The following is a 57,671-nucleotide window of genomic DNA, read 5'->3' as shown; positions in this document are numbered from 1 at the left end:
GCATCGCGATCCCAATGAGGGGGCCGGGAGCAGACCGCTGCCGGTCAAGGAGGGTGGTACCGCGGGAGCGCACGGCTCTCGTCCCTCCGACGGAAACGGAAGAGCACGTGTCCGCCGGAGGAAGAAGAGCCCCGATGACGCCGCAGTACCGCCAGGTGCCCGCCCAGGTCGACCTGCCCGCCCTCGAGCACGCCGTGCTCGACTTCTGGCGGGAGAACAAGATCTTCGCCCGTAGCCTCGAGCAGTCCGAGGGGCGGCCCGAGTGGGTCTTCTACGAGGGCCCGCCGACCGCGAACGGCATGCCGGGCGCCCACCACATCGAGGCCCGCGTCTTCAAGGACGTCTTCCCGCGCTTCCGCACCATGCGGGGCTACCACGTCGACCGCAAGGCGGGCTGGGACTGCCACGGCCTGCCGGTGGAGCTGGCGGTCGAGAAGGAGCTGGGCTTCAACGGTAAGAAGGACATCGAGGCGTACGGCATCGCCGAGTTCAACGCCAAGTGCCGGGAGTCCGTCACCCGGCACACCGACGCCTTCGCCGAGCTCACCACCCGGATGGGGTTCTGGACCGACCTCGACGGCGCCTACTGGACCATGAACCCCGGGTACATCGAGTCGGTGTGGTGGTCCCTGAAGGAGATCTTCACCAAGGGGCTGCTGGTCCAGGACCACCGCGTGGCCCCCTGGTGCCCGCGCTGCGGCACCGGGCTGTCCGACCACGAGCTGGCCCAGGGCTATGAGACGGTCGTCGACCCCTCGGTCTTCGTCCGCTTCCCGCTGACCTCAGGCCCGCTGGCGGGCGAGGCGGCGCTGCTGGTGTGGACGACCACGCCGTGGACCCTGGTCTCCAACACCGCCGTGGCCGCGCACCCGGAGGTGCGCTATGTGGTCGCCGGCAACGGCGAGGAGAAGCTGGTCGTCGCCGAGCCGCTGGTCGAGAAGGCGCTCGGCGAGGGCTGGACGGTCACCGGGGAGTCGTTCACCGGGGCCGAGATGGAGCGCTGGAGCTATCGGCGCCCCTTCGAGCTGGTGGAGATCCCCGGCGCCCACTTCGTCGTCAACGCCGACTACGTGACGACCGAGGACGGCACCGGTCTGGTCCACCAGTCCCCCGCCTTCGGTGAGGACGACCTGCTGACCTGCCGGGCGTACGGGCTGCCGGTGGTCAACCCGGTCCGCCCGGACGGCACCTTCGAGGAGGGCCTGGAGCTGGTCGGCGGCCAGTTCTTCAAGAAGGCCGACGAGGCGCTGACGGCGGACCTCAAGGACCGTGGGCTGCTGTTCCGGCACGTGCCGTACGAGCACAGCTACCCGCACTGCTGGCGCTGCCACACCGCGCTGCTCTACTACGCCCAGCCGTCCTGGTACATCCGCACCACCGCGATCAAGGACGCGCTGCTGCGGGAGAACGAGAAGACCAACTGGTATCCCGAGTCGGTCAAGACCGGTCGCTATGGCGACTGGCTCAATAACAACATCGACTGGGCGCTGTCGCGGAACCGCTACTGGGGCACCCCGCTGCCCATCTGGCGCTGTGCCGAGTCCCATCTCACCTGCGTCGGCTCCCTCACCGAGCTCTCCGAGCTGACCGGCACCGACCAGAGCGGTCTGGACCCGCACCGGCCGTACATCGACGCGGTCACCTTCACCTGCACCGCCGACGGCTGCTCGCTGACGGCCGAGCGGGTGCCCGAGGTCATCGACGCCTGGTACGACTCGGGCTCGATGCCCTTCGCGCAGTACGGCTACCCGTACCGCAACAAGGAGCTCTTCGAGCGGCGCTACCCGGCGCAGTTCATCTCCGAGGCCATCGACCAGACCCGCGGCTGGTTCTACACGCTGATGGCGGTCGGCACGCTCGTCTTCGATAAGTCCTCGTATGAAAACGTGGTCTGCCTCGGTCACATCCTGGCCGAGGACGGTCGCAAGATGTCCAAGCACCTGGGCAACATCCTTCAGCCGATCCCGCTGATGGATCAGCACGGCGCGGACGCGGTGCGCTGGTTCATGGCCGCGGGCGGCTCGCCGTGGGCGGCCCGCCGGGTGGGCCACGGCACCATCCAGGAGGTCGTGCGCAAGACGCTGCTCACCTACTGGAACACGGTGGCCTTCCAGGCGCTGTACGCCCGCACCTCGGGCTGGGCGCCGTCCGCGGCCGACCCGGCCCCGGCCGAGCGGCCGCTGCTGGACCGGTGGCTGCTGGGCGAGCTGGGCACGCTCACCGAGCAGGTCACCCAGTCCCTGGAGGCGTACGACACCCAGCGCGCCGGAAAGCTGCTGTCGGCCTTCGTCGACGACCTGTCCAACTGGTACGTGCGCCGCTCCCGCCGCCGCTTCTGGCAGGGCGACGCGGCCGCGATGCGCACCCTGCACGACGTCATCGAGACGGTCACCCGGCTGATGGCGCCCCTGGTGCCGTTCATCACCGAGCGGGTCTGGCAGGACCTGGTCGTCCCGGTGACCCCGGAGGCCCCCGCCTCCGTGCACCTGACCACCTGGCCCGAGCCGGACCGGTCGATGATCGACCCGGCCCTCTCGGAGCGGATGGCGCTCGTGCGGCGCCTGGTGGAGCTGGGGCGCGCGACCCGCGCGGAGTCCGGTGTGAAGACGCGCCAGCCGCTGTCGCGCGCGCTGGTCGCCGCCTCCGGCTTCGAAAACCTCGGCGCCGAACTGCGCGCCCAGATCGAGGAGGAGCTGAACGTCTCCTCGCTGGCGTCGCTGAGCGAGGTCGGCGGCTCGCTGGTCGACACGACCGCGAAGGCCAACTTCCGCGCCCTGGGCAAGCGCTTCGGCAAGGGCACCCAGCCGGTCGCCAAGGCGATCGCGGAGGCGGACGCGGCCGCGCTGTCGGTCGCGCTGCGCGAGGGGAACGCGTCGGTCGTGGTGGACGGCGAGACGGTCGTCCTCTCCCCCGACGAGGTCATCATCACCGAGACCCCGCGCGAGGGCTGGTCGGTCGCCTCCGACGCGGGCGCCACGGTCGCGCTCGACCTGGAGATCACCCCGGAGCTGCGGCGCGCGGGGCTGGCCCGTGACGCGATCCGGCTGATCCAGGAGGCCCGTAAGAACAGCGGGCTGGACGTGGCCGACCGGATCGCGCTGCGGTGGCAGTCGGCCGACGAGGAGCTGCGTCAGGCTCTCGCCGACCACGCCGAGCTGATCGCCGACGAGGTCCTCGCGATCGACTTCGCCTCCGGCGACGGGGAGGAAGGCTACGGCGAGCAGTTCACCGACGCCCCGCTGGGTCTGACCTTCCGCCTCCGCAAGGCGTAACGCTCCGCCGGGGTTTGTTCCCCACCCCGCCCCTTCCCACAACCGGGGCTCCGCCCCGGACCCCGNGGTTTGTTCCCCACCCCGCCCCTTCCCACAACCGGGGCTCCGCCCCGGACCCCGGTCCTCAATCTCCCCCAGCTACCGCTGGGAGGTGCCCCATGGACGGGCTGATAATCAGCCCGTCCGGCGATTGAGGACACGCCCGAAGGGCGTCCGGGGTCCAGGGGCGGAGCCCCTGGTTCGGGAAGGGGCGGGTAGGGGAAAAGCCCCCGCCCCCCACGGGCCGCGGGCGTGGCAAAGGGCCGGGCCCCAGGAGGAGGCTCCTGGGGCCCGGCCCTTGTGATTGCCGAACGCTCCGCGCTACTACGCGCCCCGCGTCAGTTGTCGTCCTCGTCGATGAGGAAGCCCCGCATCGGGCTCGGCGCCTGCTGCATCGGCTGCGGACTCTGCGGCCGCACCGGTGCCATCGGCTGGGTCATCGCGGGAGACATCTGCTGCTGGCCACCGTAGGACGGTGCCCCACCGTTCTGGTTGTGGCCGCCCATCGACTGGTTGCCACCCATCGTGTGGCCACCCATCGAGCCGGCGCCGGCCGAGGCCATGGAGCCGCTCATCGAGGGGGACGGCGGCAGCGAGGCGGTCGCCGGGGTGCGCGGCGGGGCGAGCGAGTCGTCGGCCTGGTTCTCCAGCTGGCGCAGCTGGCTCTCCAGGTACGACTTCAGCCGCGTGCGGTACTCGCGCTCGAAGCCGCGCAGATCCTCGACCTTGCGCTCGAGCGTGGCACGAGCGGACTCCAGGGAGCCCATCGCGACACGGTGCTTCTCCTGCGCGTCCCGCTCCAGCGCGTCGGCCTTGGCGCGGGCGTCCCGCTCCAGGCCCTCGGCGCGGCTACGGGCCTCGCCGACGATCTTGTTGGCCTCGGAACGGGCCTCCGCGATCGCCTGGTCGGCGGTCTGCTGCGCGAGCGAGAGCACGCGCGCGGCGCTGTCGCCGCCCGGGCCCTGCCCCGGCTGCGGCAGCTGCGGGCCGCCGGGGCCACCAGGACCGCCGGGGCCACCCGGGCCACCGGGACCGCCCATCGGGCCACCCATGGGGCCGCCGGGGCCCATGGGACCACCCTGCTGCATCGGGCCGGGTCCGCCCTGCTGCATCGGCCCGGGGCCACCCTGCTGCATCGGGCCGGGGCCGTTCTGGCCCATCGGACCGGCCGGCAGCTGCGGGGCTCCGCCCGGGAGTTGGGGCGGGCCACCCATCTGCTGCTGGCCGGGCGGCACCGGCTGCGGCGGTCCAGATATGGCGGCGGGCACGGGTGCACCCGGCCGCTCCTGCTGTTCGGGAGGCTTGCGCATGCCTTGTTGCTGGCTCTGGGCCGCGGCACGCGTCGCGGCGGCCAGCTTGGCACGCAGGTCCTCGTTCTCCCGCAGCAGCCGGGTCAGTTCGGCTTCGACCTCGTCGAGGAAGGCATCGACCTCGTCCTCGTCATAGCCTTCTCGGAGGCGGACGGTCGTGAACTGCTTGTTCCGCACGTCCTCGGGGGTCAACGGCATCTCTACTTCACCTCAACGTAGTCGTCGGCAATCGGCAAGACCGTATCGTTCACACCCTGCTCGCAAAATTGCTCACGACGGTGATCAGGATCCAGACGATGATCATCAGCACGAAGAAGGACAGGTCGAGCGCCACACCCCCGAGACGCAACGGCGGGATGAACCGCCGTAGCAGCTTGAGTGGCGGATCGGTCACAGTGTAGGTGGCCTCGAGGATGACCACCATCGCCCTACCGGGTTGCCACGAGCGCGCGAACTGGAAGACATAGTCCATCACGAGCCTGAAGATCAGCACGATCAGGTAGCAGTAGAGCGCGATGTAGATCACCTGTAGTGCGATGCCCATCCCGCGCGTCCCTCTCCCCTGGTTCGTACTCGGCCTTTCGGCCTCGGATGACTCGGTGTTGCCGGTTTGCCGTTTTTGCGTCTCAGCTCTGGTTGAAGAACCCGCCCTCTGCGATACGGGCCTTGTCCTCCGCCGTGACATCGACGTTAGCAGGAGACAACAGGAACACCTTCTGCGTCACCCGCTCAATGCTCCCATGGAGACCGAACACCAGACCGGCCGCAAAGTCGACAAGTCGCTTCGCATCCGTGTCGTCCATCTCCGTCAGATTCATGATCACGGGAGTGCCCTCACGGAAGTGTTCCCCGATAGTACGGGCCTCGTTGTAGGTCCGGGGGTGCAGTGTGGTGATGCGGTACGGCTCCCGCTCGGACACGACCTTGGGCATGATCACTGGGGCGTTCTTCTCCAAGCTCTGACGTTCAGGTGTGATGGATGCCACGGGGGCAATTCGCGCGGGTCGCCCGGTTTCCACCGCAAGAGGAGCCGGTTCGCGTTGTGCGGGAGGGTGGACGACTCGCACAGATTCGCCCCTTTCCGGCCGTGGTTCGGGCTCCACCACCTGATGCCGCCGGCGGTCCCGCTCGCGCTCGGGCTCCGGCTCGGGCTCGAACTCGTCGTCGGGGTCGAATCCCCGGCCGTCGTACCCATCGTCCTCCACGAGGCCGAGGTAGACCGCCATCTTGCGCATCGCGCCGGCCATTTTCTGCGTCCTCCGCTCTGTGGTGGATCGGCTCCGCCACCGGATGCCATGGATCCACGTGGCCCGCCCGCCTTTTGACGGGAATGACCATATTTTCTGCTGTGGTCCGACTTCTTCGCGACGTTACCGGAGCCTGGGTCGGACTCCGAGTACCGCAGTGCCGACGCGCACATGTGTCGCCCCCGCCGCCACCGCTTCCTCGAGGTCCGAGCTCATCCCCGCCGAGACCATGTTCGCAGCCGGATGGGCCACGCGCAGGCGGGATGAGATTTCCATCAGCCGGTCGAACGCCGCCCGCGGCCGCCCCTCATAGGGGCCCGTCAGCGGGGCGACGGTCATCAGACCGTCGAGCCGGAGCCCTTCGGCCTCGACCACGGACTCGGCGAGCCGTTCCACTCCGTCCGGTCCCACCCCTCCGCGCTCTCCCCGGTCACTGGAGTCCACGTCGAGCGCGACCTGAATCAGGACGCCCAGCTCCCGCGCGGCCCCCACAGCCGCACGGGAGAGCGCGTCGACCAATCGCTTGCGATCGACAGATTGCACCACATCGGCATAACTCGATACGGAACGCACCTTATTGGTCTGCAATTGCCCGACAAAGTGCCAGATCAATGGCAGATCCGCGCATTCCGCGGCTTTAGGGGCGGCCTCCTGGTCGCGGTTCTCGGCGACGTGCCGTACGCCGAGTTCCGCGAGCAAACGGATATCGCTCGCCGGATAGGTCTTGGTGACCACGATCAGGGTCACCTCTTCGCGCTTGCGACCGGCCTCGGCACAGGCGGCAGAGATACGTTCCTCCACCCGGGCCAGGTTCGCGGCCAGTTCCGCCTTGCGATCCGTCACAGCTCAGCCGCCCAACCAGACATAGCTCGCGAGCCGCCCCGTGGTGCGCTCGCGCCGGTAGGAGAAGTGGTCCGCCGACTCCAGGGTGCAGATGTGAGATTGTCCATCCATCTCGTCCATCCGCACACCCGCGCGCTCCAGTTGGGCCCGCACACCGGCCGCCACATCCACCGCGGGGGTACCCCAGCGGGTCTCGGCCCACGCCTCCGGCACCGTCTCGGCGACATCGGCGCGCATGTCCGCGGGGACCTCGTAGCAGCGGCCGCAGACCGCGGGCCCGGTGCGGGCGACGATCCGGGCGGGCTCGGCGCCCTGTTCGGTCATCGCCTTCACCACCGCGGGCACCACTCCGGCGACCAGTCCCGGCCGCCCGGCGTGGGCCGCGCCGACGACCCCGGCCACCGGATCGGCCAGCAGCACCGGGGTGCAGTCGGCGGTGAGCACGGCCAGGGCGAGCCCCCGACGCCGCGTCACCACCGCGTCCACCGCCGGGATCTCGCCATCCGGCCACGGCCCGTCGACCACCGCGACATCCCGGCCGTGCACCTGGTTCATCCAGACGACCGCCGCCGGGTCCAGGCCCATCGCCTTGGCGGCCAGCTCGCGGTTGGTCCGTACGGCCTCGGGGTCGTCGCCGACCGCCCCGCCGAGGTTGAGCTCGTCATACGGAGCGGCGCTCACCCCGCCCCACCGGTCGGTGAAGGCGAAGTGCGCGCCGCTCGCGTCGTGCTGTTGCGCTATCACGTCTGGTTCACTTCAAAGTCGCCGTCGAGCCATGCCGGACGGCTCACTTCAGGAAGTCCGGGACGTCCAGCTCCTCGGCCTGGCTCTCCGGGTAGGGGCGGGCCGGGGGGACCTGGGGGTGCGGGGTGGGCACCGGGGGCGGCGGCACCTCGGCGACCGGGGCCGGGTCCGCCGGGGCGGGCTCCTCCTCGCGCGGGGTGACGCTGCCGAGCCCGCCGAAGGACGGGCGGCTGCCGCTGTCCTGGCCGGCCGGGCGGCTCGAGGAGCTGCCGGATCCCTCTTCGCGGTTGCCGCCGCTGTAGGAGCCGAGCACCTTGTCGCGGTTCTTCGCGGGCGGCTGACCGCCGTCGAAGCCCGCCGCGATCACGGTGACCCGGACCTCGTCGCCGAGCGCGTCGTCGATCACCGCGCCGAAGATGATGTTGGCTTCGGGGTGGGCGGCCTCGCTCACCAGCTGGGCGGCCTCGTTGATCTCGAACAGACCGAGGTCCGAGCCGCCGGAGATGGAGAGCAGCACGCCCCGGGCGCCGTCGATGGACGCCTCCAGCAGCGGCGAGGAGATCGCCATCTCGGCCGCGGCCACCGCGCGGTCGTCGCCGCGGGCCGAGCCGATGCCCATGAGCGCCGATCCGGCCTCCGACATCACGGACTTGACGTCCGCGAAGTCGAGGTTGATCAGACCCGGGGTGGTGATCAGGTCGGTGATGCCCTGAACACCCGACAGCAGCACCTGGTCGGCCGACTTGAACGCGTCGAGCACGCTCACCTGACGGTCCGAAATGGACAGCAGCCGGTCGTTCGGGATCACGATGAGGGTGTCGACCTCGTCCCGCAGACCCGCGATGCCGTCCTCCGCCTGATTGGCGCGGCGGCGGCCCTCGAAGGTGAACGGGCGGGTGACCACACCGATCGTCAGTGCGCCCAGCGAGCGGGCGATGTTCGCGACCACCGGGGCACCGCCGGTGCCCGTGCCGCCGCCCTCACCCGCCGTCACGAAGACCATGTCGGCCCCCTTGAGGACCTCCTCGATCTCCTCGCGGTGGTCCTCGGCGGCCTTGCGGCCGACCTCGGGGTTGGCGCCGGCTCCCAGGCCCCGGGTGAGCTCGCGGCCGACGTCCAGTTTGACGTCCGCGTCACTCATCAGCAGGGCCTGCGCATCGGTGTTGATCGCGATGAACTCGACGCCCTTGAGCCCGACCTCGATCATCCGGTTGATGGCGTTCACGCCACCGCCGCCGATGCCGACGACCTTGATGACTGCGAGGTAGTTCTGCGGTGCTGCCACGTCGAAGGCCTCTCGCCTCGAGTTACGTGTCGCCACCCCGCCGTTGCCGCGGTGCGCCGACTGATGCCGAATGGGACGGTTCCGATTGCCGACCCCAACCCTAACGCTGAAGTTTAGGGTTACCAGTGCCTCTGTTTCCCGGACTCTTCGGAACAGGACACTAAGTCGACAAGTGGCGAGCGTTCAATGAACACGCCGAACCTCCCGCTTTTCTTTTCACCCTATGTGATCACCCAGCGGGCTAGCCAACCAGGGTGCTGGCCTGCCGCTATCCACGTCAACTGCGAGACACCGCGGGGGCACTCGGCGCTTGGACGTCGAAGTGGTCGGCGTCCGGCCGCGCTTTCATCAGGGCGGTGAGCGCCTTGGCCTTCGCCACGCCGCGCTCTCCGCTCCCCCAGGCGATGGTACGGCCCCCGGTCAGCTCCAGGGTGATCGAATCGTACGAGCGGACCCTGAGGGAACGGGTGTCCTGGCGGACCTTCTCGGGGAGTTGGGTGACCACCCGGACCGCCTCGCGGCGCAGTCTGGTCGGGCCGAAATGGCGCGAACTCGGCGACCGATCCGGCTCCATTTCCAGCAGCGGAACCCCCTTCGGACGCTTGCTCAGGGTGGAGAACCGGACTCCCGTGGCGTCCACTTCGTGGAACTTCCCGTCCTCTTCGACAATGGCTTCGGGCCTGCGTTCCGTCACCACCAGACTGATGGTGTGCGGCCATGACCGGGATACGTCCACTTTCGCAATCCGCTTCAGCCGCTCGCGCACCCGATGTTCGATCGCTCGGGTGTCCACCGCCACCAGCGGGGTGTTCAGGGATACGTCGGCGGCGTCGCGCACCTCCTCGGCGGTGAGGACGGTGGTGCCGGCGACCCGCACCCGCTCGGCCCGCAGCCAGCTCGAGCCGTAGAGCAGCCAGACGGCCCCGGCGCCGAGCAGGATCACCGCCACCGCCGTCACCAGCAGGGTGCGGCGGCCGGGCGGCCGGAGCCGGCGGCGCACCCGGAGGAGGCGTGGGGGCGGGCCGGACGGAGTCGTCCCTCGTGCACCGCGCTCGGCGGTCGACGGTCCGGCCACGCTCCCTGCCTCCTCACGCCTGGCGGCGTGCGCTGATCGCCTCGTACACCATGCCGACCAGCAGCTCGTCGGCGTCCCTGCGGCCGAATTCGGCGGCGCGCCGGGACATCTCGTACAGCCGGTGCGGGTCGCCGAGCACCGGCAGCACATTGCTCTGCACCCACTCGGGGCTCAGCTCGGCGTCGTCGACCAGCAGCCCGCCGCCCGCCTTGACCACCGGCTGGGCGTTGAGCCGCTGCTCGCCGTTGCCGATCGGCAGCGGGACGTAGGCGGCGGGGAGCCCGACGGCGGACAGTTCGGCGACGGTCATCGCGCCCGCGCGGCAGAGCATCATGTCGGCCGCGGCGTACGCGAGGTCCATCCGGTCCACGTACGGTACCGGGATATAGGGCGGCATTCCGGGCATGTTGTCCACATGCGGCAGTTCGTTTTTCGGGCCGACCGCGTGGAGCACCTGGATCCCGGCGCGCTGGAGGAACGGCGCCACCGTCTGGACCACCTCGTTCAGCCGCCGCGCGCCCTGCGAGCCGCCGGAGACCAGCAGCGTCGGCAGGTTCTGGTCGAGCCCGAAGGCCGCGCGGGCCTCGGGGCGGACCGCGGCCCGGTCGAGGGTGGCGATGGAGCGGCGCAGCGGGATGCCCACGTAGCGGGAGTTGCGGAGCTTGCTGTCCGGGGTGGAGACCGCGACGAAGTGGGCGTAGCGGGAGCCGATCTTGTTGGCGAGGCCGGGGCGGGCGTTGGCCTCGTGGACGACGATCGGCACGCCGAGCCGCTTGGCCGCCAGGTAGCCGGGCAGGGCCACATAGCCGCCGAAGCCGACGACGCAGTCGGCCTTGGTGCGCTCCAGGATCTGCTCGGCGGCCTTGATGGTGCCGCGCAGCCGCCCGGGGACGGTGATCAGTTCGGGGGTGGGCTTGCGCGGCAGCGGTACGGCCGGGATGAGCCCGAGCTCATAGCCGCGCTCCGGTACGAGCCGGGTCTCGAGCCCGCGCTCCGTGCCGAGCGCCGTGATCCCCACGGTCGGGTCCTGCCTGCGCAGGGCGTCCGCGAGGGCGAGCGCGGGCTCGATGTGGCCGGCGGTCCCCCCACCGGCGAGTACGACATGCACCGAAATTCACCGCTCTCCGGACGGCCGCCTCTTGACGGGCCGTCTCATCGTCTTCCGTCTCACCCGAGCCAGCTTCTTCCGCAAAGCAGGCTGCCGCATGGCCAGCGCCGCCCGCGCAGCGGGCTCCGCCCGTGCGAAGGCGATCAACAGGCCGACGGCGAACATGGTCGGCAGCAGGGCGGACCCTCCGTAGGAGAACAGCGGGAGCGGAACACCCGCGATCGGCAGCAGACCGAGCACCGCTCCGATGTTGACCACGGCCTGGGCCGTGATCCAGGTGGTCACACCTCCCGCGGCGTACCTCACGAAGGGGTCCTCCGTGCGTCCGGCCACGCGGATACCCGCATAGCCTAGAGCCGCGAAGAGAACGAGAACCGACAGCGTCCCCGCCAGACCGAGTTCCTCCCCGGTAATGGCGAAGATGAAGTCAGTATGCGGTTCGGGTAGTTCGCCCCATTTCTCCATACTTGCCCCGAGTCCCGAGCCGAACCATCCGCCGTTGGCGAGCGCGTAGATTCCGTGCACCGCCTGCCAGCACTGATCGTGCGCACCAGGCTCGGTGGCGCCGATACAGGCGAGCCGGGACATCCGGTTGGCGCTGGTCTTGATGAGCAGCAGGCCGATGACCCCGGCGAAGGCCAGGACGCCCGCGAAGAGCCGGGTGGGGGCGCCGGCCAGCCACAGTAGGCCGAAAAGGATCGCCGTGAGGATGATCGCGGTGCCCATGTCCCCGCCCAGCATGATCAGGCCGAGCAGCATGCCGGTGGCGGGTACCAGCGGGACCAGCAGGTGCTTCCACTGGGCCAGCAGCCGCTTGTCCTGTTTGCGGGCGAGAAGATCGGCGCCCCACAGGACCAGCGCGAGCTTGCCGAACTCACTGGGCTGGAGCAGGAAGGGACCGCCGAAGGAGATCCAGTTCTGGTTGCCGTTGACCGCGATGCCCATGCCCGGGACCTGCACCAGACACATCAGGAAGAGCGAGACCGCGAGCAGCGGATAGGCGAAGGCGCGGTGCAGTTTGATGGGCATCCGCACGGCGAGCAGCATCAGCGCGCCGCCGAGCGCGGCGGCGAAGAGCTGTTTGCGGAAGAAGTACGACGGTGCGAGGCCGGACTGCAGCGCCTTGATCTGGGAGGCGGAGTAGACCATGACCAGCCCGAGCACCAGGATCAGCAGCGAGCCGCCGAGCAGCAGGTAGTACGCGGTCAGCGGCCGGTCCCAGGCCCGCCGGACGCGCTGCTGCAGCCCGCGCAGGGCTTCAGGGACATTCACCCTCGGCGGGCGGCGCGGAGGCCGGGAGGCGCCCACCGAGCCGCGCGGGCGGGCCGGTGACGCCGCCCGGCCCTTGCCCCGTACGGCCTCCCGCAGCCGCGGGGCGCCGCCCGAGCGCGGGGCCGGGCGGCCGGTGCCGGGGCGGGCCGTCCGGGAGCGCGGGGCGGCGGGCTGGTCAGGCGTCATGTCGTATCCCCTCCGGTTTCCCCGCGCGGGCGGTCCTCGCGGGCGACCGGCGGGCTACTGTTCGTCCGGGACCCGGCCGGAGGCCAGGTCATGGACCGCCGCGGCGAAGGCGTCGCCCCGCTTGTTGTAGTTGGTGAACATGTCCATCGAGGCACAGGCCGGGGCCATCAGGACGGTATCGCCCGGCCGGGCGAGCCGCGCCGCTTCGCGCACAGCCGCCGCCATCGCCCCAGTGTCGGTCCGGTCGAGGTCCACGACCGGGACATCTGCTGCGTGTCGCGCGAGCGCTTCGCGGATCAGGGCGCGGTCGGCGCCGATCAGCACCACGCCGCGCAGCCGCTTGGCCGCCGTGAGGACGAGCTCGTCGAAGGTGGCCCCCTTGGCGAGGCCGCCCGCGATCCACACGATGTGCTCATAGGCGCCCAACGACGCCTCCGCGGCATGGGTGTTGGTCGCCTTGGAGTCGTCGACGTAGGCCACGCCGCCGACGTCCGCCACGTGCTCCACCCGGTGCGGATCCGGCCGGAAGGCGCGCAGGCCGTCCCGTACGGCCGTCGGTGGGACGCCGTAGGCGCGGGCCAGGGCGGCCGCCGCGAGGGCGTTGGCGATGTTGTGCGGGGCCGGCGGGTTCACGTCGGAGACCTCGGCGAGCTCCTGCGCCTGCTTCTGGCGGTTCGCCACGAAGGCCCGGTCGACGAGGATGTCCTCCACGACACCGAGCTGGGAGGGGCCGGGGGTGCCGAGGGTGAAGCCGATCGCCCGGCAGCCCTCCTCGACGTCGGCCGCGCGCACCAGGTCCTCGGTGGCGGGGTCGGCCACGTTGTAGACGCAGGCCACCTGGTTGCCCTCGTAGATCCGGCCCTTGTCGGCCGCGTAGGCCGCCATGGAGCCGTGCCAGTCGAGGTGGTCGGGGGCGAGGTTGAGCACCGCACCGGAGTGGGCGCGCAGCGAGGGCGCCCAGTGCAGCTGGTAGCTGGAGAGCTCGACGGCCAGTACGTCGTACGGCTCGTCGCCCAGCACGATGTCCAGGAGCGAGACGCCGATGTTGCCGACGGCGGCGGTGCGCAGCCCGGCCGCCTCCAGGATGGCCGCCAGCATCCTTACGGTGGTCGTCTTGCCGTTGGTGCCGGTGACCGCGAGCCAGGGCGGAGCGTCCCGCCCGCGCAGCCGCCACGCCAGCTCCACATCGCCCCAGATGGGCACGCCCGCCTCGGCGGCGGCCAGGAAGAGCGGGCTGGTGGGCTTCCAGCCGGGGGTGGTCACGATCAGCTCGGTGCCGTCGGGAAGAGTCTCCCCGTCGCCGAGGCGGACCGTGATGCCCAGCGGCTCCAGCTCGGCCGCCTGGGTGCGCTGCGGTTCGCCGTCGCTGCCGTTGACCACGGTCACCGAGGCCCCGAGGCCCCGCAGCGCACGCGCTGCGGGGACCCCGGAGACGCCGAGTCCGGCGACGGTGACCTGCCGTCCGGCGAGGTCGGACACGTCGAGGGAGGCGGCGCCCGACGTCACGAGGCTCGCCACCCCGCGTAGAAGATGCCGAGGCCGACGATCACGCACATGCCCTGGATGATCCAGAACCGGACCACCACAAGGACTTCGCTCCACCCCTTGAGTTCGAAGTGGTGCTGGAGCGGTGCCATCCGGAAGACCCGGCGCCCGGTCGTCCGGAAGGAGCCGACCTGGATGACCACGGACATGGTGATCAGGACGAACAGACCGCCGAGGAGGGCCAGCAGCAGCTCCGTACGGGAGCAGATGGCGAGGCCGGCGAGCGCGCCGCCGAGGGCGAGCGAACCGGTGTCACCCATGAAGATCTTGGCGGGTGAGGTGTTCCACCACAGGAAGCCGAAGCACGCGCCCATCAGGGCGGAGGCGACGACGGCCAGATCGAGCGGGTCCCTGACCTCGAAACAGGACGCCGGGTTGGTGAGGGTCTGCGCGTTGGCGCAGGACTCCTGGTACTGCCAGACGCCGATGAAGGTGTAGGCGCCGAAGACCATCACGGAGGCACCGGTGGCCAGACCGTCCAGACCGTCGGTGAGGTTCACGCCGTTCGACATCGCCAGGATCATGAACAGCGCCCAGATCGCGAAGATCACCGGGCCGAAGGACCAGCCGAAGTCCTGGACGAAGGAGAGCCGGTCGGAGGCGGGGGTCTGCTGGCGCGCGTCGGCGAAGTTCAGTGCGAGGATCGCGAAGGCGATACCGACGATCAGCTGACCGGCCATCTTGGCCTTGGCCCGCAGGCCCAGGCTGCGCTGCTTGACGATCTTGATGTAGTCGTCGAGGAAGCCGACCAGGCCCATGCCCGCGAACAGGAAGAGCACCAGCACGCCCGAGAAGGTCGGCTGGCTGCCCGTGATCACCTTCGTCAGGGCGTAGGCGATCAGCGTGGCCAGGATGAAGGAGATACCGCCCATCGTGGGCGTGCCCTTCTTGCTGCCGTGCGTCCGCGGACCGTCGTCCCGGATGTACTGGCCATAGCCCTTGCGGGCCAGCAGCTTGATCAGCAGCGGCGTACCGATCAGGGTCAGGAAGAGCCCGATGGCTCCCGAGAAGAGGATCTGCCTCATGCCCATCGGCCGGCGACCTCACCCTCACCGTCGAGCAACTCCTGAGCGAGCCGCTCCAGGCCGACCGACCTGGATGCCTTCACCAACACGACGTCCCCCGGTCGCAGCTCGCTGCGCAGCAGATCGACCGCTGCCCGCACGTCGGACACGTGCACCGACTCCTCACCCCACGAACCCTCGTTCTTGGCGCCCATGTCCAGCCAGGCGGCCTCCTGGCCGCCGACCGCCACGAGCTTGCTGACGTTGAGCCGGACGGCCAGCCGCCCGACCGCGTCGTGCTCGGCCAGTGACTCCTCGCCCAGCTCGGCCATCGGGCCGAGCACCGCCCACGTGCGACGCCCCGGTGTGGCAGCGCCCATGGCGACCAGCGCGCGCAGCGCTGCTCGCATGGACTCGGGGTTCGCGTTGTAGGCGTCGTTGACGACCGTCACGCCGTCCGAGCGCTCGGTGACCTCCATCCGCCAGCGGGAGAGCTGCCCCGCCTCGGAGAGCGCCACGGCGATCTCGTCGACGGACATGCCCAACTCATGGGCGACGGCGGCCGCGGCGAGCGCGTTCGACACGTGGTGCTCACCGTACAGGCGCATGGTCACTTCGCTGCACCCGGTAGGGGTGTGAAGCGTGAAGGCGGGGCGGCCGCCGTCGGCGAGCCGGACATTCCCGGCACGCACATCGGCGTCCTCGGCCTCGCCGAACAGGACGGTACGGGCCTTGGTGCGCGACGCCATGGCGCGCACGAAGGGGTCGTCGGCGTTGAGCACCGCCACCCCGCCCTCCACGGCGGACGGCAGGGACTCCACGAGCTCGCCCTTGGCCTCGGCGATCTGCTCCCGGCCGCCGAACTCCCCGATATGGGCGGTGCCGACGTTGAGCACGAGTCCGATACGGGGCGGGGTGAGCTCCGTCAGATACCGGATGTGGCCCTTACCGCGGGCACCCATCTCCAGCACCAGGTGCCGGGTGGCCTCGTCGGCGCTCATCGCGGTGAGCGGCAGGCCGATCTCGTTGTTGAGCGAGCCCGGCGTCCATACGGTGGGGCCGCGGCGCTGGAGCAGCTGGGCGATGAGGTCCTTGGTGCTGGTCTTGCCCGCGGAGCCGGTGAGGGCGACCACGGTGGTGCCCAGCCGCTCCACGACGGCGCGCGCGAGCGCTCCCATGGCGGCGATGACGTCGGGGACGACGATCGCCGGTACGGGGGCGTCCGGGGTGCCGACGGGGCGGGCGGCCAGGACCGCCGCGGCGCCCGCCTCGACCGCGGTCCGTGCGAAGTCGTGGCCGTCCACGCGCTCCCCGGGGAGCGCGGCGAAGAGGCTGCCGGGCCGCACCTCACGGGAGTCGATCACGACGGGGCCCGTGACCTTCAGGTCCGGGTCCGGTATGTCGTGCGGCTGTCCACCGACTAGGCCGGCGATCTCGGTGAGGGACAGTGCGATCACTGATCACCTCCGGCCGTGCGGGAGAGCTGCCTGGAGGGGGCTGGTGCGCGCATGGCGGTCTGTCATCCCTGGTCGTCTAGGTGTTTGTCCCGGTGCTGTGGGCTCGCCTCGGGGCGCGTGGCATCGCGCCTGTGGGCTCGCTCACTGAGCTCGATGGCTTCGCGGAGTACCTGGCGGTCGTCGAAGGCCCGGACCACGCCCGCGATGTCCTGGCCCAGCTCGTGTCCCTTGCCCGCCACGATGACGGTGTCACCCGGCTCGGCGCGGGCGACGGCGGCCGCGATCGCGTTGGCCCGGTCCTCCTCGACCAGCACATCACCGCGCTCGTGGGCGGGCACCTCGGCGGCGCCCGCGAGCATGGCGGCGAGGATCGCGAGCGGGTCCTCGGAGCGGGGGTTGTCGGAGGTGAGGACGGCCGTGTCGGCGTACCGGGCCACCGCGGCGCCCATGGGGCCGCGCTTGAGCCGGTCGCGGTCCCCGCCGCAGCCGAGGACGGCGTGCAGCTTGCCGTCGGTCACCTTACGGAGGGCACGCAGCACCGACTCCACGGCGTCGGTCTTGTGGGCGTAGTCGACGACCGCGAGGTAGGGCTGGCCCACGTCGACCCGCTCCAGCCGCCCCGGTACGCCGGGGACGGCGGCGACGCCGTCGGCGGCCGTCTGCGGGTCGATCCCGGCGACGGCGAGCGCGACGACGGCGGCGAGCGCGTTGGCCACGTTGAAGGGGCCGGGGAGGGGCGCGGCGGCCCGTACGGACTCACCGTTCGGGCCGACGGCGGTGAAGGTCGAGCCGAGCGGGCCCACCTCGACGTCCGCGGCGCGCCAGTGGGCGTCGGGGTGGCCCTCGGCGGAGAAGGTGGTGACGGGCACCTCGGACTGCTCGATCAGGCGGCGGCCGTACTCGTCGTCGTAGTTGATCACTCCGAGGCGGCTGCGGGCCTTGGTGAACAGCTGGGCCTTGGCCTGGAAGTAGTCCTCCATGCCGGAGTGGAACTCCATGTGCTCCGGGCTGAGGTTGTTGAAGACCGCCACGTCGAAGACGCAGCCGTCGACGCGGCCGAGGACCAGGGCGTGGCTGGAGACCTCCATGACGACCGAGCGGACGTCGCGCTCCCGCATCACCGCGAACAGCGCCTGGAGGTCGGTGGCCTCGGGGGTGGTGCGCTCGGACTTGATGCGCTCGTCGCCGATCCGCGTCTCCACGGTGCCGATGAGCCCCGTAAGGCCGCCGTCGTGCTTCGCGGCGGCCTTGAGGCCGCCCTCGATGAGATACGCGGTCGTGGTCTTGCCGGAGGTACCGGTGATGCCGATCTGGAGCAGGTCGTGACCCGGCTCGCCGTAGATCGTGGCGGCCAGCGCGCCCATCCGGCCGCGCGGGTCGTCCACCGCGAGGACCGGCAGGCCGGTGGCGGCGGCGCGCTCGGCACCGGCCGGGTCGGTCAGCACCGCGACCGCGCCGAGGTCGGCGGCCTGGGCGGCGAAGTCCGCGCCGTGGAGGCGGGCACCGGCCAGCGCGGCGTACACATCGCCGGGGCGTACGGCCCGCGAGTCATGGGTGATCCCGGTGACCGCGGCCCGTTCCGAGGCTTCGGGGGCTTCGACGCCCAGCTGATCCGCCAGCTCCGCCAGCGGGGTCGGGCGGACCTGGAGAGGACGGGGCGCTCCCGGGTATTCCACAGAAACGTCCTTCTGAGGGGTTTGGGACTGATCAGCGTGGGGCACGGCGGTGAGCGTACCCGGGACACCCGCTCCCCCGCGAAATGAGGCGGCGGTGCGGGGCCGTACCGGACCGTGGTTCCCGGGGTCCGGCGTGATCGTCATCACTGCTGGGTCCGCTCACTGGCCCGGGTTGTAGCTCACCGGGAGCCGTTTGGGCTGCTTCCCGGACGGCGGGACCCGCAAGGCCTTGAGGCCGAACTCCATGACCTTCTTGTAGACCGGTCCGCAGACCTGACCGCCGAAATAGCTGCCCTTGGTCGGGTTCTGAACGGCACAGTAGACGGTCAGCCGAGGTTTGTCGGCCGGGGCGAAGCCGGCGAAGGACGCGGTGTAGCCGCGGTAGCGGCCGGTCTTGGGGTCCACCCGGTTGGAGGTGCCGGTCTTGCCCGCGACAAGATAGCCCGGGATCTTCGCCTTGGTGCCGGTGCCCTGCTGGTCGTCGACGACCGACTCGAGCATCTCGGCGAGCGTCTTCGCGGTCTCCTTACTGACGACACGGGTCTTCTTGGGGGCGGGCGCGGCGGTGAAGTCGCCGCCGGGCCCCCGGGCGCCGCGGACGAGGGTGGGCGCGATGCGCTCGCCCCCGTTGGCGATGGTGGAGTACACCGAGGCCGCCTGGACGGAGTTGAGCGACAGCCCCTGGCCGAAGGGGATGGTGTACTGCTGCGAGGCGCTCCAGTCCTGCGGCTTGGCCAGGATGCCCGGGGTCTCGCCGGGGAAGCCGAGCCCGGTGGGCCGGCCGATCCCGAACTTGCGCAGGTAGGAGTAGAGGATCTGGTTCCGCTGCCGCTTGGTCTTGCCCAGCTGCTCGGTGGCGAGGATCGTGCCGATGTTGCTGGACTTGGCGAGCACGCCGTTGAGCGTGAGGTACCAGGTCGGATGGTCGATGTCGTCGGCGAAGGCCCGGTCCGCGCGCGGCAGCCGGTTGGGGACCACCACATGGGTGTCCCAGCGCGCCACGCCCTCCTGGAGGACGGCGGCCATGGACATCAGCTTGCTGACGCTGCCGGGCTCGTAGGCGTCGGAGACCGCGGCGTTGCCCAGGGCGTCGGCGTCCGTGGTGGTGATGTCGTTGGGGTCGAAGCCGGGGGCGTTGGCCAGGGCCAGGAGCTGTCCGGTGCGGGTGTCCTGGACGACGACGTAGCCACGGTCGGCCCCGGACTTGCGCACCTGGTCGGCGATGGCGCTCTGGGCGGCCCACTGGATGTCCCGGTCGATGGTCAGCTCGTAGTCGCTGCCGGGGACCGCGGGCTGCTCCTTGACGTCGCCGGTGGGCACCTGGTGGCCGCCGGACTGGGCGTAGACGCGCTTGCCGTCCTTGCCCGCGAGCTTCTTGTCGAGCTGCTGCTCAAGCCCGGCGGTGCCGCGTCCGTCGGCGTCCACGAATCCCAGGATGCCGGCGGCGAGGTCCCCGTTCGGATAGACCCGCTTGCTGTGCGCCTCGCGGTTGACCCCGGCCAGGACATTGGTGCCCTTGCCCTTGGCCGCCGCGTCGTCCAGGGCGCTCTTCAGGTCCTTGATCTGGTTCCAGACCTGCGGGGACTGCTGCCGGGCGAGCACGACGTACTGCGACCTGGGGTTGTCCGTGAGCTTCTGCTCCAGGTCCGCCTGGTCCTTGCCGAGGATCGGCGCCAGCAGGGCCGCGGCCTGGCGGGGCGCGTCACGGGTCTTGGATGTCTTGGGCGTGAGGAGGTCAGGAGCCGCGGTGATGTCGTAGGCGTCCACCGTGGTGGCCAGGTCGACGCCGTTGCGGTCGGTGATGGAGCCGCGCTCGGCGGACAGCTTCACCGGGATGTAGCGGTTGACGTTGGCCTTGGCCGCGTAGGCGCTGGCGTCGACGGCCTGCACCTGGAGCAGCCGTACGACGAAGACCAGCATGACGAGGGTGAGGCCGAGGCTGATCAGCCGCAGCCGGGGGCGCGGGCTGCCCAGCCGCAGCTGCTGGGGAGCGCCGGGGCGGGGTCGCGGGGCCGGACGGCCGGAAGATTTTCCGGCACGGTCGCCGGGGCGCCGCGCCGGGTCCTGGCGCGGGCGGCGGTCGCCGCGGGGACCGGCCGGGCCGGGCACCCTGCGGCGGCGGGGGTCCTGGGGCGCGCTCACGCGACGACCGCCCTCGGACCGGTGGCCGTCCACGGCTCGGTGGTCGCCTTCGGCGCGACGACCGCCCGCGGGCCGGTGGCCGTCCACCGCGCGCGGGCGGTCGTCCGCGCGGGCGGGGTGGGCTGGGCGCAGGCTGGGGATCGCGTCACCGTGTCACCTACTGAGGGGCCGGGGTGGAGTTCGCGGAGGCAGAGGTGGGTGCGGAGGCGGAGTGGCCGGCGGGCAGCCCCCACGGGGCCACCGAGGCCGTGGCGGACGGCGGCGTCGGCGGCGCGAGGGCGGACGGCGTGGGCGACGCCTCGGACAGGACGGGCGACGCCCCGGACGGCGTGGTGTCGAGCGAGGGCGGCAGCACCCGGCCACGGCCGCCGAGCACCGAGGGCTGCCCCGTGGCGGGCGCGGGCACCCCGCTGACCGAGCCGTCCGGGTTGAGGAAGGCGGGGTTGCCGCCGGGCACCATCCCCAGCTCCCGGGCGCGCCGCTCCAGCTCACCGGGCGCGGAGAGCTTGTCCACGTCCTGCTGGAGGGCCTGGCGCTCGTCGGTGAGCTCCTTGGTCTGCTTCTCCAGCCTGCTGAGCTCGAACGACCCCTGGTTGAGGGAGGAGTTCAGCAGCAGCAGCGCGATCAGGCCGGAGCCGAGCAGGACCACGACGAGCAGCACGAAGGGCGTACGCCTGGCCGTGGTGGCGCCCGGCGCCGGCCGTCCTTTCGGGCCCGTCCCCCGCGCACTCATGGAGCGACCTCTTCCCGGATCCGCTCCGCCCCCCGGAACCGGGCCGGGGCGGCCCGGCGGTTCTCGGCGATCTCCTCCTCGGTGGGCAGCTCCGCGCCGCGGGTGAGCAGCTTCAGCCGGGGCTGGTACTGCTCGGGGATGACCGGCAGCCCCGGGGGCGCCGTATGGCTGGCACCGGCCGCGAGCACCTGCTTGACCAGGCGGTCCTCCAGCGAGTGATACGACAGCACGGCGATCCGGCCGCCGACCGCGAGCGCCCTTACGGCCGCCGGGATGGCTCGCTCCAGGACCGCGAGCTCGCCGTTGACCTCGATCCGCAGCGCCTGGAAGGTGCGCTTGGCCGGGTTGCCACCGGTGCGCTTGGCCGCCTGCGGCAGCGCCTCGCGGATCAGCTCGACGAGCCGGGCACTGGTGGTGAACGGCTCCTTGGCGCGCTCGCGCACCACCGCGTCCACGATCTTCTTGGCGAACTTCTCCTCGCCGTACGTCCGCAGGATGCGCACCAGGTCGCCCGGCGGATAGGTGTTGAGCACCTCCGCCGCGCTGACTCCGGTGGTCTGGTCCATCCGCATGTCCAGCGGGGCGTCCTGGGCGTAGGCGAAGCCGCGCTCGGCCTCGTCCAGCTGCATGGACGACACACCGAGGTCGAAGAGGATCCCCTGGACGCGCGGGACGCCGAGCCGGTCGAGGACCTCGGGCAGCTCGTCGTAGACCGCGTGGACCAGCGTCGCCCGATCGCCGTAAGGGGCCAGCCGCTCCCCGGCGAGCCGCAGCGCGGACGGGTCGCGGTCGAGGGCGATGAGCCGGGCCTCGGGGAAGTCGCGCAGCAGCGCCTCGCTGTGGCCGCCGAGACCCAGGGTGCAGTCGACCACGACCGCGCCGGGCTGGGCGAGAGCGGGGGCCAGCATGTCCAGACAGCGCTGGAGCATGACGGGAACGTGGAGAGCGTTGCTGCTCATTGCGCTGCTCGTGCGCCCTTCTGAGGATCGGGCGAGGATGATACGCACCGCCGGGTCCCCGCCCGCTCTGAAGGGGAAGTGGCCTACTGGCGCCGGGGAAGTGACGTCAGGCGGCCGGAGCGGGAGGAGGCCGAGGGGTACGTACGCACCGCGCTCACGCGAAATTCCGGGATCCGAGGGGAGCGTCACGCCTCCCACTTCGCGCCACTTTAGTCCACTCGTCCCTTCGGTCAACCAACCGGCCTGCGCGTCCCGCCCCGGGGGTGGTACCCCCTCCCCGGAGCACCGGACGGCGGGGCGCGAGGGGGTGTGGATTGCCTCACATCACCCCTTCGGCCCACCCCGTTGCCCTCGTTTGCCCTACCTAAAGAAAAGACAAAATCCCCTGGTGAAAGGTAGCGTCGTCATCATGTCGATATCAGCGCCGCAGCCGAACCCGTCCACCGACCGCGACGCCCGCACGGGAAACACGGTCACCGACAGCCTCGTGGAGGCCAACCGCAAATACGCCGAGAAGTTCACCGACCCGGGGATGGATGCGCGGCCGGTCCGGCGCGTCGCCATCGTCGCGTGCATGGACGCCCGTCTGGACCTGCACGAGGCGCTCGGCCTGGAGCTGGGCGACTGCCACACCATCCGCAACGCGGGCGGTGTGGTCACCGACGACATCATCCGTTCCCTGACCATCAGCCAGCGGGCCCTCGGAACCCGCAGCGTCGTGCTCATCCACCACACCGGCTGCGGTCTGCTGAACCTCACCGAGGACTTCCGGCACGAGCTGGAGGAGGAGGTGGGACAGCGGCCGTCGTGGGCGGTCGAGGCGTTCAAGGACCTCGACGCCGACGTCCGCCAGTCGATGCAGCGGGTGCGCACCTCGCCGTTCCTGCTGCACACCGACGACGTCCGCGGCTTCGTCTTCGACGTGACGACGGGTCTGCTGCGGGAGGTCACGCCTCGGACGTGAGAGAGGTGCTGGAGATACGGAAGGGATTCAGCACTCGAACTCGTACAAGCGTGACAAATAACCCCGGGTTATCCACAGCCGAGTGACGCGAGGCCGCGGAGACCGCAAGAATGCATAGGTGACATCGTCCCCCGCAACCACGCGGGGGACCGATGTCAGCGTTTGCGGTGGGCCGGTCCGTTCCGAGGGCAACGGCCCTGAGAACGGGCCGAGGAGGGCCGGGTGACGACCTATGACGAGCGAGCGAGCCTCAGCGATCTGACCACCACAGCGGATCGGATCCGCAGGTCGGTGGAGGGTGTGATCGAGGGCAAGCCCGAGGTCGTACGGCTTTCGCTGACCGTGCTGCTCGGCGAGGGGCATCTGCTGATCGAGGACGTCCCGGGCGTGGGCAAGACGATGCTGGCCAAGGCGCTCGCCCGGTCCATCGACTGCTCCGTGCGGCGGATCCAGTTCACCCCGGACCTGCTGCCGTCCGACATCACCGGCGTGAGCATCTTCGACCAGCAGCGCAAGGAGTTCGAGTTCAAGCCGGGCGCCATCTTCGCCCAGATCGTGATCGGCGACGAGATCAACCGCGCCTCGCCCAAGACCCAGTCCGCGCTGCTGGAGTCGATGGAGGAGCGCCAGGTCACCATCGACGGGGAGAGCTATGAGCTGCCCAACCCCTTCATGGTGGTGGCCACGCAGAACCCGGTCGAGATGGAGGGCACCTACCCGCTGCCCGAGGCGCAGCGCGACCGCTTCATGGCCCGTGTCTCCATCGGCTACCCCAGCCCGCAGGCCGAGCTCCAGATGCTGGACGTCCACGGCGGGGTCTCCCCGCTGGACGACATGCAGCCCGTCGCGCACGCCCACGAGATCGTCAAGCTGATCGAGGCGGTGCGCTCGGTGCACGTCGCCGAGGCCGTCCGGCGTTACGCGGTGGACCTGGTGGCCGCCACCCGCAACCACCCCGATCTGCGGCTGGGCGCCTCGCCGCGCGCCACGCTGCATCTGCTGCGGGCCGCCAAGGCGTCGGCCGCGCTGGCCGGGCGGGAGTTCGCGCTGCCGGACGATGTGCAGTCCCTCGCCGTCGCGGTGCTGGCCCACCGGCTGCTGCCCACCGCGCAGGCCCAGCTGAACCGCCGCACCTCCGAGCAGGTCGTCGCGGACATCGTGCAGCGCACCCCGGTGCCCACCTCCGCCCAGCGCGGCGCGGGCGGGATGCCTCCCATGCCGCCCATGCCCCCGGCCGACTTCGGCCGGCAGCAGCCGGGCGCGCGGAGGCTGTGATGGCCGCAGGGGGAACGGACATGGGCCCCGAGGGGCCCGGCGCCGGTGGGCAGTCGGGCGGGCTGCGGACCGCCCTCGCCGGTCTGACCACCCGCGGCCGTTCCTTCCTGGCCGCCGGGGTGGCCGCCGCGGTGTGCAGCTATGTCCTGGGCCAGGCTGATCTGCTGCGGGTCGGGCTGCTGCTGGCCGCGCTGCCGCTGGTCTGCGTGGCCGTGGTCTACCGCACCCGGTACCGGGTGGCGGGCAGCCGGCGGCTCGCGCCCGCGCGGGTGCCCGCGGGCTCCGAGGCCCGGGTGCACCTGCGGATGGACAATGTCTCGCGGCTGCCCACCGGGCTGCTGATGCTCCAGGACCGGGTGCCCTATGTGCTGGGGCCGCGCCCGAGGTTCGTACTGGACCGGGTGGAGCCGGGCGGCCGCCGCGAGGTGTCCTACCGGGTCCGCTCGGATCTGCGCGGCCGCTATCCGCTGGGCCCGCTCCAGCTGCGGCTGAGCGATCCGTTCGGGATGTGCGAGCTCACCCGCGCCTTCAGCGCCTACGACACGCTCACGGTGGTGCCCCGGGTCGAGCCGCTGCCCCCGGTGCGCCTGACCGGCGAGGCCGCGGGGTACGGGGACGGGCGGCACCGCTCGCTGGCGCTGGCCGGTGAGGACGATGTCATCCCGCGCGGCTACCGCATAGGCGACGATCTGCGCCGGGTGCACTGGCGCTCCACCGCGCGCTACGGGGAGCTCATGGTCCGCCGGGAGGAACAGCCGCAGCGGGCCCACTGCACGGTGCTGCTGGACACCCGGCGCACCGCCCACTACGGCTCGGGGCCGGACTCGGCCTTCGAATGGGCGGTCTCCGGGGCGGCCTCGGCCGCGGTCCACCTGCTGGAGCGGGGCTATGCGGTCCGGCTGCTGACCGACACCGGAAGCTCGGTGCCGGGCCCGGACGGCGGAGGCGGCTTCACCGGCTCCACCCATGACTCGGCGGAGACGGCCGGGCTGATGCTGGACACCCTCGCCGTGGTGGACCACTCCGACGGCGGAGGGCTGTCGCCCGCCTATGAGGTGCTGCGCGGCGGCGGGGAAGGGCTGCTGGTGGCCTTCTTGGGCGATCTGGACGAGGAGCAGGCGGCGATGGCCGCCCGGATGCGGCACCGCACCACGGCCGCGGTGGCCTTTGTGCTGGACGGCGCCGCCTGGTCGCGCGGGGCGGAGTCCGGGGGCACGCAGGAGCTGGAGGACCGGCTGCGGCGGCTGCGCGAGGCGGGCTGGACGGCGCTGCCGGTCGGTCCTGGGGCCTCGCTGGCGCAGCTGTGGCGGCAGGCCGACGCCCAGGGCGCCACCCGGGCGGACGCCGGAAGCCGCGCGGTCGGCGGCATGACAGGGAGCTGGACATGAGTGGAAGCGTTCGGCTCGCGATATGTGCGGCGCTGGCCACGGTGGCGGCGGCCTGCGCGCTGCTGCCGCTGGTGGATCCGGCGAGCTGGCTGTTGCAGGCCGTCCTGTTGCTGACGGTCCAGAGCGTCACGGGCGTGGCGGTCCGCCGGGTGCCGCTGGCCCGCCCGCTTACCGTGGCCGCGCAAGGCGTGGTGACGCTGCTGCTGCTCACCCTGGTCTTCGCGCACGACCAGGCGCTGGGCGGGCTGCTGCCGAGCCCGCAGGCGCTCCACGAGTTCGCGCTGCTGCTGCGCGACGGCGCCGACGACGTGGGGCAGTACGCGATCCCCGCGCCGCTCACCGACGGCATCCGGCTGATGCTGGTGGGCGGGGTGCTGGTGATCGGCCTGGTGGTCGACGCGCTCGCGGTGACGTATCGCAGCGCGGCCCCCGCCGGGCTTCCGCTGCTCGCGCTGTACTCGGTTGCGGCCGGCCTGTCCGACGACGGGAGCGACTGGCTGTGGTTCCTGCTGGCGGCGGCCGGCTATCTGCTGCTGCTCCTGGCCGAGGGCCGGGACCGGCTGTCCCAGTGGGGCCGGGTCTTCAGCGGCGGCGCCCCGCATCCGGCGGGCATGCCGCCGTCGGGCCTGGCCGGGGCCGGGGGCAGCCCGGCGCTCGCCCCGGTGCGCACCGGCCGCAGGATCGGCGTGCTGGCGCTCGGCATCGCGCTCGCGGTGCCCGCGGCGCTGCCGTCCCTGGACGGCGGGCTGCTGGACCGGCAGGGCGGCAGCGGCGGGTCGGGCAGCGGCGGCGGCACGATCTCGGCGGTCAATCCGCTGGTGTCGCTCCAGGACAGCCTGAACCAGCCGGAGAACAAGGAGGTGCTGCGCTATCGCACCTCCTCGCAGACCACCCAGGACCTCTATCTGCGGATCGTGGCGCTGGACCGGTTCGACGGCACCTCCTGGAAGTCGTCCGAGCGGCATGTCACCGATGTGCCCAGCCAGCTTCCCTCGCCTGCCGGGCTCGGCCCCGCGGTCCGGGTCTCCTCGATCGACACCTCGATCTCGGCCGCCGACTGGTACGCGCAGAACTGGCTGCCCCTCCCCTACCCCGCGTCCAGGGTCGAGATCGACGGCCGCTGGCGCTATGAGCCGGAGGGCCGCACGCTGGTCGGCGACCGCGGCCAGACCACCCGGGGCGCGCGCTACCGGGTCACCAGCCTGCTGGTGGAGCCGACGGCCGAGCAGCTGGCGGCCGCCCCGGCGCCCCCCTCGCGGCTGCGGAACGAGTACACCGAGGTGCCGGACTCGCTGCCGTCCGTGGTGGCCCGTACGGCCCGGGAGGTGACCGCCGGCGCGACGAACGCGTACGAGAAGGCGGTCAAGCTCCAGGACTGGTTCGCGGTGAACGGAGGATTCCGTTACGACACCCAGGTGCAGTCCGGCAGCGGCTCGGCCGCCATCGTCCGGTTCCTGAAGCAGAAGGAGGGCTTCTGCGTCCACTTCTCCTTCTCGATGGCGGCGATGGCCCGGACGCTGGGCATTCCGGCGCGGGTCGCGGTCGGGTTCACCCCCGGCACCGCCCAGGCGGACGGTTCGGTGTCGGTGGGTCTGAAGGACGCGCACGCCTGGCCGGAGCTGTACTTCGAGGGCGTGGGGTGGACCCGTTTCGAGCCCACCCCGAGCCGTGGCACCCAGCCCGACTACACGATGGAGCAGACGCCTTCGGACACCCCGACCGACGAGCCGACGACCGAGCCCACCGAGACCTCCGAGCCGACGGCGGCGCCGACCGCGTCCGACAGCTGCTCCCCGGACATGAAGAAGCTGGGCACCTGTGACGGCGCCGCGGCCCAGCAGCCGGGCAACGGCGCCTCGGGCGGGGGCTGGTCGGCGACCAAGGTCACCAGCTGGAGCTCGCTGGCGTTGCTGCTGGTCGTGGTGCCCCTGCTGCCCATGCTGTGGCGGCGGCGGATACGGACCCGCAGACTGGACGGCTCGGGCGGGCGCACCGAGCAGGACGCCGCCGACCGGGTGCTCGCCGCATGGCGTGAACTCACCGATTCTGCCTGGGACTTCGGCGTGCTGCCGGACGACTCGCTGACCTCGCGCAGGGCGGTGGCCCGCATGGTGCGGATCGCCGGGCTCGACGCCGAGCCGGCCCGGGCGGCGCAGCGGGTGGCCGAGGCCGTCGAGCAGGTGCTGTACGCACCGCATCCGCGCCCGGTCACGGGCGTCGCGGACGACGTCCGGCTGGTGCTGGCCGGATTCCGGGCCAAGGCGGGGCGGCGGGAGCGGTTGCGGGCACTGCTGGCCCCTCGGTCCGCGGCCCAGGTGATGTGGGCGGCCGGACAGCGCTGGTCCGCGCTGGTCGAGCGGTGGGGAGCGCCCCGCTGGGCCCGCTGGGCCTCCCAGCTGCGGACCCCGCGCGGCCAGCAGGAGAACTGATCCCCGGGCGGCCCTGAGCGCCCACGGCTGAGCCCCCGCGGCGTGCGCGGGGGCTCAGCCGTGGGCGGAAGGCGCTACGGCAGGCTCGGCCGCGGGCGGAAAGCTGCGGCACGGCGGAAGGGCTACGGCGCGGCCGAAGGGCCACAGCGCGGAAGCGCGCTGCTGCGGAAGCGCACCGCACGGTTGAGGGGCGGTCGCCAGTCGGCGACCGCCCCTCAACCGCTCATCCGTGAATTCTCAATGACCCTGCTCATCACGGCGCCGCTGCCACCGCTCCTCGATGCGTGTCATCATCGAGCGGCGCTGACGGCCCTGACGGCGGGGAGCCGCCCCGCCGCCACGCTGTGCCTCGCCGGGTTTGGGAGCCTTACGCCAACCGGTCACCGCGAGCACCGCGCATCCCAGCATGATCAGGAAGCCCACCACGCTGATCCAGATCTGGGGAACGATCACCCCGACCATGAGGAGTGCGATGCCCACCAGAAAACCCGCGACCGCCTGGTAGACCCGTCGCCGGGTGTACGTTCGCAGGCCGCTTCCCTCAAGCGCTGTCGCGAACTTGGGATCTTCGGCGTACAGCGCTCGCTCCATTTGCTCGAGCATGCGCTGCTCGTGCTCCGAGAGCGGCACGGAGTCCTCCTACTCGTCGGTCGCGGGGGGCGACCGGGTGCGACCCTTTCAGGATAGGCAGGGAATCGCCCCCGTGAAACCCGCCCCTCAACGCCAATTCGCCCACCCCTTCGGGCGTGGCGAAAGTTGACGCTGAGACGTCCATTCCCCTCCCGCCGATTGGCCATGCCGGACGGTGTACCCCGATCATACGGCGCCGGGCGTCCAATCGGGTCTCCTGTGGCCGACTCCACCTGCGCCGCCCGTCGCCGGGTGGGGGCGGGAGGAGCGCTCTAGTCCCGCTCGGCGAGAACGTGCAGCTGAGTGGCGACGGAGCGGAAGGCGGGCAGCTCGGCGGCGGCCTCCTCCAGCTGCAACAGGGCGTCCAGCGCCCCGGGCTCGGTGTCCACGAGCACCCCGGGAACAAGATCGGCGAAAACCCGCACCCCGTGCACCGCGGCAATCTCCAGACCGGCCGCGCGCACCAACTCGGACAGCTGGTCCTCGGTGAAGCGGCGCGGCATCGGGTCCCCGGAGCCCCAGCGGCCCTCGGGATCAGTAAGCGCTTGCCGGGCCTCGGTGAAGTGACCGGCCAGGGCGCGGGCCAGCACGGCGCCGCCCAGGCCCGCGGCGAGCACGCTGAGGGTCCCGGCGGGGCGCAGGGCCGCCGCCGCGTTCCGCAGCCCCTCGGCGGGGTCGTCCACGTACTCCAGCACGCCATGGCAGAGCACCACGTCGTAACCGCCCCGCTCCGCCACGTCGAACAGCCCGTGGGCATCGCCCTGCACCCCGCGCACCCGGTCGGCGACCCCGGCCTCGGCGGCCCGCCGCTCCAGCGCGAACAGCGCGTTCGGGCTCGGGTCGACCACGGTGACGCGGTGGCCGAGGCGGGCCACGGGGACGGCGAAATTGCCGCTGCCGCCGCCGGTGTCCAGGACGTCCAGCGCGCCGTGCACGGCCTCGCCCCCGGCGGGCTCCCGGCCCGTGGCCTTGGCCCGCCGTTCCAGGGCGTCTTTCAGGACCTCCCAGACCACGGCGGTACGGAGGGACGCACGGGGGCGCTGCGGGTCTGACACGGCGGGTGGCTCCTCGGCGCGGTGCCGCCACCGCCCGGAGGCGGTGACGACGGCTTGCTGAACGTCGGCGCTCCCAGCCTATTGCCTCCGTGGGGCGGGCCGCGCCGAGGCGGCCGGCGGACCGGCGCCACGCGGATACCGGCCCCCACGCGGACACCGGACCCACTCCCACGCGGGCACCGGGCCGCTGCCGATGCGGATACCCGACCGGCCCACGCGGATACCGGGCCGCCCCCGACGCGGACACCCGACCGCCCCACGCGGATACCAGGCCGCCCCCGACGCGGATACCAGGCCGCCTCTCAGGCCCCCGTCGAGCCCGGCTCGTCGTCCGGCCTCTGGTGGGGCAGGGCCGGCTGCAGCATCAGCATGCGCTCCACCAGGCGCAGGAACATCGCGGTGGCGCGCAGCAGATCGTCCGCGTCCCGCGGGCTCGCGGCGCCCTGTATCCCCGCCTCGGCGCGGGCCCGGCGCTCGGCGCCGGAGGCGAACAAGGCGCTCCACTCGGCCAGTTCGGGAGCGACCTCGGGCAGCACCTCCCAGGCGCTGCGGATCCGGGCGCGGCGGCGCGCGGTGGACTCGGGGCGGCCGCGCACGGCGAGCACGGCGGCGGCCGTGCGCAGTGCGGCCAGATGCGCGGTCGCAAAGCGCTCGTTGGGGGCCTCGAGCGCGGCGGCCTCCTCCAGGCCCTCATGGGCCTGGGTGAGCAGGGCCGCGGCGGCGGGCGGGGCGGACGCGCGGCGCAGCACGGGGTGGACATCGCTCGCGGGGCCGGTCAACGAGGGGGCAGGGGCGGCGGCACGGTGCCGGCGCGCTGCGGCGGTACTGGCCATGACGAACCTCCTGTCGTCGCGTGGCGGCCACTCGTGTGGTAAAGCGACCGCCGTATGGGGCCATCGTGGGGCACACCACTGACAATCGGCCCTGACCAGCGCGAACACCCCCGGTGTCACGCCCTGCCCCGCCATGCCTCATACTGGTTTTTGCACTGACCAGTCAGTTCAAAAATCAAGGAAGTGATCTGTGTGGGGGGCACCCCAGAAGCGGAGACCGGGGCGGCGGTGACGGCCGAGGGGCTCGGCGTCAGGGGGTCGCACGGCTGGGCGTTCCGCGGTGCCGACATCGCCGCCGACCCGGGTGCGCTGATCGCCGTCGAGGGCCCGTCAGGCTCCGGCCGCACCTCCCTGCTGCTCACGCTCACCGGCCGGATGCGCCCCACCGAGGGACACGGCGGTGTCGGTGGCTTCCGAGTGCCCCAACAGATGGCGCGTATACGCCGGATCAGCGCGCTCGCGCATGTGCCGGGCGTCGCCGAGCTCGACCCGGTGCTCACGGTCGCCGAGCACCTGCGCGAGCGGGCCCTGCTGCGGCGCCGGTTCGCCGACTCCCCGCGCGGGCTGCTGCGCCCGCGCCGGGAGCGGGCCGCCGCGTCCCGGGCCGCGATCGACGCCGCCCTTACGGCCGCCGGGCTGGACCTCGACACGCTGCCCAAGGGGCCGCGTACGGCCGTACGGGACCTGGAGCGGCTGGAGGCGCTGCGGCTGTCGATCGCGCTCGCGCTCATCGCCCGGCCGCGGCTGCTGGCCGTCGACGACGCCGATCTGAAGCTCTCGGACGCCGACCGCGAGCGGGCCTGGGCGCTGCTGCGGGAGATCGCGGAGGGCGGCACCACGGTCCTCGCGGTGTGCAGCCAGGCCCCGGCCGACGCGGTCGTGGTCCGCACCGCGTGCACCGCCGCCGCCGAGAACGGCGAGGAGGCCCGCCGGGCCCAGAAGGCCGACGCGCCCGCCGCCGACGGACACGAACCCGACGAGAACGAGGAGGGGTCGGCGGATGCGCTCGCCGAAACTCGCCGCGCTTGAGCTGAAGCGGTTCGGGAGGGGCAGGCTGCCGCGCGCGGCGCTCGCCGCCCTGCTCCTGCTGCCGCTGCTCTACGGCGCGCTGTACCTGTGGTCCTTCTGGGATCCGTACGGCAAGCTGAACAAGATCCCGGTCGCCCTCGTCAACTCGGACACCGGCGCCACCGTGAAGGGCAAACACCTCGCCGCTGGCGACGACATCACCGACAAGCTGCTCGACAGCGAGACCTTCGACTGGCACCCCACGAGCGCCGCCGAGGCCCGTAAGGGCGTCGCCGACGGCACGTACTACCTCTCGCTGACCGTTCCCCCGGACTTCAGCCGGCAGATCGCCTCCAGCTCCGGCGAGTCCCCGGAAACCGGTGCCCTCAAGGTGCGCACCAACGACGCCAACAACTACATCGTCGGCCAGATCTCCCGCTCGGTCTTCTCCGAGGTGCGCGCCGCGGCCTCCACCAAGGCGTCCCGCGGCTTCTACGACAACATCTTCATCTCCTTCGCCGACATCCACGGCGAGACGGAGAAGGCCGCCAAGAGCGCCGACAAGCTCGGTCAGGGCATCGGCAGGGCCAAGAAGGGCGCGGACGACCTCGCGAAGGGGCTGGCCAAGGCCAAGGAGGGCAGCCGCGATCTGAAGTCCGGGCTCGGCACGCTCTACAAGGGCTCCGGGACGCTCGAGACCGGCGCGGGCGGGGTCGCCGACGGCACCCAGTCCCTGTCCGACAAGGTCAACGACGTGGCGGCCAAGGTCCGCCCGTTCCTCAAGGAGCACGGCAAGGAGATCGGGGACATCTCCCAACTGGTCGCCGACGCCTCCCAGAAGGCGTCCGACAACCTCGACACCCTGCCCGAGACGACCTCCACTGCGGCCACCAAGGCCCGTAAGGCCTCCGACGACCTCGCCGCCGACTACCGGACCCGCTGCGAGGGCGCGGTGCCCACCGACCCGGACTGCCCCGCGCTGAAGAAGTCGGTGGCGGCGGCCGACACCGCGGCCGATGTGGCCGAGGACGTCAACAAGCTGGTCCAGGACCACACCGGCCAACTCGACACCCTCGGCGGCCATCTGGACGATCTGCACGACCAGGCGCTCTGGCTCGCGCACAACGCCCCGCACCTGGACACCGACCTCGACTCCGCCGTACAGAAGATCAACACCCTCAACTCCGGGGCGCAGAAGGTCGCCAAGGGCGCCGGAACCCTGCACACCGGGCTGAGCACCGCCAAGACCGGCGCCTCCGACCTCGACAGTGGCGTCGGTAAGGCACGCGGCGGCGCGGACACCCTGGGCGGCGGGATGTACCGGCTCGTGGACGGCTCCGGGAAGCTCTCGGGCGGTCTGCACGACGGCGCCGCCAAGATCCCCCACTACGGCAAGCAGGACCGGGACGCCCGTACGGAGGTGATGTCGGATCCGGTGCGGCTGGTCAACCAGGCGTTGCACAAGGCGCCCAACTACGGCACGGGCTTCGCCCCGTACTTCATCCCGCTCTCCCTGTGGGTCGGCGCGATGGTGGCCTACATGCTGATCCAGCCGCTCAACGGGCGCGCGCTCGCGGCGGGCGCCTCCTCCTGGCGGATCGCGTTCGCGGGCTGGCTGCCGGTCGCCGCGATCGGTGTGCTGCAGACGCTGGCCCTGATGGCGGTGTTGCACTGGGCGATCGGGCTCGAGATGGTGCGGGCCGCGGGCACACTCGGCTTCCTGATGCTGGTGACGGCCTGTTTCGCGGCGATCGTGCAGTGGCTGAACGCCCGCTTCGGACCGGCCGGCCGGATCCTGGTGCTGGCCCTGCTGATGCTCCAGCTGACCTCGGCGGGCGGCACCTATCCGGTGCAGACCAGTCCGCGCTTCTTCAACGCCATCCACCCCTTCCTGCCGATGAGCTACGTGGTGGACGGGCTGCGCCGGCTGATCACCGGCGGCGGACTCGGCCCGGTGTGGCTGGCCTGTGGGGTGCTCCTCGGATTCACCGCGGCCGCCCTGGCGCTCACCGCGTGGTCGGCGCGGCGCCGGCAGGTGTGGACGGTGGACCGGCTGCACCCGGAGCTGAGTCTGTGAGCGGGATAACATCGACAACGGGCAGAATCGGCGCCATGGACAGCAGCAGCACGCGCCGCCAGGCCACCCGGCAGAAACTCTTCGAGGCAGCGGTCACCCTCATCGCGGAACAGGGCTTCTCCTCCACCACCGTGGACGAGATCGCCGAGCGGGCCGGGGTGGCCAAGGGCACGGTCTACTACAACTTCGCCAGCAAGACCGTGCTCTTCGAGGAGCTGCTGCGGCACGGCATCGAGCTGCTGACCGCCTCGCTCCAGACCGCCGCCGACGAGAACGCCGAGCGCGGCGGCAGCCATGTGGACGCGCTGGACGCCATGGTCCGGGCCGGGCTCGACTTCATCTCCCGCTATCCGTCGCTGACCCAGCTGTACGTGGCCGAGCTGTGGCGCACCAACCGTGCCTGGCAGTCCACGTTGATGATGGTCCGGCAGCGGGCCATAGCGGTGATCGAGACCGAGCTGCGGGCCGGGGTGGCCGCGCATGAGCTCAGCGAGGACATCGACATCCCGCTGACGGCGTCGGCGTTGTTCGGGATGGTGCTGGTGGCCGCGCTGGACTGGCAGTCCTATCAGCCGGAGCGGTCGCTGGAGGATGTGCACGCGGCGCTGTCACGGCTGCTTCAGGGCCGCGTCGGCGGGACCGTGGCCTCCGGATAGGAGCCGTAGCCTCCGGATAGGAGCCATGGCCTCCGGATGGCCAAGCGGGCGAAACAGCCCTGGAGGAAAGCAGAAGGCGCTGTTCCGGCAGATCGACCTTCCTCGACCTGACCGGAACAGCGCCTCCCCCCGTAACTCCCCCGTACTTCCCCCGTTGGAGGCTCCTGGTCCGGAGACTCCCGGTGACTCCCACCTTTCGTCCGGGCCCGCGCCTTCCGCCGCCCCGTGCCGGCGGTGCGACGCGCGGCCCTTCCGTGTGCTCCACTCTCTCGTCCGCGCAGATGGCGGCCCATCCGCGCGGCTACTCATCTCCCCGGCTGAGTACGCGTACTCAGCCCTGCGCGTTCGTCCCCAGGCACGGTGACCCGGCTGTCGGTGGGGGCGGATAAAGTCACGGTCATGGCACGGATTGTGGTGATCGGCTCCGGGATGGGCGCCATGGCGGCGGCCGCCCGGCTGGCCGTGGCGGGCCACCGGGTGGTGGTGTACGAGCGCGGGCGCACCCATGGCGGCGGGGTCGGCCGCTTCGAGCGGGACGGCTTCCGCTTCGACACGGGCCCGGGGCTGCTGCATCTGCCCGCCGTCCACCGGGATCTGTTCGTGAAGACAGGCAAGCAGACCCTGGAACAGAGCGTGGAGCTCGTCCAGGTCGACCCGGCGAGCCGGCACCTCTTCGCCGACGGCACGGACGTCCGGCTGCCCAACGCCTCGCGGGCCGGGGTGCTCCAGGCGCTGGACGGCGCCTTCGGCGCGGGCGCGGGCGAGCGCTGGAGCGATCTGGTCAACCGGGCGCGCGAGGTGTGGGACGCCACCCGAAGACCGCTCCTGGAGGAGCCGCTGCGCGCCGACTGGCGGGTCCTGGGCCGCGACCCCTATCCGGCCGCGCCCGTGCGGCGCGGACGGTTCGGCGGCCTGTTCCGCCGGGGCGGCGCCGCCGGGCCGCCCACGCTCGCCGAGGTGGCCCGCCGTGAGCTGAGGGATCCGCGCGCCGTGGCCCTCCTGGAGAGCCATGCGCTGGCGCACGGCCTGGACCCGCGCTCCGCCCCCGCCGCGGCCACCGTGCTGCCCTATGTCGAGCAGACGTTCGGCACCTGGTATGTGCGCGGGGGGATGCGGGCGCTCGCCGATGCCCTCCATGAGCGCTGCCGTCAGCGGAAGGTGGAGTTCCACTTCGAGGCCGAGGTCACCGGCATCGTGGAGAAGGACGGCCGCGCGGCGGGTGTGGAGCTGGCCGACGGCACCGTCGCGGAGGCCGACGCCGTGGTCTCCGGCATCGACCCCGCCCTGCTGCCCCCGCTGCTCGGCGGGCAGCGGCCCTGGCGGGAGGGGGACGTGCGGCCGGAGCCCGGAGCGGGCGGCGGCACACCGGGGCGGCTGACCGTCCTTCTGGCCCTGCGCGGCGCCCGCCCCGAGGACACCGCGCACCGCACCGTGGTCCACGCCCCGGACCGGGACGCGGAGTTGGCCGCCGTCTTCGGCGACGGCCAGGGGCTCCGCGAGCCCTGCCCCCGCCCCACGGTGACCGTGCTGCGCCCGGACGACCCCACGGTGCGCCCGGACGCGGAGCACGAGGCCGTCACCCTTACCGCCGTCGTCGCCCCGCACGGCCCGGTGGACTGGACGGACACCGCGGCGGCGGAGCGGGACGCCCAGCGGCTGATCACGGCCGCCGAGGCCGCGATACCGGATCTGCGGGACCGGCTGCTGTGGCATGAGGTCCGCACCCCCGCCGACACCGCGGCGGAGACGGGCGCCCGGGGCGGCGGCGTTCCGGGCCCGGTGCTCGCCGGGGCGGACGGCGCGTTTCTGCGGCCCGCCAACGTCACCCGGATACCGGGCCTGTATCTGGCGGGCGGCTGGGCCCACCCGGGTGGCGGGCTTGCCCACGCGGGGATGTCGGGCGCGCTGGTGGCCGGGCTGATCGTCGAGGGCGGGGACTGGCGCGGCTCCCAGTAGCGCGGGCCCCAGCGGCGCGTCCCCGTCCGTGGCGCGGGGCGTCCCCGTCGTGGCGCGGGGCCCGGGAAACGAGTGGCGCGGGCTCCGGAAACGCGCGGGTGGGTGCCGCTCCCGGGAGCGGCACCCACCTGTCGGCGGAGCTCAGTAGCGGTACTGCTCGTCGAAGTCCTGCGGGTAGCCCTGGTTCTGGCCCTGGTGCTGCTGCTGGTACGGGTACGCCTGCTGGTCCGCCGGGGGCGCGGCGTCGCCCTCGCGCTGCTGCGGCACCCAGGGCCCGCCGGACTGTGTCACGTCGTACGCCGGGTCCGGCGAGGCGTAGCCGGCCTCGGCCGCCCAGTGGTCGCCGCCGCCGTAGGTCCCGCCGTACGGATCCTGCTGGCCGTAGGCCGCGTACTGCTCGGCGTACTGCTGCTGGCCGTACGCCTGCTGGTCGTACGTCTGCTGGTCGTAGGGCTGGGCCTGGGGCTGGGCGCCGCCGTACGGGTCCTGGCCGTAGGCCGCGTACGCCTCGTTCCCGTAGCCGTACTGCCCGGCCTGGCCCGCCTGGTCCGCGTAGACGTCCTGGCCGTAGTTGTGGCCCTGCCCCTGGCTGTGGTCCTGCTGCGCGCCGTAGCCGCCGTACGTCTCGTACGCGCTGTAGCCGTCCGCCGCCGCGCCGCTGTACGCGCCCGAGGCCGGGGTGAAGGGGGACGGCTCATCGTAGACGCCGTACTCACCGGTGTCGTCGGGCATCGGCTGCGGCTGGTAGGTGGGCGGATCCGGCTGGTACGTGGGCGGCTCCGGCCGCGCCGCCGGGACCGCCTCCAGGTCGGAGACCTCGAGGATCGGCTCCTTGTCCGCGTCGTCCGGCCGGGTGCTCTTCCCCTCGCGCCCGAGCAGCCCCGGCAGCCCGCCGCTCAGCGCCCAGCCCGCGGCGAAACCGCGCCGGAAGGAGAGCGTCACATACGTCTGGCCGACCGCGAAGGCGATCGCGCCCGCCCCGATCACCGGAACCGACGGGATCAGCACACCGACGACCACGCCCAGGAAGCCGACGAAGGCCAGCAGCCGCCAGCGGAGCCGCGCCTTGTACTGCAGGAGGACCTCTCCCAGCAGCCACAGCGCGACGACGCCGAAAGCGATGTAGAGGACCGTCCAGCCCATGCCCGCCCCTCTCAATGCGGCCGCCCGTCGGCTGCCGTCATCAGGACCGCTGATGCAGTCCCAGATTCTCGTAGATTTCCAGCGTCGCCGTGGAGTGGTTCAGGGTAATGAAGTGCAGCCCGGGGATCTCCTCGGCCATCAACCGCGCGCACAGCTTCGTGGCGTAGTCGATCCCGATCGAGCGTACAGCCGCCGGGTCGTCCTTCACCGCCAGGATCCGCTCGGCCAGTTCGGGCGGGAACGCCGCGTTGCTGAGCTGCGCGAACCGCTCGATCTGCTTGACGTTCGTGACCGGCATGATCTCAGGGATGATCGGTGTCGTACAGCCCGCCGCGGCGACCCGGTCGCGCAGCCGCAGATAGTCCTCGGGATAGAAGAACATCTGCGTGATGGCGAAGTCGGCACCCGCGCGGCACTTGTCGATGAAGTGACGGATGTCGGTGTCCCAGTCCGTCGAGCGGGGGTGCATCTCGGGGAACGCGGCCACGCCGACACAGAAGTCGCCGGACTCCTTGATCAGCCGGACCAGATCGGCGGCGTAGGTGAGACCGTCGGGGTGCTGGACCCACTCCCCCATGGGATCGCCGGGCGGGTCGCCGCGCAGGGCCAGCATGTTCCGGATCCCGGCGCCGGCGTACTGCCCGATGATGTTGCGCAGCTCGGCCCGGGAGTGGTTGACGGCGGTCAGATGGGCGACGGGGGTGAGCGTGGTGTCCGTCGCGATGCGCTCGGTGGCACGCACGGTGCCCTCGCGGGAGGAACCACCTGCTCCGTAGGTCACGGAGACGAAGGTGGGCGAGACGGCTTCCAGCCTGCGGATGGCGTTCCACAGCGTCTGCTCGCCCTTTGCCGTTTTGGGGGCGAAGAATTCGAAGGAATACGACTGCTCGCCCGACGCGAGCAGATCGCGCACGGTTCGGGCGCGATCGGTCCTGGTGGAAGCGGTGCCTAGGGCCATGTGTGCAGGCTATCCACCCGGCCCGGCTACGCCCACCCGACCTCGGAGATATGGGGGTTTTGCCAGCTTCCTGTCCGCAGTGCGGACAGTTCCGTACGCCCTCGACCGGCGGGCGGGCCGGGCCGGGCCGGGCCGGATGAAAGGTAGGTGAAGCGCAGGTGAAAAGCCGGGCCAGGGTAGGGGGCGGGCCCCGGTCAAGCTGGATGCCGGTCGGGTCGGGCCCTGTCCTGGTCGGGTCGGGCCTGGTCGGGCCCTGTCCTGGTCGGGCCGGGTCGGGCCAGGCAAGGCCTGGTCGGGCCGGGCCCCGGGCTGGCCCCACCCCGGCCGGGTCGTACCCCGGTCACGCCGCCGCGCGGACCCGCTTCGCCAGCTCAGCCGTCGCCCCCGCCGGGTCGTCGGCGGCCGTGATGGCCCGGACCACGACGATGCGGCGGGCGCCCGCATCCAGGACCTGGTCCAGGTTGGAGGCGTCGATTCCGCCAATGGCGAACCACGGCCGCTCCGTGCCCAGCGCGGCGGCGTAGCGCACCAGGGACAGCCCCGGGGCGGGGCGGCCCGGCTTGGTGGGGGTGGGCCAGCAGGGGCCGGTGCAGAAATAGTCCACACCGGGCTGGACGGCCGCCGCGTCCACCTCCGCCTCCGCATGGGTGGAGCGCCCGATCAGCACGTCCTCGCCGAGGATCGCGCGCGCCGCGGGCACCGGCAGGTCGCCCTGGCCCAGATGGAGCACATCCGAGCCGATGGCGTGCGCGACATCGGCCCGGTCGTTGACGGCCAGCAGCTTGCCGTGCCGGCGGCAGGCGTCCGCGAAGACCTGGAGGTGCTCCAGCTCCTCGGCCGCCTCCATCTCCTTCTCCCGCAGCTGGACGATGTCCACCCCCGCCCCCAGGACGGCGTCCAGGAACTCCGGCAGGTCGCCCTGGCGCTTCCGGGCGTCGGTGCACAGATAGAGGCGGGCGTCGGCCAGCCGCTCGCGAGCGGTGGCGGCGGCGGTGGCTGCGGTGGACATGGGTTCCCCCCGGAGGGTCGGGCGGCGTACGGGCCGAGGATGGAACCCGGCCCGTACGCCAGGTGCGATCTGTTCGATCAGGTGTTGCGATCAGGTGCGGTGACGGCGTCAGACCGCAGGCGTGTCGACCGCGGGTCAGGACGGCGTCGAACGCGCGGGTTCGGTCCGCGAGAGTCCGGCCGACGAGGGCGTCAGACGGCGAGGGCCTGAGCTCGCCGCTTCACTTCCGTGCCACGATTCTCGCTCAGCGCCCGTGCCGGGGTGCCGGGCAGGCTCGGGTCGGGGGTGAAGAGCCACTCCAGCATCTCTTCGTCACTGAAGCCGTCGTCCTTCAGAAGCGTCAAGGTCCCCACGAGGCCCTTGACGACCTTTCCGTCACCGATGAACTCCTCGGGCACCTGAAGCACCCTGTTCTCGCCACGGCGCACGGCGATCAGGTGGCCCTCCTTGACCAGCTGCCGGACGCGCGTCACCTCGACCCCCAGCCGTTCGGCGACGTCGGGGAGGGTGAGCCAGGCGGGGACGAGAGCATCGATCTTTGCGTCAATCTCGGTCACGGAACAAGCCTGCCATCTGGGACTGACAGTCGGTAGCCGGGCGCCCGCCGCGCGGGCCGCCCGCCCGGCCCCGGGCGCCCCGGCCGGTCGGCCGATCGGCGGTCGGCCGACCGGTCAGAGGACGGCCGACTTCAGCGGCACCGAGGGGTCCTCGGCCCGCGTCCGGTCCAGCCGGGCGCCGCGCTCGATCAGCTTGCGCCCCTGGGCCAGATCGCGCGGACGGCCGACGGCCAGCAGGGCGACCAGGGCGCCCTCGCGCAGCCAGCACACCGACCAGGCTGCCCCGGCCGGATCGCCGCGCCAGACCAGCTCGTCGGCCTCCGAGTGGTGCCCGGCGTACTGCACGAAGCGCCCGAACTGCTCGGACCAGAAGTACGGCACCGGGTCGTAGACCACACCGGGGAAGTGGGCGGCCGTCCGGCCCCCGACCACGTTGGCGGCGACGGTGCGCGGCCCCTGGAGCGCGTTGTCCCAGTGGTGCACCAGCAGCCGCGTTCCGTAGCGGGCGGACGGGAAGGAGGCGCAGTCGCCGACCGCGTAGACGTCCGGCGCGGAGGTGCGCAGCCGGTCGTCGGCGGCGACGGACCGGTCCTCGGCCAGCTCCACGCCGGAGCCCGCGAGCCAGTCCGTGGTCGGCCGGGCCCCGATGCCGACGACCACCGCGCTCGCGCGCAGCCGGGTGCCGTCGCCGAGGAGCAACCCGCTCTCGTCGACGGAGGCCACTCGGGCGCCCGTGACCAGGCGGGCCCCGTAATCCGCGTACCAGGCCGCCATGGGGGCCGCGACTTCGGCCGGGAGCGCGCCCGCCAGCGGCCGGTCCGCGGCCTCGACGACGGTCACGGCGCAGCCCGCCTCGCGCGCGGCCGTGGCGAACTCCGCGCCGATCCAGCCCGCCCCCACGACCGCGATCTCGCGCTGCCGGGCGAGCACCGGGCGCAGCCGCTCGGCGTCGTCCAGCGTGCGCAGCAGATGGACGCCGGGCTCTTCTTCGCTGCCCGGCAGCGGGATCGGCTCGGCGCCGGTGGCGATCACCAGGACGTCGTACGGGAGCTGGCCGGTCGCGGTCTCGACGAGCCGCTTGTCCGGGCGCAGGCCGGTGACCTGGACGCCGAGCCGTAGCCCGATGCCGAGTCCGGCGAAGTCCACGTCGAGCGTCGAGCCCTCGGCCTTTCCGAGCAGTACGGCCTTGGACAGCGGGGGCCGGTCGTAGGGCTGATGGCGCTCCGCGCCCAGCAGGACGATCTCCCCGGTCCAGCCCTGTTCGCGCAGCGCGACGGCGGTTTGCACCCCCGCCATGCCCGCTCCGACGATCACCACGCGCTGTCCGCCGCCGTTCGAGGACGGCTTCGTCGTCGTCTCATCGCTCACACGATCACTGTATTGCGGCTGGTGGGGCGGACTGGAGAGCGGCTTGCGAGAGGTCGGACACAGAGTGGGGGCGGGCGGGGGGCGGGTGCGGGTTGTGGGGGCCTCCGGCGGTGAGCCCCCACCCCGCCCCTCCCCGAAACGAGGGGGCTGCGCCCCCTCGCACCCCCGCCGGGGCGGGGGTGCGACGCGGGGGTGGTGGGGGGAACGCGCCGGAGGCTGAGGTCGGACACGCCGGAAGGACTGGGCCAGACGCGCCGGGGGCCGGGGCCGAGACGCGGGGGCTGGGGCGGACACGCCAGAGGGCTGAAGTCGGACACCCCGGGGGCAGGGGTAGACACGCCGGAGGCTGGAGCGGGACGCGCCGGGGGCCGGGGGCGACGCGCCCGAAGGGCTGTGGGCGGACACACGGGGGCTGGATCGGGAACCGCCGGGGGCCAGGGGGCGACACACCGGAAGGGCTCACACGGGGGGCTGAGACGACACACCGGAAGGGGGCGGGGCGGACACACGGGGGCTGGATCGGGAACCGCCGGGGGCCAGGGGGCGACACACCGGAAGGGCTCACACGGGGGGCTGAGACGACACACCGGAAGGGCTCACACGGGGGGCTGAGACGACACACCGGAAGGGCTCACACGGGGGCTCAGACGACACACCGGAAGGGCTCGGGCCGGACACACGGGAGCTGGATCGGGAACCGCCGGGGACCGGGGGGCGACACGCCAGAAGGGCTCACACGGGGGCTGAGACGACACACCGGAAGGGGGCGGGTCGGACGCACGGGGGCTGGATGGGGAACCGCCGGGGGCTGGGGTGTCTGGTTTATGGCCGCTCTTTCGGGCGATTCGGGGCACGTACTAGGGTGGCGGGACAGAGCACTCGCGGGAGCCCGGGCGTACCGGGCTGAGAGGGAGGCTGGAACGGCCTCCGACCGTACGAACCTGATCCGGGTCATGCCGGCGAAGGGAGGGGCAGCGTGTCCACGCACGCACCAGGTCATGACGATGGACCTCACACATCAGGCGGGCCGCCACCCGGCGGACGCTACGACGCCCTCGTCATCGGGGGCGGCATCATCGGGCTGGTCACCGCCTGGCGGGCGGCACAGCGCGGGTTGCGTACCGCGCTCGTCGACCCGGCGCCCGGCGGCGGAGCCGCCTGGGTCGCGGCCGGGATGCTGGCGGCCGTCACCGAGTTGCACTACGGCGAGCAGACCCTGCTCGGCCTCAACATGGCCTCCGCCCGCCGCTATCCGGACTTCGTGGCCGAGCTCGAGGAGGCCAGCGGCCAGGACGTGGGCCATCGCGCGTGCGGCACCCTCGCCGTCGCGTTCGACGCCGACGACCGCGCCCATCTGCGTGAGCTCCACACCTTCCAGCAGGGGCTCGGGCTGGAGTCCGAGTGGCTGACGGGGCGTGAGTGCCGCCGTCTGGAGCCGATGCTCTCGCCGGGCGTGCACGGCGGGCTGCGCGTCGCCGGTGACCACCAGGTGGATCCGCGGCGGCTGACGGCGGCGCTGCTCACCGCCTGCGAGCGGGCCGGGGTCGCCTTCCACCGCGACCGCGCGGAGCGGCTGCTGCTGGACGGCGACCGCGCCACCGGGGTCGAGCTGACCGGGGGTACGCGCCTGGCCGCCGAGCGGACCGTACTGGCCGCGGGCAGCCTCAGCGGACGGCTCGCGGGCGTCCCCGAGGACGTCCTGCCGCCCGTACGGCCCGTCAAGGGGCAGGTGGTGCGGCTGTCGGTGCCCGAGCGGTACGCGCCGTTCCTCTCCCGGACCGTACGGGCCGTGGTGCGCGGCGGGCCGGTCTACCTGGTGCCGCGCGAGAACGGCGAGCTGGTCATCGGCGCGACCAGCGAGGAGCTGGGCTGGGACACCACGGTCACCGCGGGCGGGGTGTACGAACTGCTGCGGGACGCCCATGAGGTGGTGCCCGGCATCACCGAACTGCCGCTGGTGGAGACGTGCGCCGGGCTGCGCCCCGGCTCACCCGACAACGCCCCGCTGCTCGGCCCGACCGCGCTGCCGGGGCTGTTGCTGGCCACCGGCCACTTCCGCAACGGCGTACTCCTCACCCCGATCACGGGCGACGTCATGGCCGAGGCCCTGATCAGCGGTCAACTCCCCCCGGAGGCCCAGCCGTTCACCCCCCAGCGCTTCACGGCCCCACCGAACACCGGGCCAGCCCCGGCCGCCACGCCCTCGCCCGGGTCGGCAGCGCCCTCTCCCGGTGCCCCTGGCGCCGCGCACTCCCCAGCACAGGAGCAGCACACATGACCGTCTCCGTCAACGGCGAGCCCCGCGAGGTGCCCGAGGGCACCACGCTCGACCGGCTCGTCGCGACCCTCACCCAGGCGCCCTCGGGTGTCGCCGCCGCCGTCAACGAGACGGTCGTCCCGCGCACCCAGTGGTCCGCGACCTCGCTCGGCGACGGCGATCGTGTCGAGGTCCTCACCGCGGTCCAAGGAGGCTGATCCCACTCATGGCTCCCACCACGACCACCACAAGCACCACAGCCGTCACCGCCGCCCCCGGCGCCACGACGGCCCCCGGCGCCGCCGACCGGGCGTCGCTCGCCGCGCCCGATCCGCTCACCATCGCCGGGACCGACTTCGGCTCCCGGCTGATCATGGGCACGGGCGGCGCGCCCAGTCTGGAGATCCTGGAGCGTTCGCTACTGGCCTCGGGCACCGAGCTGACGACCGTCGCGATGCGGCGGCTCGACCCCACGGTGCAGGGGTCGGTGCTCTCCGTGCTCGACCGGCACGGGATCCGCCCGCTGCCCAACACCGCCGGGTGTTTCACCGCCGGTGAGGCCGTCCTGACCGCCCGCCTCGCCCGGGAGGCCCTGGGCACGGACTGGGTGAAGCTGGAGGTGGTCGCCGACGAGCGCACCCTGCTCCCGGATCCGATCGAGCTGCTGGACGCCGCCGAGACCCTGGTGGACGACGGGTTCACGGTCCTGCCGTACACCAACGACGATCCGATCCTGGCCCGGAAGCTGGAGGACGTCGGCTGCGCCGCGATCATGCCGCTCGGCTCCCCGATCGGCTCCGGGCTCGGCATCCGCAATCCGCACAACTTCCAGCTGATCACCGAGCGCGCCACCGTGCCGGTGATTCTGGACGCGGGCGCGGGCACGGCGTCGGACGCCGCGCTGGCCATGGAGCTGGGGTGCGCGGCGGTGATGCTCGCCTCGGCCGTCACCCGGGCCCAGGAGCCGGAGCTGATGGCGGGGGCGATGCGGCACGCGGTGGAGGCGGGCCGGCTGGCCCACCGGGCGGGCCGGATCCCGCGCCGCCACTTCGCCGAGGCGTCGAGCCCGGCCGAGGGCCTGGCCGCCCTGGACCCCGAGCGCCCGGCCTTCGGCTAGGTTCGGTTCAGGGCTCTCGGCGAGGTCCTGAGCCTTCGGCCAAGCGCTCCGCTGGAAGTGCCGCGATGCGTCGTCGGCCGTCTGCGGCGCCATCGTGGCTGGTCGCGCCCGCGCGGCGGAGCCGCACATCGACACAGCCCCGCGCCCCATCGGGGCGCTGCCGAACGCGCTGCCGAACCACAGCGGACTTCCTCCGACCTGCTGAGGCCCTGGGTCCTTCGGCCAGCCGGTGTCCGGGCCCGGGTCCGGTGTCCGGGCCCGCGCCCAGGTCCGGGCCCCGCGGGGCCCTACCGTGGAGGGAGGAGGGAGCAGCCCACAGCCCGGAGGTGGTCGACGTGACCGTGACCGTGGACGACCGGATCGAGCGCGAGGTGTACGTACCGGCGCCGATCGACCGGGTGTGGCGGGTGCTGACGACGCCCGAGCACATCCGCGCCTGGTACGCCCCCGGCGGCTGCGAGATCGATCCGCACCCCGGCGGGCGGCTCCGGTTCCGCTGGGATGAGCTCGGAGAGTTCCACGGCCAGGTCGAGCGCGCGGTCCCGGACGCCCTCTTCCGCTTCCGGCTGGCCCTGGAGCCCGATCGCGCCCCCTCGGACCCCGGCGAAGCCACCCTCGTGGAGTTCGCGCTCTCGCCCGAGGGGCGGGGCACCCGGCTGCGGTTCGCGGAGAGCGGCATCCGCGCGCTGGCCGTCCCCGACGACGCCAAGGCCAAGCACACCGAGTACGCCACGCTGTCCTGGACCTCCGCGCTGGAGGAGCTGGCCGCGATCGCCGCCGCGTCGCACAACTGACCCGCCGGTGTCACAGTTACCGACCCGCCGGTGTCACGGTTTCTGACCCGCCAGTGTCACAGTTACCGACCCGCCCGTGTCACCGTTCCGCTGCGGTACCGGCCCCACCTGGGGCGGCTGGTCCTGGCCGATATCGGCGCCTCGTAGACTTCCCCCGTGGATACGACCCTCCAGGACCCCCTCGTCGGGCAGGAGCTCGACGGCCGCTACCGCATCGAGGCGCGCATCGCCGTTGGCGGGATGGCGACGGTCTACCGGGCCGTCGACACCCGGCTGGACCGTGTGCTCGCCCTGAAGGTGATGCATCAGAGCCTCGCCTCCGACGCGGCCTTCGTCGAGCGCTTCATCCGGGAGGCGAAGTCCGTCGCGAGACTCGCGCACGCCAATGTGGTCGCCGTCTACGACCAGGGAGCGGACGGCGGCCATGTCTATCTGGCCATGGAGTACGTCTCCGGCTGCACCCTGCGCGATGTGCTCCGCGGGCGCGGGGCCCTGCATCCGCGCGCCGCGCTGGACATCCTGGAGCCGGTGCTGGCCGCGCTCGGCGCGGCCCACCGCGCCGGTTTCGTCCACCGCGACATGAAGCCCGAGAACGTGCTGATCGGGGACGACGGACGGGTCAAGGTCGCCGACTTCGGCCTGGTCCGGGCGGTGGACAGCAACACCAGCGCCTCCACCGGCAGCGTCCTCGGCACCGTCTCGTATCTCGCGCCCGAGCAGATCGAGCACGGCACGGCCGACACCCGCGCCGATGTCTACGCCTGCGGTGTGGTGCTGTACGAGATGCTGACCGGCACCAAGCCGCACGGCGGCAGCACCCCGGCGCAGGTCCTCTATCAGCATCTGAACGAGGACGTCCCGCCGCCCTCGGCCCTCGCGCCCGGGGTCGCCCCGGAGCTGGACGCGCTGGTGGCCTCGGCCACCGCGCGCGCCGTCGAGGCGCGCCCCGCCGACGCCGTCGCGCTGCTGAGCACGACCCGCGCGGTGCGGGCCGCGCTGACCGACGACCAGCTGGACGCGGTGCCGCCGCAGGCCAAGGAGGACCTCTCGGCCGGGTCCGAGAACCGTACGGCGGTGGTTCCGCGCCCGGCGGTGGCCGTCGACGACCAGGACCGGCTCAACCACACCAGCCGTCTGGAGCTGCCGCCGGAGCCACCCCGGCAGGAGGGGCACCGACAGGGCGGCCGGGGCCGGTTGTCGCGCCGCGGGATGGTGACGATCGCCGCCGCGGTGCTGCTGGCGGTCGCCCTCGGCGTCGGCGTCTGGTACATCAGCGTCGGCCAGTTCACCGAGGTCCCGCCGGTGCTGCGGAAGACCCAGGCGGAGGCCGAGAAGAAGCTGCACGGCGCGGGTCTCGAGGTGAAGGTCGTCAACGAGTTCAGCGATGTCGTCCCCAAGGGGAAGGTCATCGGCTCCAAGCCCGGCCCGGGCGAGCGCGTCCGCGACACCGGCACCGTGACCATCCGGGTCTCCCAGGGGCGGCCGCGGGCCGAGGTGCCCAATGTGGTGGGCATGCCGCTCGCCGAGGCCAAGCGGAAGATCGCGGACCAGGGGCTGACGGTCGGCAAGGTCACCGGCCGCTTCAGCAGTGAGACGGCCCAGGGCTCGGTCCTCTCCACCAGCCCGGGCCCCGACTCCGTGCGCCGCCCCGAGACGCCCGTGTCGATCGTGGTCAGCAAGGGCCGGCCGGTCGACGTCCCGGACGTGGTGGGCGATTCGGTCGACGAGGCCCGGTCCACGCTGGAGGGCGAGGGCTTCAAGGTGAAGGTCGCCGAGCGGCAGGTGTTCTCGGAGGAGGACAAGGGCTCGGTCGCCGAGCAGTCCCCGTCGTCGGACGACAAGGCCGCCAAGGGCGACACGGTGACGCTGACGGTCTCCAAGGGCGTGCAGATGGTCGAGGTGCCGGACGTCACGGGGATGAACGTGGACGACGCCAAGGCGGAGCTGGAGGACGCCGGGTTCAAGGTGAACGTCGAGAAGGCGCTGCTGTTCCCCGGGGACAAGGTGAAGGACCAGTCGGTGGAGGGCGGCGACGAGGCGCCCAAGGGCAGCACGATCACCATCAAGACCGAGGGCGGCGTGTTCTGAGGTTCTGAGGGCTCAGGGACGGATGGCGGCCGCCGGACGGCGAACGCCGTCCGCCCCGGCCGCTCATCCGAAGCTGAGCTCATCCGAAGCTGACCCGCTCCAGCCAGAAGTCCAGCAGCTTCTCATCGCCCAGGATCTCGACGCCCGCGCCGCGGGCCGGGCGCCGCTTGTAGATGATCAGCAGCAGGTCGGTCAGCGGCCCGCGCACCGCGACCGCGGCCTTCTCATGCGCCCGCCGCCAGCTGATCGCGTCGCCGGTGAGGTCGACAACCCACTCCGCCGCCACCTCCGGCGCGGTGTCGGTCGCGTGGAGGTGCAGGGTGCGGCCGGGGCCGAGCAGCTCGCGCATCCAGGGGTGGACCTCGAAGTGCATCGGCAGCGAGCCGAGCGCCAGCCACTCGTCGAACCCGTCCAGGGCCACCTCCTGGTCGAGGGTGTACTCCGCGCCGAGGGCCAGGACCGCGTCGGCCCGGTGGATCGCCGTCTCATGGGTGAAGCGGCGGGCGTAGAAGTCCGCGCGCCCTCCGGCGACCTGCCCGAAGTCCGGCACCGGGGTCCACAGCCGCGCCTCGGGCCCCGCCTCGCGCAGCGTGTCGGCCAGCAGCTGGGCGCCCTCGACCAGCCAGGGGGCCAGCTCGGCGGGGTCCTCCTCCGCGTACGGCGACAGATCGCGGAAGTGCTGGTCGGGCAGCGCTTCGGTGGCCCGGGTGCGCACTATCTCCTCGGCCCACCGATGGGTTCCGCCGAGATGACGCAGCAGCTGCCCGACGTTCCAGCCGGGGCACGTGGGTACGGGGCGGGTCAGATCCGCGCCCTCGATCGAGCCCCGCAACAGCTGGGTCTGCGCGACGATCTCGGAGCAGCGGCGGTCAAAGCTCAGCAGAGTCATGTACGTCACAGTAGGGGCACCCACCGACAGCGGCCCCGGCCCGGGGGCATCACCCCATCCAGAGGAATCACCCCGTCCAGAGGAATCACCCCGTCCGGAGGGCGGCAACGCGGGCCCATCGCACCTGGGACCCTTGGTGGCGTGAGTACGCATCGCATCCGCAACCCCATCGGTGGCCATATCCGTGTGGCCGGTGGCCTCGCCACCGTCGGTCTGGCGCACGCCGCCGACATCGGCGCCGAGACCGTCCAGGTCTTCGTCGCCAATCCGCGCGGCTGGGCCACCCCGGCCGGTACGCCCGCTCAGGACGAGGCGTTCCGCGCCGGCTGCGCCGAGCGGTCGATACCCGTGTACGTCCACGCCCCCTACTTGATCAACTTCGGTTCGCACACCGAGGCCACGGCCGAACGCTCCGTTGCGTCCCTGCGCCACTCGCTCCGCCGCGGCCGGGAGATCGGCGCGCTCGGCGTGGTCGTCCACACCGGTTCGGCGACTGGGGGACGTCCGCGTGCCACGGCGATCGCGCAGGTGCGGGAGCGGGTGCTGCCGCTGCTGGACGAGCTGACCCGGGACGACGACCCCTGGCTGCTACTGGAGCCGACCGCCGGGCAGGGCACCTCGCTGTGCGCGCTGGTGGAGGACCTGGGCCCGTATGTCGAGGCGCTGGACCGGCATCCCCGGCTCGGGGTCTGTCTGGACACCTGCCATGTGTTCGCGGCGGGCCACGACCTCGCCGCTCCGGGCGGGGTGAAGCGGACCCTGGACGAGCTGGTGGCCGTCGCCGGCGAGGGGCGGCTCAGGCTGATCCACGCCAATGACTCCAAGGACGTGGTCGGCGCCCACAAGGACCGGCACGCGAACATCGGCGCCGGGCACATCGGGGCGGAGCCGTTCCGCGAGCTGTTCACCCACCCCGCGACCAACGGGGTGCCGCTGGTCATCGAGACGCCGGGCGGTACGGAGGGGCATGCGGCGGACGTGGCCCGGCTGAAGGAGCTGCGCGACGGGGTGGCCTGAGAACGCGCCGGCGCGTTGAGGAATACCCCTAGGGGGTATACCGTTGACGGTGGTCGACGAATTCCGCGATCAGCGCTGGGGGTATGGACATGCGACAGCATGAGCACACGCAGGGCGGACCTCATGACCACCAGGACCATGGGCATCAGGACCATGGACACCAAGGTCATGGCCACCAAGGTCCTGGGCACCAAGGTCCTGGGCACCAGGAGCACCACGGGAGCGCGACGAGCTGGTCGATGGCCGCCCAGGCCACCCTGCACTGCCTCACCGGCTGCGCCATCGGCGAGGTCGTGGGCATGGCCATCGGCACGGCCCTGGCCTGGCACAACGTCCCGACCATGATCCTGGCGATCGTGCTCGCCTTCGTCTTCGGCTACTCCCTGACGATGCGGGGCGTGCTGCGGGCGGGGCTGGATATGCGCAGCGCGCTGCGGGTGGCCCTGGCGGCCGACACCGTATCGATCACGATCATGGAGCTGGCCGACAACGCGACGATCGTCGTCTTCCCGGGCGCGATGGACGCGACGCTGTCGGACGTTCTCTTCTGGCTCAGCCTGGCCCTGTCGTTCGCGGTGGCCTTCCTGGTCACCACGCCGGTCAACAGGTGGATGATCGCGCGGGGGAAGGGGCATGCGGTGGTCCACCAGTACCACTGACCGCGCGAGGCGGCCCGGCCTACGCGGCGTCCGGCGGGTCTTGACGCCTGCGGCGGACCTTTCCCCTCCCCGCCCCTTCCCACAACTGGGGCTCCGCCCCAGACCCCGGAAGCCAGGCCCCGGGGCCAGGGGCGGGGGCCAGGCCCGGGGGCCAGGGGCGAAGCCCCTGGAGCCCGCCGGACACCCGCTAGAGCTCCGGGCCGTCGCCGGGCTCCTCCTGGTAGGAGTAGCGCTGCTCGGTCCAGGGGTCGCCGATGTTGTGGTAGCCGCGCTCCTCCCAGAAGCCGCGGCGGTCGGCGGTCATGTACTCCACCCCGCGCACCCATTTCGGGCCCTTCCAGGCGTACAGGTGGGGCACCACCAGCCGCACCGGAAAGCCGTGCTCCGCGGTGAGCAGCTCACCGTCCTTGTGGGTGGCGAAAATCGTGGTCTCCGCCATGAAGTCCGACAGCCGCAGATTCGAGCTGAACCCGTATTCGGCCCACACCATCACATGGGTGACGTCGGGCGCCGGCGGTGCGAGCTTCACGATCTCCAGTGCGGAAACCCCGCCCCATTCGGCGTCGAGCATGCTGAATTTGGTGACGCAGTGCAGGTCGGCCATGACCGTCGAGTACGGCAGGGCCGAGAACTCTCCATGTGTCCAGCAGTGTTTTTCGCCGTCCGCCGTGGCGCCGAAGACCCGGAACTCCCATCGGTCCGGCTTGAACTTCGGGACCGGCCCATAGTGCGTAACCGGCCAACCGCGCTGCAGTCGCTGCCCAGGAGGCAGCTTCGCGAGCTCCCCCTCGCGGCTTTCCGACTGACCCATGGGCTCCATGGTCTCAGACCGCCGGGGGTGGTCGTGACCAGGGCATCGGGGACGGGCACAACTCGTACTAAGCGTGCACTTACTGGACGCCCCAACAGGCGCGGTGCGACGATGCGCGGAACCTGCCGTTCCCGATCGGATTGGAAGGAGCCCCTCCGATGCAGGGTGACCCCGAGGTCCTCGAGTTCCTCAACGAGCAGCTGACCGGCGAACTGACCGCGATCAATCAGTACTTTCTGCACTCAAAGATGCAGGACAACTTTGGCTGGACTCGGCTTGCCAAATACACCCGGTCGGAGTCTTTCGATGAGATGAAGCATGCGGAGATCCTCACCGACCGCATCCTTCTTCTGGATGGGCTGCCCAATTACCAGCGGCTCTTCCATGTCCGGGTGGGGCAGACGCTGACCGAGATGTTCCAGGCCGACCGGCAGGTGGAGGTCGAGGCGATCGACCGCCTCAAGCGGGGCATCGAGCTGATGCGGTCCAAGGCGGACATCACCTCGGCGAATCTCTTCGAGTACATCCTCGCCGACGAGGAACTCCACATCGACTATCTCGACACCCAGCTGGAACTGATCGAGAAGCTCGGCGAGCCCCTCTACATCGCCCAGCAGATCGAGCAGCCCAGCGACAACGGCGACAACTACTCCGGGAGCGGCAAGGGCCACTGAGCCCGGGGCGCCAGAAGTCGCGGGCGGCAGAAGTCACCGGCGGCCGAACGCGCAGCGGCAGAACGCGCGGCGACCGAACCGGTCCGCCGGTCCGCCGGTCAGGCCGCCTCGGCCGCCGTCGGCTCCGGGACGGAAGCGGCGGCGGCTGCCGTCGTCGCGGCCGTCGTCAGGACGACCGGGTCCAGCGCCTCGCGCCGGGGGCACGCGCCGCGGCCCAGCAGCGCCTGGATCTTCCGCACGCACGATCCGCAGTCCGTGCCCGCCTTGCAGGCACCGGCGATCTGGCGCGGGGTGCACGCGCCCGTTTCGGCGTGCTCACGCACCTGCTGCTCGGTGATCCCGAAGCATGAGCAGACGTACACGGGCTCTCCAGCGGTGGCGTTGACGATGGCCTTGATCAGTTGACCTTGATCAGTGAGGTAACCCTTACCTTACCTGCCGCGCCGGACCCCCACAACGCGCAGCGGGCGCGGATCGTTGTGATCCGCGCCCCACCTGCGTCTTTGTGATCTCTGCGCCGAGCCCTACTGGTCCCGGTACATCTCCGCCACCAGGAACGCCAGGTCCAGCGACTGGCTGCGGTTGAGCCGCGGGTCGCACGCCGTCTCGTAGCGCTGGTGCAGATCGTCGACGAAGATCTCGTCGCCGCCGCCCACGCACTCCGTGACATCGTCGCCGGTCAGCTCCACATGGATGCCGCCCGGATGGGTGCCCAGCTCCTTGTGGACCTCGAAGAAGCCCTTGACCTCGTCCAGCACATCGTCGAAGCGGCGGGTCTTGTGCCCGGACGCCGCCTCGAAGGTGTTGCCGTGCATCGGATCGCAGACCCAGGCGACCTGCGCACCGGAGGCGGTCACCTTCTCCACCAGGTCGGGCAGCTTCTCACGGATCTTGTCCGCGCCCATCCGGGTGATGAAGGTCAGCCGGCCCGGCTCGCGGTCCGGGTCGATCCGCTCGATCAGCGACAGCGCCTCTTCCGGCGTGGTCGTCGGGCCCAGCTTCACGCCCACCGGGTTGCGGACCTTGGAGGCGAACTCGATGTGCGCCCCGTCCAGCTGCCGGGTGCGCTCGCCGATCCAGACCATGTGGCCGGAGACGTCGTACAGCTCGCCGGTGCGGGAGTCGGTACGGGTCATCGCCGTCTCGTAGTCCAGGATCAGCGCCTCGTGCGAGGAGAAGAACTCGACGGTCTTGAACTCCTCCGGGTCCACCCCACAGGCGTTCATGAAGGCCAGCGCCCGGTCGATCTCGCGCGCCAGCACCTCGTAGCGCTGGCCCGAGGGCGAGGACTTCACGAAGTCCTGGTTCCAGGCGTGCACCTGCCGCAGGTCCGCGTAGCCGCCGGTGGTGAAGGCGCGCACCAGGTTCAGCGTCGAGGCCGACGCCTGGTACATCCGCTTCAGCCGCTGCGGATCCGGGATCCGCGCCTCGGGGGTGAACTCGAACCCGTTGACGGAGTCGCCGCGGTAGGTGGGCAGGGTCACCCCGTCCCGGGTCTCGGTCGGCTTGGAGCGCGGCTTGCTGTACTGCCCGGCGATCCGGCCCACCTTCACCACCGGGACGGACCCGGCGTAGGTCAGCACGGCGCCCATCTGGAGGAGCGTCTTGAGCTTGTTGCGGATCTGGTCGGCGCCCACGCCGTCGAATGCCTCGGCGCAGTCACCGCCCTGGAGCAGAAACGCCTCGCCCCGCGCCACGGCCCCCAGGCGGTGCCGCAGCGCGTCGCACTCGCCCGCGAAGACGAGCGGCGGATAGGACTCGAGCTCAGCGATCACATCGCGCAGAGCCGCTCGGTCCGGCCAATCGGGCTGCTGCGCCGCGGGAAGAGACTGCCAGGTGTGGCCACCGGCGTGGGTTTCAGCGTTCACGGTCACCCGCACAAGGTTACGGGGTCTCCACGGCCGTCCAGCCCGTTGCCCAAAGGATGAGACACCGTCCATCACGCCGTGGCCCACCTCGCTCCCGCGACCCCGCCCCGGCACATCCGGAAGCCGGGCCGCAAGAACGGGCGTTCGGGCATCCTGCGGCGGATTACGGCCATGTCGTGAAGAGAACGTGATGGAAGCGTGCCCTCCTCGGACGCTGGTCGAGGCCGGTCCACCCGGGCCGGCGCCGACACCCGAAGGAGAGACGCCATGAGCAAGACCCCGAAGGCCCCGAAGCACCTGAGGACGTGGCTCCGCGGCGGCGCGACCGCCCTCGCGGCCGTCGCCTCGCTCGTCCTGCTGCCGTTCGCGGCCTCCCCCGCCCAGGCGGACTCGTCGGCCATCCCGTCCGGGATGACCTGGACCGTGCTCGCGAAGGGGACCAACGGCACGGTCCGGGTGGGGGCCGATGCCTCGACCGACGCCTACAACGGTGACACCGCCGCGACCGCGACGCTGCCCTTACTGTGCCTGAGAGTGAACGGCAGCGCCGTGCCCGCGGGGATCACCCCGGACTTCTACGCCGGCTGGTCGCGCGGCACCGTGGCCGCGACGCCGCCCGTGCTGGGCAAGTCGCTGACCAGCCGGGCCGCGGCGGACGCGATCTGTGCGCAGTACTACGGCGCGGACTGGCGCGAGGCCGAGTTCCACGACGGCCGGTACGGCGCCAACCTGGAGGCGAGCGGTGGCTGGTCCTTCTGGGCGTACGGCTACGTGCCCGAAGGCACCCGCTTCTGGACCGCGATCAACGATCAGCCCGCCAACCCCTGGAACTGATCCTGTAGGGTCTTCGACATGTTCGCGCGACTGACCATGACCTGGTGGTGGACCGCTCATCCGGCGGCCCACTGAATCGCGCACTCCCAAGATCTCGCGAAGGCCGCCCGAGGGGCGGCCTTCGGCGTTTCCGCGGGTCGTTCCTCATTACGGAAGGAATCACCCGCCATGCAGAACCCCCACGCCCAGGACGTCGTCGCACGGCTGCTCTCCGACGACGCGCCGCCCTTCGCCCTGCTGCACCGCCGCACCCCCGGCCGGGCGCCCGACACCGTCGAGGTGCTGCTCGGCCCGGTCGGCGAGGTGGAGCGGCTGACCGACATCCCGCTGCCGACCGGGACCCCGCGGGACGGCGCCCCGGTGGCGGACGCCCTCGCGCTGGTGCCGTTCCGGCAGATCCGCGAGCGCGGGTTCGAGGTGCGCGACGACGGCACGCCGCTGGCCGTGCTGCGCCCGGAGGAGACCTACGAGCTGCCGCTCGCCGAGGCGCTGGAGGCGCTGCCCGGGCACCCGGTGCGGGTCGAGGACGGGGCGTTCGACGTGGACGACGCCGCTTACGCGGACATCGTGAGCCGGGTCATCGAGGACGAGATCGGCACCGGCGAGGGCGCCAACTTCGTCATCCGGAGGACGTTCCGGGGCGAGATCCCGGGGTTCGGGAGTACCGACGCGCTCGCGCTCTTCCGGCGGCTGCTGGCCGGTGAGCGGGGCGCCTACTGGACGTACGTGGTGCGGCTGGCGGACGGGCGGACGCTGGTGGGGGCCAGCCCCGAGGTGCACGTACGGATGTCGGGGGGAACCGTCGTGATGAACCCGATCAGCGGGACGTACCGCTACCCCGAGGGCGGGCCGAGCGCCGAGGGGCTGCTGGAGTTCCTGCACGACCGCAAGGAGGTGGAGGAGCTGTCCATGGTCGTGGACGAGGAGCTGAAGATGATGTGCACCGTCGGCGACATGGGCGGGACGGTGATCGGGCCCCGGCTCAAGGAGATGGCGCACCTCGCGCACACCGAGTACGAGCTGCGCGGGCGCTCCTCGCTCGACGTCCGGGAGGTGCTCCGCGAGACGATGTTCGCGGCGACCGTCACCGGCTCCCCGGTGCAGAACGCGTGCCGGGTGATCGAGCGGTACGAGCCCGGCGGCCGCGGCTACTACGCGGGGGCGCTCGCGCTGATCGGACGGGACGGCGGTGGCGCCCAGACCCTGGACTCGCCGATCCTGATCCGCACCGCCGACATCGACGCCGGGGGATCGCTGAAGGTGGCCGTCGGCGCCACGCTGGTCCGCCACTCGGACCCGCGCGGCGAAGTGGCCGAGACGCACGCCAAGGCGGCCGGGGTGCTGACCGCGCTGGGCGTCCGGCCCGCGCCCGTACGGCCGGAGGCGGACGGGCCGCGGCCCCGGCTCACGGACGATCCGCGGGTACGGGCGGCGCTGGACGCGCGGCGGGCGGACCTGGCGCCGTTCTGGCTGCGGATGCGGACCCGCGAGGAGCCCCGGACCGGGGGGCTGTCCGGACATGCCCTGGTGATCGACGCCGAGGACACCTTCACCGCGATGCTCGCGCATCTGCTGCGCACCTCGGGGCTGACCGTGACCGTGCGGCGGTACGACGAGCCGGGGGTGCGGGAGGCGGCGCTGGCGCACCGGGGGCCCGTGGTGCTCGGCCCGGGTCCCGGCGACCCGGGCGACACCGCCGACCCGAAGATGCGCTTCCTGCGGGCGCTGGCCGCCGAGCTGGTGGCCGGGCACCGGCACGGGCTGCTGGGGGTCTGCCTGGGGAACGAGCTGATCGCGGCCGAGCTGGGGCTGGAGATCGTACGCAAGGACGTGCCGTTCCAGGGCGCACAGGAGCGGATCGACTTCTTCGGGCGCGAGGAGACCGTCGGCTTCTACAACACCTTCACGGCGCGCTGCGACGAGGCGGCGGAGACGGAGCTGGCGATGCACCGCGTGGAGCTGAGCCGGGACCGGGCGACCGGCGATGTGCACGCGCTGCGCGGGCCGGGCTTCGCCGGGGTGCAGTTCCACCCGGAGTCGGTGCTGTCGCGGGACGGGGCGGCGCTGGTGGCGGAGCTGCTGGCGGCCGTCCTGGTCTGAAGGGCCCGCAGGCCCGGGGAACGGCTGGCTCGAAAGGCCCGCAGACCCGGGGAACGGCTGGCCCGAAAGGCCCGCAGACCCGGGGAACGGCTGGCCCGAAAGGCCCGCAGACCCGGGGAACGGCTGGCCCGAAAGCCCCGCAGACCCGGGGAACGGCTGGCCCGAAAGCCCCGCAGACCCGGGGAACGGCTGGCCCGAAAGCCCCGCAGACCCGGGGAACGGCTGATCCGAAAGGCCCGCGCCGCCAAGGGACGGCTGGTCCGACGGGCCCACCGGCCCGGACGGCGGCGTGACGATGGGCCGGGCGCGACTTCCGCGCCCGGCCCATCGCCGTACTGCACCCAGACGGCCTCAGCCGAAGAAGACCTCGGCCTCGGCGTAGAGCGAGGGATCGACCGTCTTGAGCCGTGCGGTCGCCTCGGCAAGCGGTACCCGGATGATGTCGGTGCCGCGCAGCGCGACCATCTTTCCGAAGTCCTCGTCCCGGACCGCGTCGATGGCGTGCAGCCCGAAGCGGGTGGCGAGCCAGCGGTCGAAGGCGCTGGGCGTGCCCCCGCGCTGGACATGGCCGAGGACGGTGGTGCGGGCCTCCTTGCCGGTGCGCTTCTCGATCTCCTTGGCCAGCCACTCGCCGACCCCGGAGAGCCGGACATGGCCGAAGGAGTCCAGCGTGTCGTCCTTGAGGACGGCGTCGCCGTCCTTGGGCATCGCGCCCTCGGCGATGACCACGATCGGGGCGTAGCGGATCTTGAAACGGGATTCGACCCAGGCGCAGACCTGGTCGACATCGAAGCGCTGCTCGGGGAGGAGGATGACATTGGCGCCGCCGGCGAGCCCCGAGTGCAGGGCGATCCACCCGGCGTGACGGCCCATCACCTCGACGACGAGCACGCGCATATGCGATTCGGCGGTGGTGTGGAGCCGGTCGATGGCCTCGGTGGCGATGTTGACGGCGGTGTCGAAGCCGAAGGTGTAGTCGGTGGCGGACAGGTCGTTGTCGATGGTCTTGGGGACGCCGACGCAGCGGAGGCCGTAGTCGTCGGAGAGCCGGGCGGCGACGCCGAGGGTGTCCTCGCCGCCGATCGCGATCAGCGCGTCGACCTCCTGCTTGACCAGGTTCTCCTTGACCCGGCGGATGCCGTCCTCGCTCTTGAGCGGGTTGGTGCGGGAGGAGCCGAGGATGGTGCCGCCGCGTGGCAGGATGCCGCGCACCGCGCGGATGTCGAGGGGAACGGTGTCGTTCTCGAGAGGGCCGCGCCAGCCGTCCCGGAAGCCGATGAAGTCATAGCCGTATTCCTGTACGCCCTTGCGCACGACGGCGCGGATGACCGCGTTGAGCCCGGGGCAGTCACCGCCGCCG

50 protein-coding genes and 1 riboswitch (1 of these 51 only partly in view) are annotated in these 57,671 nt (G+C 72.0%); of the genes, 20 read left to right on the top strand and 30 right to left on the bottom strand.

The features are described 5' to 3' along the window. The first annotated feature begins 134 nt into the window (after positions 1-134). Positions 135-3,272 (top strand): isoleucine--tRNA ligase, encoded by a 3,138-nt coding sequence (gene ileS / locus IEJ02_RS27775; protein ID WP_191067342.1) that lies wholly within the window; start codon positions 135-137, stop codon positions 3,270-3,272. A gap of 377 nt (positions 3,273-3,649) precedes the next feature. Here ileS and IEJ02_RS27770 read toward each other — a convergent pair whose 3' ends face one another. The 17 genes from IEJ02_RS27770 to rsmH all read right to left on the bottom strand — a co-directional run bounded on the left by IEJ02_RS27770 (position 3,650) and on the right by rsmH (position 21,897). Then, a complete protein-coding gene (locus tag IEJ02_RS27770; protein WP_137977558.1) occupies positions 3,650-4,819 on the bottom strand; it encodes a DivIVA domain-containing protein in 1,170 nt (389 codons plus the stop codon). Positions 4,820-4,868: 49 nt separating this feature from the next. Further along, a complete protein-coding gene (locus IEJ02_RS27765; protein WP_014060001.1) occupies positions 4,869-5,165 on the bottom strand; it encodes a YggT family protein in 297 nt (98 codons plus the stop codon). An 82-nt stretch (positions 5,166-5,247) separates the two neighbouring features. Beyond that, entirely contained in the window at positions 5,248-5,868 is a 621-nt protein-coding gene (locus tag IEJ02_RS27760) for a cell division protein SepF (RefSeq protein ID WP_191067341.1), read from the bottom strand. Between the two features lie 123 nt (positions 5,869-5,991). Further along, positions 5,992-6,711, bottom strand: coding sequence for a YggS family pyridoxal phosphate-dependent enzyme (locus IEJ02_RS27755; protein ID WP_191067340.1), 720 nt, complete (start codon positions 6,709-6,711; stop codon positions 5,992-5,994). 3 nt (positions 6,712-6,714) lie between these two features. Continuing rightward, on the bottom strand, positions 6,715-7,455 hold the full coding sequence (gene pgeF / locus IEJ02_RS27750; protein ID WP_191067339.1) for a peptidoglycan editing factor PgeF: 741 nt from the start codon (positions 7,453-7,455) through the stop codon (positions 6,715-6,717). A gap of 43 nt (positions 7,456-7,498) precedes the next feature. Then, on the bottom strand, positions 7,499-8,740 hold the full coding sequence (gene ftsZ, locus IEJ02_RS27745) for a cell division protein FtsZ (protein ID WP_191067338.1): 1,242 nt from the start codon (positions 8,738-8,740) through the stop codon (positions 7,499-7,501). Between the two features lie 277 nt (positions 8,741-9,017). Beyond that, complete coding sequence (locus tag IEJ02_RS27740) at positions 9,018-9,815, bottom strand: cell division protein FtsQ/DivIB (protein WP_191067337.1); 798 nt, start codon at positions 9,813-9,815, stop codon at positions 9,018-9,020. 13 nt (positions 9,816-9,828) lie between these two features. After that, positions 9,829-10,923, bottom strand: a complete 1,095-nt coding sequence (gene murG, locus IEJ02_RS27735; protein WP_037948994.1) for an undecaprenyldiphospho-muramoylpentapeptide beta-N-acetylglucosaminyltransferase — start codon at positions 10,921-10,923, stop codon at positions 9,829-9,831. A 6-nt stretch (positions 10,924-10,929) separates the two neighbouring features. Then, the gene (gene ftsW / locus IEJ02_RS27730) at positions 10,930-12,381 is read right to left on the bottom strand and encodes a putative lipid II flippase FtsW (RefSeq protein ID WP_191067336.1); all 1,452 of its coding nucleotides are present in this window, start codon (positions 12,379-12,381) and stop codon (positions 10,930-10,932) included. A gap of 54 nt (positions 12,382-12,435) precedes the next feature. Beyond that, positions 12,436-13,899, bottom strand: a complete 1,464-nt coding sequence (murD, locus tag IEJ02_RS27725) for a UDP-N-acetylmuramoyl-L-alanine--D-glutamate ligase (RefSeq protein WP_275559654.1) — start codon at positions 13,897-13,899, stop codon at positions 12,436-12,438. Beyond that, positions 13,884-14,951 carry a phospho-N-acetylmuramoyl-pentapeptide-transferase gene (gene mraY / locus IEJ02_RS27720; RefSeq protein WP_137980679.1) on the bottom strand — a complete coding sequence of 356 codons (1,068 nt, stop codon included), beginning with the start codon at positions 14,949-14,951 and terminating at the stop codon, positions 13,884-13,886. The genes murD and mraY overlap by 16 nt, the downstream gene beginning before the upstream one ends. Further along, positions 14,948-16,387 (bottom strand): UDP-N-acetylmuramoyl-tripeptide--D-alanyl-D-alanine ligase, encoded by a 1,440-nt coding sequence (locus IEJ02_RS27715; protein ID WP_191067335.1) that lies wholly within the window; start codon positions 16,385-16,387, stop codon positions 14,948-14,950. Before IEJ02_RS27715 ends, mraY begins: the two co-directional genes overlap by 4 nt. Before the next feature lie 62 nt (positions 16,388-16,449). Beyond that, a complete protein-coding gene (locus tag IEJ02_RS27710; protein ID WP_137977564.1) occupies positions 16,450-18,210 on the bottom strand; it encodes a UDP-N-acetylmuramoyl-L-alanyl-D-glutamate--2,6-diaminopimelate ligase in 1,761 nt (586 codons plus the stop codon). A 12-nt stretch (positions 18,211-18,222) separates the two neighbouring features. Continuing rightward, positions 18,223-20,205: a peptidoglycan D,D-transpeptidase FtsI family protein gene (locus IEJ02_RS27705; protein WP_191067334.1), complete on the bottom strand. Its 1,983-nt coding sequence runs from the start codon at positions 20,203-20,205 to the stop codon at positions 18,223-18,225. After that, positions 20,202-20,354, bottom strand: a complete 153-nt coding sequence (locus tag IEJ02_RS27700) for a hypothetical protein (RefSeq protein ID WP_191067333.1) — start codon at positions 20,352-20,354, stop codon at positions 20,202-20,204. The genes IEJ02_RS27705 and IEJ02_RS27700 overlap by 4 nt, the downstream gene beginning before the upstream one ends. 8 nt (positions 20,355-20,362) lie before the next feature. After that, complete coding sequence (gene ftsL / locus IEJ02_RS27695; RefSeq protein ID WP_191067332.1) at positions 20,363-20,938, bottom strand: cell division protein FtsL; 576 nt, start codon at positions 20,936-20,938, stop codon at positions 20,363-20,365. After that, positions 20,935-21,897: a 16S rRNA (cytosine(1402)-N(4))-methyltransferase RsmH gene (gene rsmH / locus IEJ02_RS27690; protein ID WP_191067331.1), complete on the bottom strand. Its 963-nt coding sequence runs from the start codon at positions 21,895-21,897 to the stop codon at positions 20,935-20,937. Before rsmH ends, ftsL begins: the two co-directional genes overlap by 4 nt. Positions 21,898-22,306: 409 nt before the next feature. On the opposite strand from rsmH, the gene IEJ02_RS27685 reads away from it, so the two are divergent. The 4 genes from IEJ02_RS27685 to IEJ02_RS27670 all read left to right on the top strand — a co-directional run bounded on the left by IEJ02_RS27685 (position 22,307) and on the right by IEJ02_RS27670 (position 27,953). Beyond that, the gene (locus IEJ02_RS27685) at positions 22,307-22,861 is read left to right on the top strand and encodes a beta-class carbonic anhydrase (protein WP_191067330.1); all 555 of its coding nucleotides are present in this window, start codon (positions 22,307-22,309) and stop codon (positions 22,859-22,861) included. Between the two features lie 222 nt (positions 22,862-23,083). Then, entirely contained in the window at positions 23,084-24,136 is a 1,053-nt protein-coding gene (locus IEJ02_RS27680; protein ID WP_191067329.1) for an AAA family ATPase, read from the top strand. Beyond that, positions 24,136-25,524, top strand: a complete 1,389-nt coding sequence (locus IEJ02_RS27675; protein ID WP_191067328.1) for a DUF58 domain-containing protein — start codon at positions 24,136-24,138, stop codon at positions 25,522-25,524. The genes IEJ02_RS27680 and IEJ02_RS27675 overlap by 1 nt, the downstream gene beginning before the upstream one ends. Then, positions 25,521-27,953 (top strand): transglutaminaseTgpA domain-containing protein, encoded by a 2,433-nt coding sequence (locus IEJ02_RS27670; protein ID WP_191067327.1) that lies wholly within the window; start codon positions 25,521-25,523, stop codon positions 27,951-27,953. Before IEJ02_RS27675 ends, IEJ02_RS27670 begins: the two co-directional genes overlap by 4 nt. 237 nt (positions 27,954-28,190) lie before the next feature. Here IEJ02_RS27670 and IEJ02_RS27665 read toward each other — a convergent pair whose 3' ends face one another. From IEJ02_RS27665 to IEJ02_RS27655, 3 genes are all read right to left on the bottom strand, one after another. Next, positions 28,191-28,583, bottom strand: coding sequence for an SCO2097 family morphological protein (locus tag IEJ02_RS27665; RefSeq protein WP_030831620.1), 393 nt, complete (start codon positions 28,581-28,583; stop codon positions 28,191-28,193). 272 nt (positions 28,584-28,855) lie between these two features. Continuing rightward, positions 28,856-29,638, bottom strand: coding sequence for a methyltransferase (locus tag IEJ02_RS27660; protein ID WP_191067326.1), 783 nt, complete (start codon positions 29,636-29,638; stop codon positions 28,856-28,858). A gap of 302 nt (positions 29,639-29,940) precedes the next feature. Next, positions 29,941-30,471, bottom strand: coding sequence for an SAV_6107 family HEPN domain-containing protein (locus IEJ02_RS27655; protein ID WP_191067325.1), 531 nt, complete (start codon positions 30,469-30,471; stop codon positions 29,941-29,943). Between the two features lie 192 nt (positions 30,472-30,663). On the opposite strand from IEJ02_RS27655, the gene IEJ02_RS27650 reads away from it, so the two are divergent. The 4 genes from IEJ02_RS27650 (at position 30,664) to IEJ02_RS27635 (ending at position 36,168) form a co-directional block, all read left to right on the top strand. Then, on the top strand, positions 30,664-31,500 hold the full coding sequence (locus IEJ02_RS27650) for an ATP-binding cassette domain-containing protein (protein ID WP_191067324.1): 837 nt from the start codon (positions 30,664-30,666) through the stop codon (positions 31,498-31,500). Next, positions 31,472-33,556, top strand: a complete 2,085-nt coding sequence (locus IEJ02_RS27645; RefSeq protein WP_191067323.1) for a YhgE/Pip family protein — start codon at positions 31,472-31,474, stop codon at positions 33,554-33,556. The genes IEJ02_RS27650 and IEJ02_RS27645 overlap by 29 nt, the downstream gene beginning before the upstream one ends. Before the next feature lie 35 nt (positions 33,557-33,591). Then, positions 33,592-34,212 (top strand): TetR/AcrR family transcriptional regulator, encoded by a 621-nt coding sequence (locus IEJ02_RS27640; RefSeq protein ID WP_137977573.1) that lies wholly within the window; start codon positions 33,592-33,594, stop codon positions 34,210-34,212. A 399-nt stretch (positions 34,213-34,611) separates the two neighbouring features. After that, a complete protein-coding gene (locus IEJ02_RS27635; RefSeq protein ID WP_191067322.1) occupies positions 34,612-36,168 on the top strand; it encodes a phytoene desaturase family protein in 1,557 nt (518 codons plus the stop codon). 141 nt (positions 36,169-36,309) lie between these two features. Here the strand turns inward: IEJ02_RS27635 and IEJ02_RS27630 are convergent, their stop codons facing one another. The 5 genes from IEJ02_RS27630 to IEJ02_RS27610 all read right to left on the bottom strand — a co-directional run bounded on the left by IEJ02_RS27630 (position 36,310) and on the right by IEJ02_RS27610 (position 41,131). Continuing rightward, positions 36,310-37,311 carry a hypothetical protein gene (locus IEJ02_RS27630; RefSeq protein WP_191067321.1) on the bottom strand — a complete coding sequence of 334 codons (1,002 nt, stop codon included), beginning with the start codon at positions 37,309-37,311 and terminating at the stop codon, positions 36,310-36,312. Positions 37,312-37,351: 40 nt separating this feature from the next. Further along, positions 37,352-38,269, bottom strand: coding sequence for a methylenetetrahydrofolate reductase [NAD(P)H] (gene metF, locus IEJ02_RS27625; protein ID WP_191067320.1), 918 nt, complete (start codon positions 38,267-38,269; stop codon positions 37,352-37,354). Between the two features lie 340 nt (positions 38,270-38,609). After that, positions 38,610-39,278 carry a thiamine phosphate synthase gene (gene thiE / locus IEJ02_RS27620; protein WP_191067319.1) on the bottom strand — a complete coding sequence of 223 codons (669 nt, stop codon included), beginning with the start codon at positions 39,276-39,278 and terminating at the stop codon, positions 38,610-38,612. A 191-nt stretch (positions 39,279-39,469) separates the two neighbouring features. After that, positions 39,470-39,835: an Rv2175c family DNA-binding protein gene (locus IEJ02_RS27615; protein WP_137977577.1), complete on the bottom strand. Its 366-nt coding sequence runs from the start codon at positions 39,833-39,835 to the stop codon at positions 39,470-39,472. Between the two features lie 114 nt (positions 39,836-39,949). Continuing rightward, entirely contained in the window at positions 39,950-41,131 is a 1,182-nt protein-coding gene (locus IEJ02_RS27610) for an NAD(P)/FAD-dependent oxidoreductase (protein WP_263407986.1), read from the bottom strand. A 943-nt stretch (positions 41,132-42,074) separates the two neighbouring features. Then, positions 42,075-42,188, top strand: a riboswitch (TPP riboswitch). A 75-nt stretch (positions 42,189-42,263) separates the two neighbouring features. Between IEJ02_RS27610 and thiO the strand changes: the two genes are divergently transcribed. The 5 genes from thiO to pknB all read left to right on the top strand — a co-directional run bounded on the left by thiO (position 42,264) and on the right by pknB (position 47,459). Next, positions 42,264-43,481: a glycine oxidase ThiO gene (gene thiO, locus IEJ02_RS27605; RefSeq protein WP_317985935.1), complete on the top strand. Its 1,218-nt coding sequence runs from the start codon at positions 42,264-42,266 to the stop codon at positions 43,479-43,481. Continuing rightward, entirely contained in the window at positions 43,478-43,678 is a 201-nt protein-coding gene (gene thiS, locus IEJ02_RS27600; protein WP_020872049.1) for a sulfur carrier protein ThiS, read from the top strand. The genes thiO and thiS overlap by 4 nt, the downstream gene beginning before the upstream one ends. Before the next feature lie 155 nt (positions 43,679-43,833). Next, positions 43,834-44,577 (top strand): thiazole synthase, encoded by a 744-nt coding sequence (locus tag IEJ02_RS27595; RefSeq protein ID WP_275559667.1) that lies wholly within the window; start codon positions 43,834-43,836, stop codon positions 44,575-44,577. Positions 44,578-44,912: 335 nt separating this feature from the next. Beyond that, the gene (locus IEJ02_RS50470) at positions 44,913-45,371 is read left to right on the top strand and encodes an SRPBCC domain-containing protein (RefSeq protein ID WP_191067317.1); all 459 of its coding nucleotides are present in this window, start codon (positions 44,913-44,915) and stop codon (positions 45,369-45,371) included. Between the two features lie 156 nt (positions 45,372-45,527). After that, a complete protein-coding gene (gene pknB / locus IEJ02_RS27585) occupies positions 45,528-47,459 on the top strand; it encodes a Stk1 family PASTA domain-containing Ser/Thr kinase (protein WP_191067316.1) in 1,932 nt (643 codons plus the stop codon). A gap of 79 nt (positions 47,460-47,538) precedes the next feature. Here the strand turns inward: pknB and IEJ02_RS27580 are convergent, their stop codons facing one another. Beyond that, entirely contained in the window at positions 47,539-48,348 is an 810-nt protein-coding gene (locus IEJ02_RS27580; RefSeq protein WP_191067315.1) for a maleylpyruvate isomerase family mycothiol-dependent enzyme, read from the bottom strand. Between the two features lie 141 nt (positions 48,349-48,489). Between IEJ02_RS27580 and IEJ02_RS27575 the strand changes: the two genes are divergently transcribed. Together IEJ02_RS27575 and IEJ02_RS27570 are read left to right on the top strand one after the other, a co-directional pair. Next, positions 48,490-49,365 carry a deoxyribonuclease IV gene (locus tag IEJ02_RS27575; RefSeq protein ID WP_191067314.1) on the top strand — a complete coding sequence of 292 codons (876 nt, stop codon included), beginning with the start codon at positions 48,490-48,492 and terminating at the stop codon, positions 49,363-49,365. Between the two features lie 83 nt (positions 49,366-49,448). Then, the gene (locus IEJ02_RS27570) at positions 49,449-50,024 is read left to right on the top strand and encodes a DUF4396 domain-containing protein (RefSeq protein WP_191067313.1); all 576 of its coding nucleotides are present in this window, start codon (positions 49,449-49,451) and stop codon (positions 50,022-50,024) included. Between the two features lie 187 nt (positions 50,025-50,211). Here IEJ02_RS27570 and IEJ02_RS27565 read toward each other — a convergent pair whose 3' ends face one another. Continuing rightward, entirely contained in the window at positions 50,212-50,835 is a 624-nt protein-coding gene (locus IEJ02_RS27565) for a sulfite oxidase-like oxidoreductase (RefSeq protein ID WP_191067312.1), read from the bottom strand. Between the two features lie 158 nt (positions 50,836-50,993). Between IEJ02_RS27565 and bfr the strand changes: the two genes are divergently transcribed. Continuing rightward, the gene (bfr, locus tag IEJ02_RS27560) at positions 50,994-51,509 is read left to right on the top strand and encodes a bacterioferritin (RefSeq protein ID WP_037949059.1); all 516 of its coding nucleotides are present in this window, start codon (positions 50,994-50,996) and stop codon (positions 51,507-51,509) included. A gap of 98 nt (positions 51,510-51,607) precedes the next feature. Here the strand turns inward: bfr and IEJ02_RS27555 are convergent, their stop codons facing one another. Together IEJ02_RS27555 and IEJ02_RS27550 are read right to left on the bottom strand one after the other, a co-directional pair. Next, positions 51,608-51,871, bottom strand: coding sequence for a (2Fe-2S)-binding protein (locus IEJ02_RS27555; RefSeq protein ID WP_137977585.1), 264 nt, complete (start codon positions 51,869-51,871; stop codon positions 51,608-51,610). 162 nt (positions 51,872-52,033) lie between these two features. Next, positions 52,034-53,383 (bottom strand): class II 3-deoxy-7-phosphoheptulonate synthase, encoded by a 1,350-nt coding sequence (locus IEJ02_RS27550; RefSeq protein WP_137977586.1) that lies wholly within the window; start codon positions 53,381-53,383, stop codon positions 52,034-52,036. Between the two features lie 261 nt (positions 53,384-53,644). Here IEJ02_RS27550 and IEJ02_RS27545 point away from each other — a divergent pair, with 261 nt between their 5' ends. The 3 genes from IEJ02_RS27545 to IEJ02_RS27535 all read left to right on the top strand — a co-directional run bounded on the left by IEJ02_RS27545 (position 53,645) and on the right by IEJ02_RS27535 (position 56,311). Beyond that, positions 53,645-54,211, top strand: a complete 567-nt coding sequence (locus IEJ02_RS27545; RefSeq protein ID WP_191067311.1) for a flagellar hook-length control protein — start codon at positions 53,645-53,647, stop codon at positions 54,209-54,211. 18 nt (positions 54,212-54,229) lie between these two features. Further along, on the top strand, positions 54,230-54,286 hold the full coding sequence (locus IEJ02_RS50855; RefSeq protein ID WP_106516695.1) for a trp operon leader peptide: 57 nt from the start codon (positions 54,230-54,232) through the stop codon (positions 54,284-54,286). 93 nt (positions 54,287-54,379) lie between these two features. Further along, positions 54,380-56,311, top strand: a complete 1,932-nt coding sequence (locus IEJ02_RS27535) for an anthranilate synthase family protein (RefSeq protein WP_191067310.1) — start codon at positions 54,380-54,382, stop codon at positions 56,309-56,311. A 351-nt stretch (positions 56,312-56,662) separates the two neighbouring features. Here the strand turns inward: IEJ02_RS27535 and IEJ02_RS27530 are convergent, their stop codons facing one another. Next, on the bottom strand, positions 56,663-57,671 hold the 3' portion of the coding sequence (locus IEJ02_RS27530; RefSeq protein WP_191067309.1) for a 6-phosphofructokinase. Its footprint extends 20 nt past the window's final position; 1,009 of the gene's 1,029 nt are visible here — the last part of the coding sequence; its start codon lies beyond the right edge, outside the window; the stop codon is at positions 56,663-56,665.

Source organism: Streptomyces sp. 5-10, assembly GCF_014712245.1.
GTDB lineage: Bacteria > Actinomycetota > Actinomycetes > Streptomycetales > Streptomycetaceae > Streptomyces > Streptomyces violaceusniger.
The sequence above is the reverse complement of the archived record's forward strand: the minus strand, read 5'-3'. Positions and strand labels throughout refer to the sequence as shown.

Bases quoted from the DNA above. Each gene is read 5' to 3' on its own strand.
- IEJ02_RS27570 (WP_191067313.1), top strand. From the start codon at position 49,449: ATGGACATGCGACAGCATGAGCACACGCAGGGCGGACCTCATGACCAC.
- bfr (WP_037949059.1), top strand. From the start codon at position 50,994: ATGCAGGGTGACCCCGAGGTCCTCGAGTTCCTCAACGAGCAGCTGACC.
- IEJ02_RS27595 (WP_275559667.1), top strand. From the start codon at position 43,834: ATGGGCACGGGCGGCGCGCCCAGTCTGGAGATCCTGGAGCGTTCGCTA.
- metF (WP_191067320.1), bottom strand. From the start codon at position 38,269: ATGGCCCTAGGCACCGCTTCCACCAGGACCGATCGCGCCCGAACCGTG.
- IEJ02_RS27655 (WP_191067325.1), bottom strand. From the start codon at position 30,471: ATGGCCAGTACCGCCGCAGCGCGCCGGCACCGTGCCGCCGCCCCTGCC.
- IEJ02_RS27640 (WP_137977573.1), top strand. From the start codon at position 33,592: ATGGACAGCAGCAGCACGCGCCGCCAGGCCACCCGGCAGAAACTCTTC.
- thiE (WP_191067319.1), bottom strand. From the start codon at position 39,278: ATGTCCACCGCAGCCACCGCCGCCGCCACCGCTCGCGAGCGGCTGGCC.
- IEJ02_RS27765 (WP_014060001.1), bottom strand. From the start codon at position 5,165: ATGGGCATCGCACTACAGGTGATCTACATCGCGCTCTACTGCTACCTG.
- IEJ02_RS27645 (WP_191067323.1), top strand. From the start codon at position 31,472: ATGCGCTCGCCGAAACTCGCCGCGCTTGAGCTGAAGCGGTTCGGGAGG.
- IEJ02_RS27685 (WP_191067330.1), top strand. From the start codon at position 22,307: ATGTCGATATCAGCGCCGCAGCCGAACCCGTCCACCGACCGCGACGCC.
- IEJ02_RS27760 (WP_191067341.1), bottom strand. From the start codon at position 5,868: ATGGCCGGCGCGATGCGCAAGATGGCGGTCTACCTCGGCCTCGTGGAG.
- IEJ02_RS27610 (WP_263407986.1), bottom strand. From the start codon at position 41,131: ATGGCGGGGGTGCAAACCGCCGTCGCGCTGCGCGAACAGGGCTGGACC.
- rsmH (WP_191067331.1), bottom strand. From the start codon at position 21,897: ATGAGCAGCAACGCTCTCCACGTTCCCGTCATGCTCCAGCGCTGTCTG.
- ileS (WP_191067342.1), top strand. From the start codon at position 135: ATGACGCCGCAGTACCGCCAGGTGCCCGCCCAGGTCGACCTGCCCGCC.
- ftsL (WP_191067332.1), bottom strand. From the start codon at position 20,938: ATGAGTGCGCGGGGGACGGGCCCGAAAGGACGGCCGGCGCCGGGCGCC.
- IEJ02_RS27630 (WP_191067321.1), bottom strand. From the start codon at position 37,311: ATGGGCTGGACGGTCCTCTACATCGCTTTCGGCGTCGTCGCGCTGTGG.
- IEJ02_RS27675 (WP_191067328.1), top strand. From the start codon at position 24,136: ATGGCCGCAGGGGGAACGGACATGGGCCCCGAGGGGCCCGGCGCCGGT.
- IEJ02_RS27565 (WP_191067312.1), bottom strand. From the start codon at position 50,835: ATGGGTCAGTCGGAAAGCCGCGAGGGGGAGCTCGCGAAGCTGCCTCCT.
- IEJ02_RS27535 (WP_191067310.1), top strand. From the start codon at position 54,380: ATGCAGAACCCCCACGCCCAGGACGTCGTCGCACGGCTGCTCTCCGAC.
- mraY (WP_137980679.1), bottom strand. From the start codon at position 14,951: ATGAGGCAGATCCTCTTCTCGGGAGCCATCGGGCTCTTCCTGACCCTG.
- IEJ02_RS27670 (WP_191067327.1), top strand. From the start codon at position 25,521: ATGAGTGGAAGCGTTCGGCTCGCGATATGTGCGGCGCTGGCCACGGTG.
- IEJ02_RS27770 (WP_137977558.1), bottom strand. From the start codon at position 4,819: ATGCCGTTGACCCCCGAGGACGTGCGGAACAAGCAGTTCACGACCGTC.
- thiS (WP_020872049.1), top strand. From the start codon at position 43,478: ATGACCGTCTCCGTCAACGGCGAGCCCCGCGAGGTGCCCGAGGGCACC.
- IEJ02_RS27635 (WP_191067322.1), top strand. From the start codon at position 34,612: ATGGCACGGATTGTGGTGATCGGCTCCGGGATGGGCGCCATGGCGGCG.
- IEJ02_RS27580 (WP_191067315.1), bottom strand. From the start codon at position 48,348: ATGACTCTGCTGAGCTTTGACCGCCGCTGCTCCGAGATCGTCGCGCAG.
- IEJ02_RS27545 (WP_191067311.1), top strand. From the start codon at position 53,645: ATGAGCAAGACCCCGAAGGCCCCGAAGCACCTGAGGACGTGGCTCCGC.
- ftsW (WP_191067336.1), bottom strand. From the start codon at position 12,381: ATGACGCCTGACCAGCCCGCCGCCCCGCGCTCCCGGACGGCCCGCCCC.